This is a genomic window from Frankia sp. QA3, assembly GCF_000262465.1.
Taxonomy (GTDB): Bacteria; Actinomycetota; Actinomycetes; order Frankiales; family Frankiaceae; genus Frankia.
In genome coordinates this window covers 3,345,873-3,403,543 of sequence record NZ_CM001489.1, presented here as the reverse complement: position 1 = coordinate 3,403,543, position 57,671 = coordinate 3,345,873, and the positions used below count along the sequence as shown (strand labels likewise).

At 73.6% G+C, this 57,671-nt stretch carries 42 protein-coding genes and 1 pseudogene (1 of these 43 only partly in view); 26 read left to right on the top strand and 17 right to left on the bottom strand.

The features are described from left to right. The 5 genes and pseudogenes from FRAQA3DRAFT_RS14015 to FRAQA3DRAFT_RS13995 form a co-directional block, all read left to right on the top strand. On the top strand, positions 1 to 1,481 hold the 3' portion of the coding sequence (locus FRAQA3DRAFT_RS14015) for an aconitate hydratase (protein ID WP_009739689.1). 1,303 nt of this gene lie to the left of the window's left edge; only the last 1,481 of its 2,784 coding nucleotides appear in the window; the start codon falls outside the window, past its left edge; it ends in the stop codon at positions 1,479 to 1,481. 394 nt (positions 1,482 to 1,875) lie between these two features. Continuing rightward, positions 1,876 to 2,267: pseudogene (locus tag FRAQA3DRAFT_RS38760) on the top strand (class I SAM-dependent methyltransferase); the annotation flags it as partial. A gap of 397 nt (positions 2,268 to 2,664) precedes the next feature. Beyond that, complete coding sequence (locus FRAQA3DRAFT_RS14005; protein WP_009739688.1) at positions 2,665 to 3,585, top strand: TIGR03620 family F420-dependent LLM class oxidoreductase; 921 nt, start codon at positions 2,665 to 2,667, stop codon at positions 3,583 to 3,585. Positions 3,586 to 3,810: 225 nt separating this feature from the next. After that, a complete protein-coding gene (gene wecB, locus FRAQA3DRAFT_RS14000) occupies positions 3,811 to 5,184 on the top strand; it encodes a non-hydrolyzing UDP-N-acetylglucosamine 2-epimerase (protein WP_009739687.1) in 1,374 nt (457 codons plus the stop codon). Between the two features lie 107 nt (positions 5,185 to 5,291). Beyond that, the gene (locus tag FRAQA3DRAFT_RS13995) at positions 5,292 to 5,702 is read left to right on the top strand and encodes a hypothetical protein (protein WP_009739686.1); all 411 of its coding nucleotides are present in this window, start codon (positions 5,292 to 5,294) and stop codon (positions 5,700 to 5,702) included. A 95-nt stretch (positions 5,703 to 5,797) separates the two neighbouring features. Here the strand turns inward: FRAQA3DRAFT_RS13995 and FRAQA3DRAFT_RS13990 are convergent, their stop codons facing one another. Then, positions 5,798 to 6,550, bottom strand: a complete 753-nt coding sequence (locus FRAQA3DRAFT_RS13990; protein WP_009739685.1) for a hypothetical protein — start codon at positions 6,548 to 6,550, stop codon at positions 5,798 to 5,800. Positions 6,551 to 6,833: 283 nt separating this feature from the next. Between FRAQA3DRAFT_RS13990 and FRAQA3DRAFT_RS13985 the strand changes: the two genes are divergently transcribed. Continuing rightward, entirely contained in the window at positions 6,834 to 9,725 is a 2,892-nt protein-coding gene (locus tag FRAQA3DRAFT_RS13985) for a LuxR family transcriptional regulator (protein ID WP_051054350.1), read from the top strand. A 26-nt stretch (positions 9,726 to 9,751) separates the two neighbouring features. Here FRAQA3DRAFT_RS13985 and FRAQA3DRAFT_RS13980 read toward each other — a convergent pair whose 3' ends face one another. Further along, complete coding sequence (locus FRAQA3DRAFT_RS13980) at positions 9,752 to 10,558, bottom strand: inositol monophosphatase family protein (RefSeq protein ID WP_009739683.1); 807 nt, start codon at positions 10,556 to 10,558, stop codon at positions 9,752 to 9,754. Positions 10,559 to 10,841: 283 nt separating this feature from the next. On the opposite strand from FRAQA3DRAFT_RS13980, the gene valS reads away from it, so the two are divergent. Beyond that, a complete protein-coding gene (gene valS, locus FRAQA3DRAFT_RS13975) occupies positions 10,842 to 13,505 on the top strand; it encodes a valine--tRNA ligase (protein WP_009739682.1) in 2,664 nt (887 codons plus the stop codon). A gap of 29 nt (positions 13,506 to 13,534) precedes the next feature. Here the strand turns inward: valS and FRAQA3DRAFT_RS13970 are convergent, their stop codons facing one another. Continuing rightward, a complete protein-coding gene (locus FRAQA3DRAFT_RS13970) occupies positions 13,535 to 14,917 on the bottom strand; it encodes a NarK/NasA family nitrate transporter (RefSeq protein ID WP_009739681.1) in 1,383 nt (460 codons plus the stop codon). 431 nt (positions 14,918 to 15,348) lie between these two features. On the opposite strand from FRAQA3DRAFT_RS13970, the gene FRAQA3DRAFT_RS13965 reads away from it, so the two are divergent. Next, complete coding sequence (locus tag FRAQA3DRAFT_RS13965; protein ID WP_009739680.1) at positions 15,349 to 16,461, top strand: sigma-70 family RNA polymerase sigma factor; 1,113 nt, start codon at positions 15,349 to 15,351, stop codon at positions 16,459 to 16,461. On the opposite strand, the gene FRAQA3DRAFT_RS13960 is transcribed toward FRAQA3DRAFT_RS13965, so the two are convergent. Both FRAQA3DRAFT_RS13960 and FRAQA3DRAFT_RS13955 read right to left on the bottom strand, forming a co-directional pair. After that, positions 16,444 to 16,962 carry a gamma carbonic anhydrase family protein gene (locus FRAQA3DRAFT_RS13960; RefSeq protein WP_009739679.1) on the bottom strand — a complete coding sequence of 173 codons (519 nt, stop codon included), beginning with the start codon at positions 16,960 to 16,962 and terminating at the stop codon, positions 16,444 to 16,446. The genes FRAQA3DRAFT_RS13965 and FRAQA3DRAFT_RS13960 overlap by 18 nt on opposite strands. A 206-nt stretch (positions 16,963 to 17,168) precedes the next feature. Beyond that, positions 17,169 to 17,477, bottom strand: a complete 309-nt coding sequence (locus FRAQA3DRAFT_RS13955; RefSeq protein ID WP_009739678.1) for a DUF4235 domain-containing protein — start codon at positions 17,475 to 17,477, stop codon at positions 17,169 to 17,171. Between the two features lie 292 nt (positions 17,478 to 17,769). Between FRAQA3DRAFT_RS13955 and dut the strand changes: the two genes are divergently transcribed. From dut to FRAQA3DRAFT_RS13935, 4 genes are all read left to right on the top strand, one after another. Beyond that, positions 17,770 to 18,429, top strand: coding sequence for a dUTP diphosphatase (gene dut / locus FRAQA3DRAFT_RS13950; RefSeq protein WP_009739677.1), 660 nt, complete (start codon positions 17,770 to 17,772; stop codon positions 18,427 to 18,429). Continuing rightward, positions 18,410 to 19,123, top strand: coding sequence for a DUF3710 domain-containing protein (locus FRAQA3DRAFT_RS13945; RefSeq protein ID WP_009739676.1), 714 nt, complete (start codon positions 18,410 to 18,412; stop codon positions 19,121 to 19,123). The genes dut and FRAQA3DRAFT_RS13945 overlap by 20 nt, the downstream gene beginning before the upstream one ends. A gap of 148 nt (positions 19,124 to 19,271) precedes the next feature. After that, positions 19,272 to 19,658 carry an OB-fold nucleic acid binding domain-containing protein gene (locus FRAQA3DRAFT_RS13940; RefSeq protein ID WP_009739675.1) on the top strand — a complete coding sequence of 129 codons (387 nt, stop codon included), beginning with the start codon at positions 19,272 to 19,274 and terminating at the stop codon, positions 19,656 to 19,658. A gap of 46 nt (positions 19,659 to 19,704) precedes the next feature. Then, positions 19,705 to 20,424 carry a DUF3159 domain-containing protein gene (locus tag FRAQA3DRAFT_RS13935; protein ID WP_009739674.1) on the top strand — a complete coding sequence of 240 codons (720 nt, stop codon included), beginning with the start codon at positions 19,705 to 19,707 and terminating at the stop codon, positions 20,422 to 20,424. 86 nt (positions 20,425 to 20,510) lie between these two features. On the opposite strand, the gene FRAQA3DRAFT_RS13930 is transcribed toward FRAQA3DRAFT_RS13935, so the two are convergent. Both FRAQA3DRAFT_RS13930 and FRAQA3DRAFT_RS13925 read right to left on the bottom strand, forming a co-directional pair. Beyond that, complete coding sequence (locus tag FRAQA3DRAFT_RS13930) at positions 20,511 to 21,209, bottom strand: TrkA family potassium uptake protein (protein WP_009739673.1); 699 nt, start codon at positions 21,207 to 21,209, stop codon at positions 20,511 to 20,513. 2 nt (positions 21,210 to 21,211) lie between these two features. Next, positions 21,212 to 21,919, bottom strand: coding sequence for a TrkA family potassium uptake protein (locus FRAQA3DRAFT_RS13925; RefSeq protein WP_009739672.1), 708 nt, complete (start codon positions 21,917 to 21,919; stop codon positions 21,212 to 21,214). A 119-nt stretch (positions 21,920 to 22,038) separates the two neighbouring features. Here FRAQA3DRAFT_RS13925 and FRAQA3DRAFT_RS13920 point away from each other — a divergent pair, with 119 nt between their 5' ends. The 5 genes from FRAQA3DRAFT_RS13920 (at position 22,039) to FRAQA3DRAFT_RS13900 (ending at position 30,576) form a co-directional block, all read left to right on the top strand. Then, entirely contained in the window at positions 22,039 to 24,210 is a 2,172-nt protein-coding gene (locus FRAQA3DRAFT_RS13920; RefSeq protein ID WP_009739671.1) for an APC family permease, read from the top strand. Further along, complete coding sequence (locus tag FRAQA3DRAFT_RS13915) at positions 24,207 to 26,000, top strand: class I SAM-dependent RNA methyltransferase (RefSeq protein WP_009739670.1); 1,794 nt, start codon at positions 24,207 to 24,209, stop codon at positions 25,998 to 26,000. Before FRAQA3DRAFT_RS13920 ends, FRAQA3DRAFT_RS13915 begins: the two co-directional genes overlap by 4 nt. 157 nt (positions 26,001 to 26,157) lie before the next feature. Further along, positions 26,158 to 28,128 (top strand): 1-deoxy-D-xylulose-5-phosphate synthase, encoded by a 1,971-nt coding sequence (gene dxs / locus FRAQA3DRAFT_RS13910; protein ID WP_009739669.1) that lies wholly within the window; start codon positions 26,158 to 26,160, stop codon positions 28,126 to 28,128. Between the two features lie 141 nt (positions 28,129 to 28,269). Further along, positions 28,270 to 29,328, top strand: a complete 1,059-nt coding sequence (locus tag FRAQA3DRAFT_RS13905; RefSeq protein WP_009739668.1) for a lysylphosphatidylglycerol synthase transmembrane domain-containing protein — start codon at positions 28,270 to 28,272, stop codon at positions 29,326 to 29,328. Positions 29,329 to 29,856: 528 nt separating this feature from the next. After that, entirely contained in the window at positions 29,857 to 30,576 is a 720-nt protein-coding gene (locus FRAQA3DRAFT_RS13900) for a hypothetical protein (RefSeq protein WP_232292194.1), read from the top strand. Here FRAQA3DRAFT_RS13900 and FRAQA3DRAFT_RS13895 read toward each other — a convergent pair. Both FRAQA3DRAFT_RS13895 and FRAQA3DRAFT_RS13890 read right to left on the bottom strand, forming a co-directional pair. Continuing rightward, entirely contained in the window at positions 30,493 to 32,025 is a 1,533-nt protein-coding gene (locus FRAQA3DRAFT_RS13895) for a DHA2 family efflux MFS transporter permease subunit (RefSeq protein ID WP_232292117.1), read from the bottom strand. The two genes, FRAQA3DRAFT_RS13900 and FRAQA3DRAFT_RS13895, sit on opposite strands and share 84 nt — an antisense overlap. Before the next feature lie 182 nt (positions 32,026 to 32,207). Then, the gene (locus tag FRAQA3DRAFT_RS13890; protein WP_232292043.1) at positions 32,208 to 32,813 is read right to left on the bottom strand and encodes a TetR/AcrR family transcriptional regulator; all 606 of its coding nucleotides are present in this window, start codon (positions 32,811 to 32,813) and stop codon (positions 32,208 to 32,210) included. Positions 32,814 to 33,043: 230 nt separating this feature from the next. Between FRAQA3DRAFT_RS13890 and FRAQA3DRAFT_RS13885 the strand changes: the two genes are divergently transcribed. Next, positions 33,044 to 34,741: a DUF262 domain-containing protein gene (locus FRAQA3DRAFT_RS13885; protein WP_009739664.1), complete on the top strand. Its 1,698-nt coding sequence runs from the start codon at positions 33,044 to 33,046 to the stop codon at positions 34,739 to 34,741. Between the two features lie 4 nt (positions 34,742 to 34,745). Next, positions 34,746 to 36,008, top strand: a complete 1,263-nt coding sequence (locus FRAQA3DRAFT_RS13880; RefSeq protein ID WP_009739663.1) for a type II toxin-antitoxin system HipA family toxin — start codon at positions 34,746 to 34,748, stop codon at positions 36,006 to 36,008. 9 nt (positions 36,009 to 36,017) lie between these two features. Here the strand turns inward: FRAQA3DRAFT_RS13880 and FRAQA3DRAFT_RS13875 are convergent, their stop codons facing one another. From FRAQA3DRAFT_RS13875 to FRAQA3DRAFT_RS13850, 6 genes are all read right to left on the bottom strand, one after another. Continuing rightward, complete coding sequence (locus FRAQA3DRAFT_RS13875) at positions 36,018 to 38,165, bottom strand: 3-hydroxyacyl-CoA dehydrogenase NAD-binding domain-containing protein (RefSeq protein ID WP_009739662.1); 2,148 nt, start codon at positions 38,163 to 38,165, stop codon at positions 36,018 to 36,020. A gap of 40 nt (positions 38,166 to 38,205) precedes the next feature. Then, the gene (locus tag FRAQA3DRAFT_RS13870; RefSeq protein ID WP_009739661.1) at positions 38,206 to 39,426 is read right to left on the bottom strand and encodes an acetyl-CoA C-acyltransferase; all 1,221 of its coding nucleotides are present in this window, start codon (positions 39,424 to 39,426) and stop codon (positions 38,206 to 38,208) included. Positions 39,427 to 39,813: 387 nt separating this feature from the next. Then, positions 39,814 to 41,376, bottom strand: coding sequence for a ribonuclease D (locus FRAQA3DRAFT_RS13865; RefSeq protein ID WP_009739660.1), 1,563 nt, complete (start codon positions 41,374 to 41,376; stop codon positions 39,814 to 39,816). Between the two features lie 228 nt (positions 41,377 to 41,604). Then, a complete protein-coding gene (locus FRAQA3DRAFT_RS13860; RefSeq protein WP_009739659.1) occupies positions 41,605 to 42,264 on the bottom strand; it encodes a DUF3000 domain-containing protein in 660 nt (219 codons plus the stop codon). A 242-nt stretch (positions 42,265 to 42,506) separates the two neighbouring features. Next, complete coding sequence (locus FRAQA3DRAFT_RS13855) at positions 42,507 to 42,776, bottom strand: hypothetical protein (protein WP_009739658.1); 270 nt, start codon at positions 42,774 to 42,776, stop codon at positions 42,507 to 42,509. A 293-nt stretch (positions 42,777 to 43,069) separates the two neighbouring features. Further along, positions 43,070 to 43,456 (bottom strand): DUF3817 domain-containing protein, encoded by a 387-nt coding sequence (locus FRAQA3DRAFT_RS13850; RefSeq protein WP_009739657.1) that lies wholly within the window; start codon positions 43,454 to 43,456, stop codon positions 43,070 to 43,072. Positions 43,457 to 43,940: 484 nt separating this feature from the next. Between FRAQA3DRAFT_RS13850 and hemE the strand changes: the two genes are divergently transcribed. From hemE to FRAQA3DRAFT_RS13825, 4 genes are all read left to right on the top strand, one after another. Further along, positions 43,941 to 45,206, top strand: a complete 1,266-nt coding sequence (gene hemE, locus FRAQA3DRAFT_RS13840) for a uroporphyrinogen decarboxylase (protein WP_009739656.1) — start codon at positions 43,941 to 43,943, stop codon at positions 45,204 to 45,206. 187 nt (positions 45,207 to 45,393) lie between these two features. Next, entirely contained in the window at positions 45,394 to 46,809 is a 1,416-nt protein-coding gene (gene hemG, locus FRAQA3DRAFT_RS13835; RefSeq protein ID WP_035920971.1) for a protoporphyrinogen oxidase, read from the top strand. A gap of 51 nt (positions 46,810 to 46,860) precedes the next feature. Then, positions 46,861 to 47,556, top strand: a complete 696-nt coding sequence (hemQ, locus tag FRAQA3DRAFT_RS13830) for a hydrogen peroxide-dependent heme synthase (protein WP_009739654.1) — start codon at positions 46,861 to 46,863, stop codon at positions 47,554 to 47,556. Between the two features lie 969 nt (positions 47,557 to 48,525). Next, positions 48,526 to 50,187 carry a sugar transferase gene (locus FRAQA3DRAFT_RS13825; RefSeq protein ID WP_009739653.1) on the top strand — a complete coding sequence of 554 codons (1,662 nt, stop codon included), beginning with the start codon at positions 48,526 to 48,528 and terminating at the stop codon, positions 50,185 to 50,187. Positions 50,188 to 50,300: 113 nt separating this feature from the next. Here FRAQA3DRAFT_RS13825 and cysC read toward each other — a convergent pair whose 3' ends face one another. Further along, positions 50,301 to 52,139, bottom strand: coding sequence for an adenylyl-sulfate kinase (gene cysC, locus FRAQA3DRAFT_RS13820; RefSeq protein ID WP_009739652.1), 1,839 nt, complete (start codon positions 52,137 to 52,139; stop codon positions 50,301 to 50,303). A gap of 35 nt (positions 52,140 to 52,174) precedes the next feature. Here cysC and FRAQA3DRAFT_RS13815 point away from each other — a divergent pair, with 35 nt between their 5' ends. The 3 genes from FRAQA3DRAFT_RS13815 to FRAQA3DRAFT_RS13805 all read left to right on the top strand — a co-directional run bounded on the left by FRAQA3DRAFT_RS13815 (position 52,175) and on the right by FRAQA3DRAFT_RS13805 (position 55,344). Next, positions 52,175 to 52,984, top strand: a complete 810-nt coding sequence (locus FRAQA3DRAFT_RS13815) for a 3'(2'),5'-bisphosphate nucleotidase CysQ (protein ID WP_009739651.1) — start codon at positions 52,175 to 52,177, stop codon at positions 52,982 to 52,984. 201 nt (positions 52,985 to 53,185) lie between these two features. Continuing rightward, positions 53,186 to 54,100: a sulfate adenylyltransferase subunit CysD gene (gene cysD / locus FRAQA3DRAFT_RS13810; protein WP_009739650.1), complete on the top strand. Its 915-nt coding sequence runs from the start codon at positions 53,186 to 53,188 to the stop codon at positions 54,098 to 54,100. Continuing rightward, entirely contained in the window at positions 54,100 to 55,344 is a 1,245-nt protein-coding gene (locus FRAQA3DRAFT_RS13805) for a sulfate adenylyltransferase subunit 1 (RefSeq protein ID WP_009739649.1), read from the top strand. The genes cysD and FRAQA3DRAFT_RS13805 overlap by 1 nt, the downstream gene beginning before the upstream one ends. A 133-nt stretch (positions 55,345 to 55,477) precedes the next feature. Here the strand turns inward: FRAQA3DRAFT_RS13805 and FRAQA3DRAFT_RS13800 are convergent. Further along, the coding region (locus FRAQA3DRAFT_RS13800; RefSeq protein ID WP_009739648.1) for a hypothetical protein at positions 55,478 to 57,671 on the bottom strand (2,194 nt) is incomplete at its 5' end.

Below are 57,671 nucleotides of genomic sequence, written 5' to 3'. Positions count from 1 at the left end.
TCGCCGGCGACATCACCAGCCGTCCCGCCAACCCGACGTCGGTCACCCTCGCCGACGGCACCACGGTGGAGATCGACCACGGGGCCGTCGCGGTCGCCGCGATCACCTCCTGCACCAACACGTCGAACCCGCAGGTCATGGTGGGCGCGGCGCTGCTGGCCCGCAACGCCGTGGAGAAGGGGCTGACCCGCAAGCCGTGGGTCAAGACGACGCTGGCCCCGGGCTCGAAGGTCGTCATGGACTACTACGAGCGGGCCGGGCTCGTGCCGTACCTGGACAAGGTCGGCTTCAACCTGGTCGGGTTCGGCTGCACCACCTGCATCGGCAACTCCGGCCCGCTGCCGGAGGAGATCAGTGCGGCGGTGAACGACGCCGACCTCGCGGTGGTCAGCGTGCTGTCCGGCAACCGTAACTTCGAGGGCCGGATCAACCCCGACGTCAAGATGAACTACCTGGCGTCCCCGCCGCTGGTCGTCGCCTACGCCCTGGCCGGCACGATGGACATCAACCTCGACACCGACCCGCTCGGCCACGGCACCGACGGCCAGCCGGTGTACCTGCGCGACATCTGGCCGACCGAGGCCGAGGTGTCCGCGGTCGTCGCCGACGCGATCCAGTCGGAGATGTTCGAGTCGGACTACGCCGACCTGTCCGGCGACGAGCGCTGGCGTTCGCTGCCGGTCGGTGACGGCGGCGAGGTGTCGCGGACGTTCGCCTGGGCCAGCGACTCCACCTACGTGCGCCACCCTCCGTACTTCGAGGGCATGGCGACCAAGCCCGAGGCGCGCACGGACATCATCGACGCCCGCGTGCTCGCGGTGCTGGGGGACTCGGTCACCACCGACCACATCTCCCCGGCCGGCTCGATCAAGAAGGACTCGCCGGCCGGCCGCTACCTCGCCGAGCACGGCGTCGCCCCCGGCGACTTCAACTCCTACGGGTCGCGCCGCGGCAACCACGAGGTCATGATCCGCGGCACGTTCGCCAACATCCGGCTGCGCAACCGGCTGGCTCCCGGCACCGAGGGCGGCGTCACCCGGCACCTGCCCGACGGCCAGGAACTGGCGATCTACGACGCGGCGCAGAAGTACGCCGCCGAGGGCGTGCCGCTGGTCGTGCTCGCCGGCAAGGAGTACGGCTCCGGCTCGTCGCGCGACTGGGCGGCCAAGGGCACCTCGCTGCTGGGCGTGCGCGCAGTGATCGCCGAGTCGTACGAGCGGATCCACCGGTCCAACCTGATCGGCATGGGCGTGCTGCCCCTGCAGTTCCCGGCGGGCCAGTCGGTGGAGTCGCTCGGTCTGACCGGCGAGGAGACGTTCACCATCACCGGTCTCGCCGACGTCGACGAGAAGACGCCGTCGCTCACCGTCCGCGCGGGGGACAAGACCTTCGAGGCGGTCGTGCGCATCGACACCCCCGGCGAGGCGGAGTACTACCGCCACGGCGGCATCCTGCTCTACGTCCTGCGCTCGCTGCTCTAACCGAGCAACCGGCCCGGCCGGGGACCGTCCCGACCGGAGCGCTCCGGTCGGGGTCGAGGGGCTCGTCCCGCTCGACCCCGGCCGGACCTGGGCCGACGCGACGGTTGTGCACGCCGTCCCCACGTCGACGTCGAGATTGCTCATCGAGCCGGCGACCGGCCAGTCGAACTCGACCGGACGACCCCGTAGGCGACCGCTCTGAGCTGATCTACGAGATCCCCGCGTCAGGAAGGGCGGACCGCTCCCAGACGGCGGCGTGCCGCACCGCAGCTGGTCCCTGACGCCCGTATGGTTCATGGTCGTGACGGATGGGTCACGGCTTGCGGACTGGTGGTCAGGGAGACCCGTCCCGGTCTGGGCCCGAGGTCGGTTTCGTCGACGTGGGCGGTGGACAGTGATCAGGGCTGGTGACTTCGACTACGACCGGCACGGCAGCGGCTACGCGACGCAACGGCGGGCGGGCCCCCGGATCGAAGCTCGGGTACATGCCGCCCTCGGGGACGCGCGCACCGTGCTCAACGTTGGTGCGGGTGCCGGATCGTACGAGCCGACGGATCGGTACGTGGTCCCGTCGAACCGTCGGCCGCCATGCGCGCCCAACGCCCCAGCGGCCTGGCGCCGGCGGTGAACGCGGCCGCCCAGGACCTCCCGTTCGATGACAACTCGTTCGACGCCGCGATGGCCCTGGTGACCGTGCACCAGTGGTCCGACGTCCAGCGTGGGCTGCGCGAGCTGCGGCGGGTGAGCCGTGGTCCCGTCGTGGTGCTCACCTTCGATGGCGACGCGACGCAGGTCCGCGGCCTGGCCGGTCCGACACCGTTCCGATCTGCCCGAGGGGTACTTCGCCGCCACCGGACCGACCGTGGAGCCGTCATCATGATCCATCGGCCGGCATCGCGCATTAAAGACCGAGCCTCGCCGACGATCAATACGACATAAGCCGGTGGCTTCCTGGCGGGCGCGTCGACGACCGCGGTCATCCGCTGCCGCGCACCGGGTTCCGGTGGACGGCGTCGAGGGCCAGCGTGAGTAGCCGGCCGCGGCCTCCATGCTTATGCGGTGGCAGTTCACGACGGACGCCTCGGTTTCCTCGACCATGAAAGCGCCGGCGAGGCCCTGGTTGACATGTACATGGGCGAGAAACAGACGCAACCAGGCCGCTAGCGCGTCGTCGGCCGGTTCGATGGTGGCAACGGACCCAGGACACGAACTCGGCCGCGTCGGCGTCTGGACCTTCGCCTTCGACGGCCAGCCCGCCAACCGGGTGCGGGAGGCCGCAGCGGAGATCGAGGAGCTGGGCTACGGCGCCCTCTGGTACGGGGAGGCGTTCGGCCGGGACACGGTGGGCCAGGCGTGGCTGCTGCTGTCGGCCACCCGGAACATCGCTGTCGCGTCCGGCATCGCGAACATCGCGTTTCGCGACCCGATCGCCACGGCGACCGCGGTCCGCACGCTGGGGGAGGCGTTCCCGGGGCACTACCTTCTCGGCCTCGGTGGGCACCGGGTCGACGACACCGTCCACCTGCTGGACGGCTATCCCGTGCCGGCCCTGGGCAGGGCGGTCTCGACGATGGACGCCTACCTGGCGGCCATGGACGCCGTCCCCGCCCACAGCCCGTCGCCGCGGGTGGCCGTGCGCCGCGTGCTGGCCGCACTCGGCCCGAAGATGCTGTCGTTGGCGGCCGAACGGACGTGGGGGGCGCACCCGTACTTCGTGCCCGTCGAACACACCCGGCGGGCCCGCGAGATCATGGGCCCGCAGGCGTTTCTCGGTGTGGAGCAGGCCGCCGTCCTGGACTCCAACGTCGACCGGGCCCGCGAGGTCGCGACCGCGCACGTCGCCGCCTATGTCGCCACGGCGTCGCACCAGACGGCGAACCTGCGGCGGCTCGGCTTCGGTGATGAGGACATCCTCGGCGGCCCGAGCCGCCGCCTCGTCGACGCCATCGTCGCGTACGGGGACACCCAGGCGATCCGCGACCGGGTACGCCAACACCTCGACGCCGGCGCGAACCATGTCTGCCTCCAGGTCCTCACCGCGGACCCCACAGCGCTACCGGATCACCAATGGCGCGAGCTCGCGCCGGCGCTGCGCCACGCGTGAGGGCAGGCCGGCCCTGAGCCCGGATGCGTGCATCGCGCCCGTCTCTGGCGGCCGGGGCGGGGACGGGCTCCTCTGCCCGGGGCCCGGTCCGCAAGGTGCCGTTGGGTTATCTGAAAACTACAGACAGTGATACCTTCTCCCTGTGAGGCAGCCCCGGGCCGCCCGGCGATCGTGCGGGTGGCCCCCGGCCGCTGGTGACGACGCGTTGCGCCAGGGGGAGTCCGAATGCCGCGTGGTACTCCGGAGCAGAGCGGGCCCTCCGTACCGACGGTTCCGTCGGGGCTGCCCGGCGAACGGGTCAAACCGCTGGTCCCGCAGCCCAGCGGGCCGCAGCCCCGCCGCCTGACGCTGACCGCCTCCCGGGCGGCGTCCGCCGTGTCGCGAGCGGCCGGCCCGGCCGAGCGCCGCCTGCGGGTGCTGGTGGTCGTGGGCACCCGGCCGGAGGTGGTCAAGCTCAGCCGGGTCGTCGCCGCCCTCGACCGGGCCGTCGACCTGCGCCTGGTCCACACCGGGCAGAACTACGACCACGAGCTCAACCAGGTCTTCTTCGACGAGCTCGGCATCCGCCGCCCGGACCATGTCCTCGACGCCGCCGGACCCACCCCCGTCGAGACGATCAGCCGGCTGATCTCCCGGCTGGACCCGATCCTCGCCGCCGAGGCCCCCGACGCCGTGCTCATCTACGGCGACACGAACACCTGCTACGCCGCGATCGCCGCCAAGCGCCGCCGGATCGCCGTGTTCCACCTGGAGGCCGGCAACCGCTGCTTCGACCAGCGCGTCCCGGAGGAGATCAACCGGCGGGTCGCCGACCAGCTCAGCGACGTCCACCTGGCCCTGACCGAACGGGCCCGCGGGCACCTGCTCGCCGAGGGACTGCCCACCCAGCGGATCTTCGTCGTCGGTTCCCCGGTCAAGGAGGTGCTCACCCACTACGCCCCGCTCATCGACACCTCGTCGGTGCTGACCACCCTCGGCGTGCAGGCGGGACGCTACCTGCTCGCCAGCGTCCACCGTGAGGAGAACGTCGACCGGCCCGAGGCGCTGTCGGCCCTGCTGGAGACCCTCAACCGGCTGGCGGCCCGCTACCGGCTGCCGGTGATCGTGTCGACCCATCCGCGGACCCGGGACCGCCTCGGCGCGCTGCGCCGCTCCGGGCGGGCGCCCCTGCTCGACGAGCGGGTCCGCTTCTGCCGGCCGTTCGGTTTCTGCGACTACATCGCGTTGCAGCGGGCCGCGCTGTGCGTGCTCTCCGACAGCGCCACCCTGACGGAGGAGGCCTCGCTCGTCGGCTTCCCGGCCGTGCTCGTCCGCGAGGCGCACGAACGGCCGGAGGGCATGGACCGCGGGGTGCTCGTCGCCAGCGTGCTGCGCCCGGACCGGATCCTCGACGCCGTCGAGCTGATCGTGCGGGAGGCCGAAAGCGACCGCCGGGCGCGGGTCGTCCCCGACTACGACGCCGACGACGTCTCCCGCCGGGTGGTGCACATCATCGTCAGCTACATCGACCACGTCCGGCGGACCGTCTGGTACGGCGACGTCGGCCCCAGCACCGGGCCCAGCCCCGCCTCCCCCGCCGCGACCGCGGACAGCCGCTGACCCACAGATCAGGGAACATCGTCGGGGATCTCCCCGACGCGCCGGCCGGCCACCGGTTCGCAGACTGCGAGGCGCAGCTACTGGAACCGATCGGGAGGTCGACCGGCATGCCCGGATTCTGGGACGCCACCATCAAGGCCGTCTACGCCGCCGACAGCGGCACCAGCAACACCATCGACGTCATCAAGAGCGGGAAGGCGTTCGACGTCGTCGCCGACATCGAGGTCGGCGGCGGCATCATCTCGTTTGGCGGGGCGAAGTACCGGCTGAACGTGGTCATCCGCAACCAGTCCAAGCTGACGGTGGTGTTCGCCGGCAGCCAGTCCGACCCGCTGCCGGCCGAGGAGGGGGGCGAGACGTCGCCCACGGTCAACAAGCAACTGCGGTTGCAGGTCCCGGCCACGTGGGCCGCCGAGGACGGGGACGTGCTCGACGTCCTCGCGTCCTTCAAGGTCTCGTCGGGGAACTTCGTCAACACCACGACGACCACGGGTTCGCAGTTCCTCAGCGCGACCTGACGCGCCGCCGCTGCCCGCCCCGAGCCGAGGCGGGGGTGCGCTAGGCGCCGCCCGGTGGCCCCGGCGGGTGATCCCGCCGGGGCCATCGTGGTGCGTCAGGACTTCTCCAGCAGCCGGGCGAGCGCCCGGTGCGTCTTCGTGCCGGGTTCCGCCTCGGCGTCCAGGCCGAGTGCGTGCAGGGCCGCCTCGAAGGCGATCTGGGCGATCTCGGCGCCGTCCGGCTCGACCCGGATGGACAGTTCCAACAGCTCGGACTCGTCGAGGGTCCACTGCTCCGCCGTCACCGCGAAGCCGGCCACGGGCAGCCGCGGGTGCCAGCGGACGGCGTCGATCGGGCCGAGGACCCGCAGACGATCCAGCTCTACGGGTCGGTCCCCGCACTCCCGCAGGAAACGCGCCTGCGCCGGCGAGAACATGGCGCGCAGCGGGACCCGGCCGGCGAGGACGTCGCTGACCTGCCGGTAGCCGAGTTCGGCGGTGAGGGAGGCGGCGAGAACCCGCCGTTCCCCCGCCCAGTCGGCCTCCAGCCGGAACGTTTCCACGCCATCGCCGTGGGTGCCGAGCCATTCCGGACTCAACCGGGACCTGCGGGCTGGCCGCAGTTTGACCGTCGAATCGCTGCGCCCTGCCCCAGAGTCGTCATACTGGCGCAGTCGCAGGATGATGCCGTCGTCGAACGGTGCTATTCCGCCGTATTCCGTGGTGGCGACGGGATCCACGCAGAAGAAAACCCGGTGCCGTGCGCCCGATGCGGTACTCAGGGTCAGCGCCCGCCGGGCGGCGGCAGCCCGTGACCCGCTCAGGGTCACCTTGATCTGGATGCGGTCCAGGCGGCGGCGAGTATCCATCACTGCTCTCGACGGGTCGTCGGCCGCGGTCGTCGGCCGCGGCCGCGGTCATCTGCGGGCAACACAGGAGAAGAACTCCCCGCGCCCGTGCCGGCTGAGGTCGGCAGGCGTGCTCTTTCGCTGCTACCCCTTCTTCCCAGGTCAACACCCGACCTCCCGGGTGCGCGTCGGGGAATTTCCGGAACATCGAACGGATGGCCGTCCGCGCCTACCCGAAAAACCCTTTCTGGCATTCCCGGGCGCGGCAGGATAGTGGCTGCGGGCAAAGATGTCGCGGGGGAGGGTGACCGTTTTGGAGGGCGTGGAGACCGTGGCCGGGGATATCTCCGGCAGGAACCTGCTGGTCGGTCGGGACAGGGAACGCCGCCTCATCGACGGCCTGCTGGCGGCGGTGACGCAGCGCTGTGGCGCGCTCGTCCTGCGCGGCGAGCCCGGGGTGGGCAAGAGCGCGCTGCTGCGCTACGCCGAGCGGACGTCCTCCGCCCGCGTGCTGTGGCTGCGCGGGGTCGAGTCGGAGTCCGTGCTCCCGTTCGCCACGCTGGCCGATCTCGTGCTGCCGCTGCGGGAGTATCTGCGGGAACTCCCCGACGCGCAGCGGGCCGCGCTGGAGATAAGCGTCGCGCTCAGCGAGGGTTCCCTGGCCAGCCCGTACGCGACGTGCGCGGGGGCGCTGAGCCTGCTGGCCGCGGCGGGGGAGGACCGCCCGCTGGTGCTGCTCGTCGACGACCTGCAGTGGGTCGACCCGCCGTCGCGGCAGGCGTTGCTGTTCGTGGCCCGCCGGCTCGCCGCGGAACGGGTGGCGATGCTGCTGGCCGTCCGCTCGCAGGCCGCCTCGGTGTGGGAGGGTGCCGGCCTGCCCGGCGTGGAGGTCACCGGGCTGTCGAGCCCGGACTGCGCCGACCTGCTCGCCGCGCGCGGCGTGCGGGCCGCCCCGCACGTGCTCGCCGACCTGGTCCGCCGGGTCGGTGGCAACCCGTCGGCGTTGCTCGAGGCGGTGGCGTCCCTGCGCGAGGCCCAGCTCGGCGGCCACGAGCCCGTCGGCGAGCTGCCCCTGCCCGGACGAAGCTGGGAGCGGGCCTGGTCGGAGCGGCTCGACGACCTGCCCGAGGCGACCCGGGCCGCCCTGGTGGTCCTGGCGGCCGGCAACACGGTCCCGGTCGCGACGCTGGGGCGCGCCCTGACCGCCGTGTCCGGTTCGCTGGCCGACCTGGACGCGGCGCACGACGCGGGCCTGGTCCGGGCTTTGGACATCGCGGCCGGCGACGCGACGTGCCGTTTCCCGCAGGCAGCGGCGGACGTCCCGTCCGCGGGCGCCGGGCAAGGGCTGGCCTTCGCCCATCCGCTGCTGCGCGCGGTGGTGCTACGCCGAGCCGCCCCCTCGGCCCGGCTGCGGGCCTACCAGGCGCTGGCCGAGGTCTGCGACGGCGACGCGGCCGTGTGGTACGCCGCCGCGGGGGCCGGCGGTCCGGACGACCGGGTCGCCACCGCGCTCGCCGACGTCGCGGTCCGCACGCGGCGCCGCGCCGGCTACGGGGCGTCGGCCCGAGCCTGGCACCGCGCCGCCGAGCTGACCCACCCCCGCGAGGTCCGCGTCGACCGGCTCCTGCACGCGGCCGCCGACGCGCACCTCGGCGGCCTGGCGCGGGAGGCCGGCTCCTGGGCCGACGAGGCGGCCCGGCTCGCCGGCGATTCCGTCCTGCGGGCCGACGTGGAGCTGCTGCGCGGGCGGGTCCTGACCTGGTCCGGTCACCCCACCCGAGCGCATGAGCAGCTTGTCCAGGCGGCCGAGTCGGTGGTCGGCGTCGACCCCGACCGGGCGGGCGCGCTGCTCGCCGAGGCCGTCCTGCCCGCCCTGATGGACGGCCGGATCACGGTCGCGCTGCGTGCCGCCCAGCGCAGCCGCCTGCTCGGGACCGGCCGGTCCGGGCACGCCCTGCCCCGGTCGGTGCACCGCGGGCGCGCCCTCGCCCTCGCCGGGCTGATCGGCGAGGCGAACGCCTGCCTGGAGGCCGCCGCCGGGCAGCTCGTCGCCGCCGACGACGTGACGGATCAGCAGGCGCTGACCCTCGCCGGACAGACGCTGCTCGACGTCGAGGAGGACCGCAGCGCCGTGCGGCTGCTGTCCACGGTGGTGGACGCCGCCCGGCGCGCCGAGGCCCCGGCGATGTTGCCCTACGCGCTCGCGGTGCGCTGCGAGCTGGAGGGCTGGCGCGGCCTGTGGGCGGCCGGCTACGCCGACGGGGTCGAGGCCGTGCGGTGGGCCGAGGAGTCCGGCCAGGTGGGCGCGCTGGGTTTCAGCCTGGTGATGCTCGCCCGGATCGACGCCGCTCGCGGGGACCGCGCGCTGTGCGAACAGCGCATCGACCGGCTGCGCGCCGAGATCGGGCCGTACGGGATCGGCATGCTCGACCTGCACGCCGACGGGGCTCTCGGCCTGGCCGCGGTCGGTCACGGCGAGTACGACGTGGCCGCGTTGACCCTCGCCGAGGCCTGGGACCGGGCGCGCGAGCGGGGACTCGGCAACCCGAACGCGATCCCGATCGCCGGCGACCTCGCCGAGGCACACATCCGCGCCGGGGAGCACGAGCGGGCCGCCGCGGTCGTGGCCTGGCTCGCCGAACGGGCGCGGACGACCGGACTCGCCTGGCCGGCCGCGGTCGCCGCCCGGTGCCAGGGCCTGATGGCCGAGGAGCTGCCGGCGGCCGAGACGGCGTTCGCCGCTGCCGAGCAGGCGCACCGCCGCCGGCGGATGCCGTTCGAGCAGGCCCGCACCCGGCTGTGCCGCGGTGAGGTGCTGCGCCGCCTGCGCCGGCCCGCCGCGGCCCGGCTGCCGCTGCGGGAAGCGCGGGTGGCCTTCGAGTCGCTGGGGGCGCGCCCCTGGGCGCGGCGTGCCACCGCCGAGCTCATCGCGACCGGGGACCGCGCCAGCCGGGCCGATCGCGCGGTGCCGGCGCCCGCCCGGCTGGAGGGACTGACCCCGGCCGAGCTTCAGGTCGCTCGGGCGATCGGCGCGGGGATGAACAACGTCGAGGCCGCAGCCGCCCTGTTCGTCTCCCGCAAGACGGTCGAGACCCACCTGACCCGGGTGTACCGCAAGCTCGGGATCCGTTCCCGCAGCGAGCTGGCCCGCGCGCTCGTCGCCGCGGGCATCGACGACGGGCTGCCGGGGGCGTGACCAGACCGAGTCCCCCGCCGCCCGCGTCAGTCGCGGTCGGCGGGGGGGTCCTCGGCGAGCAGGTCCGTGAGCGGGCCGAACAGCGCCGGCGGGGCGGCGACGGTGAGGTCCTCGCTCGCCGGCCGGCCGTGCAGCCCGCCGACCCGCAGGCCCGCCTCGGCCGCCACCAGCCCACCGGCGGCGTGGTCCCAGGGCTTGAGGCCACGCTCGTAGTACGCGTCGACGAGGCCGCCGGCGGCGGCGCACAGGTCCAGCGACGCCGCGCCCATCCGGCGGATGTCGCGCACCCGGGGTACCACCCGGGTGAGCACGGCGGCCTGGGCGGCGCGGCGGGACTCCAGGTAGCCGAAACCGGTCGCGACGAGGGCGCCGGCGAGTGTCGTCACCTCCGACCCGGTCAGCGGCGTGCCGTCGCGGAAGGCACCGCCGCCGCGGACGGCGGTGTAGGTCGTGCCCAGCGCCGGGGCGTGCACCACCCCGGCGACGACCTCGCCGTCGACCTCGGCGGCGATCGACACCGCCCAGTTCGGCAGCCGGTAGAGGAAGTTCACGGTGCCGTCGAGCGGATCGACGATCCAGCGCACGCCGGTCGACCCGGCGGAGTCCGACCCCTCCTCGCCGAGCAGGCCGTCGCCCGGACGCAGCTCGGCGAGCCGGCGGGCCACCAGCGCCTCGGAGGCGCGGTCCAGGGCGGTGACCACGTCGGTGGGGGAGGACTTCGTGGTCTCCGCGGCGACCGCGCCCTCGCGGCCCCGCGCGAGCAGCTCGCCGGCCTCGCGGGCGATCGTCAGCGCGACGTCGAGCAGGATGTCCGGGTCTGGCAGGTCGCTCATCGGTCGGCGCTCCGGGGCTCGGGCTCTGGTTCGGCTTCGGGACTGCGGCCGGCATCTGGACTGCGGCCGGCATCTGGACTGCGGCCGGCTTCGGGACTGCGGCCGGCTTCGGGACTGCGGCCGGCATCGGCAGGGCAGGACGGTCCGCTCACGGGCTCATCCTGCCAAGGTGGCGCCGCACGCGAGCATTCCGGCGGGCGAAAGCCGTCACGGGGGCGGACGCGCGGGGCGTCGGGGGGCCGGGCGCCGCGGCCACGATCGGCGCGCCCGTAGGATCGTCGCTGTGGTTGGCACAGACGGCACTGATCGATCCGCACGCGCGGTCCCCGCGAAGCCCAGTCTCGACGGCATCGAGGCGCGGTGGTCGGCGGCATGGCAGGACGAGGGCACCTACACCTTCGACCGCACGGTCGACCGGGGGCGGGTGTATTCCATCGACACCCCGCCACCGACCGTAAGCGGCTCGTTGCACGTCGGCCACGTCTTCTCCTACACGCACACCGACCTCATCGCCCGCTACCAGCGGATGCGCGGCCGTGAAGTGTTCTACCCGATGGGCTTCGACGACAACGGGCTGCCCACCGAGCGCCGGGTGCAGAACTACTTCGGCGTGCGCTGCGACCCGTCGCTGCCCTACGACCCGGATTTCACCCCGCCGGCGAAGCCGGGCAAGGAACAGGTGCCGATCTCGCGGCGCAACTTCGTCGAGCTGTGCGAGCGGCTGACGCTGACCGACGAGAAGGGCTTCGAGGAGCTCTGGCGGCGTCTCGGGTTGTCCGTCGACTGGTCGCACACCTACGCCACCATCGACGGCCGCTCGCGCGCGGTCGCCCAGCGGGCGTTCCTGCGCAACCTCGCCCGCGGCGAGGCGTACCTCGCCGAGGCGCCGACGCTGTGGGACGTCACCTTCCGCACCGCGGTCGCCCAGGCGGAGCTGGAGGACCGGGAGCGTCCCGGCGCCTTCCACACCCTCGCCTTCCCCCGCTCCGCCGAGGCCGACCCGGCCGGGCCGGCGGCCGCGGAGCCGGTGGTGATCGAGACGACCCGCCCGGAGCTGCTGCCCGCCTGCGTGGCCCTGGTCGCCCACCCCGACGACCCGCGCTACCAGCCGCTGTTCGGGTCCACCGTGCGCACCCCGCTGTTCGACGTCGAGGTCCCGGTCCTCGCCCACCGGCTCGCCGATCCCGAGAAGGGATCCGGCATCGCGATGATCTGTACCTTCGGTGACCTGACCGACGTCATCTGGTGGCGGGAACTGCGCCTGCCGGCGCGTGCCGTGATCGGGCGCGACGGCCGGCTCGTCGCGGAGCCGCCGGCCGCGATCACCTCGCCGGCGGGCCGGGCGCACTACGCCGAGCTCGCCGGCAAGACCGTCCACAGCGCCCGCACGCGCATCGTGGAGCTGCTCACCGGGTCCGGTGCGCTGCTCGGCGAGCCGCGGCCGATCGCCCATCCGGTCAAGTTCTACGAGAAGGGCGACCGGCCGCTGGAGATCGTCACCACCCGCCAGTGGTACCTCCGCAACGGCGGTCGCGACGAGTCGCTGCGCGCCGCGCTGCGGGCCCGCGGCCAGGAGCTGCGCTGGCACCCGGAGTACATGAAGGTCCGCTACGAGAACTGGGTCGACGGCCTCAACGGGGACTGGCTGATCAGCCGGCAGCGGTTCTTCGGCGTGCCGTTCCCGGTGTGGTATCCCCTCGACGACACCGGCGCGCCGCGCTACGACGCACCGATCGTGCCGGCCGAGGCGGCCCTGCCCGTCGACCCGTCCAGCGACGTGCCGCCGGGCTACACCGGCTCCCAGCGCGGGGTGCCCGGCGGGTTTGCCGCCGACCCGGACGTGATGGACACCTGGGCGACGTCCTCGCTCACCCCGCTGATCGCCAGCGGCTGGGAGCGCGACGCCGATCTGTTCGCCCGGGTGTTCCCGATGGATCTGCGGCCCCAGGCGCACGAGATCATCCGGACCTGGCTGTTCTCCACCGTGGTCCGCACGCACGCCGAGTTCGGTGTGCTGCCCTGGTCGAACGCCGCGATCTCCGGCTGGATCCTCGACCCGGACCGCAAGAAGATGTCGAAGTCCAAGGGGAACGTCGTCACCCCGATGGGCCTGCTGGAGGAGCACGGTTCGGATGCGGTCCGCTACTGGGCGGCATCCGGGCGGCCGGGCACCGACACGGCCTTCGACGTCGGCCAGATGAAGAACGGCCGCCGGCTCGCCATCAAGATCCTCAATGCCAGCCGCTTCGCGCTGGGCCTCGCCGCCGACGCGACCCCCGCGGGCACACCCGCGCCGGGCGAGGCGGTGGCTGGCGAGGCGGCGGCGGTGGGCGTGGCCGGTGGTGCCGTCCCGGTCGGCGAGCCGCTGGACCGGGCGCTGCTCGCCGCGCTCGCCGACGTCGTCGACGCCGCGACCGCGGCGCTCGACACCTACGACTACGCGCGGGCCCTGGAGGTCACCGAGTCGTTCTTCTGGCGGTTCTGCGACGACTACGTCGAGCTGGTCAAGGGCCGCGCCTACGGCTCGTTCGGACCCGCCGGTGCCGCCTCCGCCCACACCACCCTCGCGGTGGCGCTGTCCGTGCTGCTGCGGCTGTTCGCCCCGGTCCTGCCGTTCGTCACCGAGGAGGTCTGGTCCTGGTGGCGGCCGGGCTCGGTGCACCGGGCGAGCTGGCCGGACGCGGCGGAGATCCGCAAGCTCGCCGACGGCGGGCGCCCGGAGCTGCTCGACGCCGTCGGCGCGGCGCTGACCGGCGTGCGCCGCGCCAAGTCCGCGGCGAAGGCGTCGATGAAGGCCGAGGTCGCGAGCGCCCGGATCAGCGGAGACGCCGACCTCGTCGCCCTCGTCGAAGCGGCGGCCGCCGACCTGCGCAGCGCCGGCAGCATCCGGGAGCTCGCGTTCAGCCCGGCCGGCGGTGAGATCGCCGTCGCCGTCGACCTCGCCTGATCCTGGGGGCCGGTCAGGTCAGGTGGGGGTCAGATGCCGCTCAGCCGCCGGGCCGAGGGCCGAAGGTAGACGAACCAGGTGACGACGAAGCACAGCGCGTAGTAGGCGATGAAGGAGATGTACGCCGCGTCGCCGGACTTGTAGCTCAGGAACGACTGCCGGAAGGCCAGGTTCACCAGCACCCCGCCGAACGCGCCGATCGCGCCGGCCAGGCCGATCAGCGCGCCGGAGCGGCGCCGTGCGGCGCGCTGGGCCGCCAGCGGGTCGGCGCCGGCGTCGACGGCGAGGCGCGACTTCGCCCGGAAGATCGCCGGGATCATCTTGTACGTCGACCCGTTGCCGACGCCGCTGAAGACGAACAGGGCGATGAACCCGACGAGGAAGCCGGCCAGCGAGTCCGTCAGCGAGGCGACGAGCACGACCGAGGCCGCCGCGGCCATCGCCACGAAGTTCGCGAACGTGATGCGGGCGCCGCCGAACCGGTCGGCCATGATGCCGCCCAGCGGACGGATCAGCGACCCGAGCAGCGGCCCGAGGAACGTCAGGTAGGCGGCCTTGATCGGGGTGTCGAACCGGTCGGCGAACTGCACCTGCAGCACCTGCCCGAAGGCGAAGCCGAAGCCGATGAACGAGCCGAACGTGCCGATGTAGAGCAGCGACATCACCCAGGTGTGGCCGTCGCGGGTGACCTCGCGCATCGCGCCCCGGTCGTTGCGCGCCGAGGAGAGGTTGTCCATGAACAGCGCCGCGCCGAGCGAGACCAGCACGATCAGCGGGATGTAGATCGCCAGGATCACCCGTGGGTGGCCCTTGCCCGCCGTGGCGAGCACGAGCAGGGCGACGAGCTGGATCGCGGCCACGCCCAGGTTCCCGCCGCCGGCGTTGAGCCCGAGCGCCCAGCCCTTGAGCCGGTCCGGGTAGTAGGCGTTGATGTTCGTCATCGACGAGGCGAAGTTGCCGCCGCCGACGCCCGCGACCGCGGCGACGATCAGCAGGGTGGTGTACGAGACGCCGGGTTCGACGACGATCGCGGCGAGGATCGTGGGGACGAGCAGCAGCAGCGCACTGAAGATCGTCCAGTTGCGCCCGCCGAAGCGGGCGACGGCGAAGGTGTAGGGGATGCGCAGCACGCTGCCGACCAGCGCCGGCACCGACGTCAGCAGGAACTTCCCAGCGGGGTCGATGTGGTAAGACGGCCCGAGGAACAGGACCATGACCGACCACAGCGTCCAGATCGAGAAGCCGACGTGCTCGGCCAGGATCGAGAAGATCAGATTGCGGCGGGCGATGCGGGACCCGCCGTTCTGCCAGAACGTCGGGTCGTCGGGCCGCCAGTCGTCGATCCAGCGGCCCCGGCGGGTCGGGGCCGGGGCTAGGTCGGTGGTCGGGACGCCTTCCAGCGTGGCGCTCATATGATGATCCTCCGGGGTGCGGGCGATGCCACGACCGTAGGAACGGACCGTTACACGGCGACGCGCGAGCTGTGACACTCTCAGAGACATCCGCTCACCCCGCCGGCAGCCGCGCGGTGAGACGTGCGGCCGCGGGCCACCGGCCGCCCGTGAGATCGCCGCCCGCCGAGCCGCTGCGCCGCGTCCTGGCCCGGCAGGTTCGGCCGAGGATGTCACGCCGGGGCCGGGTATCCCGTCCAGGTGGAGGGGGATCGTTCCACTCCCATTCGCCCGGAGCCCGCGACGCCCGCTCGGTGGCGTCCCCGGAGCCAGCGGAGGACCCGTTGACGACAGTTCCGACTCATACCGCAGTTCCGACTCACGCCGCAGTTCCGACCCATGCCGCAGTTCCGACTCACGCCGCGGCGCGTCCCGGCGCTGACCCGGCCGAGGTGCCCGGCCCGGCCGACCCGCCGGCGCTGGCCGCGGCGTTCGAGGCCGAGCGTCCCCACCTGCGGGGGGTGGCCTACCGCCTGCTCGGCTCCTTCGCCGACGCCGAGGATGTGGTGCAGGAGGCCTGGCTGCGCCTGGGCCGGGTCGACGCCGATCGGATCGAGGACCTGCGCGCCTGGCTGACCGTGGTGGTCAGCCGGCTGTGCCTGGACCAGCTCCGCTCGGCCCGCGGGCGCCGGGAGGGGTACGTCGGGCCCTGGCTGCCCGAACCGTTCGTCGACGGGCTCGCCGGCGGCGACGGCACCAGGGGCGGCGCCGATGCCGGCTCGCCCGTGGTGGACGCGGCGTTCCTCGCCGGTGCGGCGGTGCCGGTCGGTCCCGATCCCGCGAGCGGGGGCCGGGCGCCCGACCCGGCCGACCGGGTGACGCTCGCCGAGTCGGTGAGCATGGCCATGATGGTCGTGCTCGAGACGCTCAGCCCGGCCGAGCGCACCGCCCTCATCCTCCACGACGTGTTCGGCTACGACTTCACCGAGATCGCCGCCGCCACCGGGCGCACCCCGGCCGCCGCCCGCCAGCTCGCCAGCCGGGCTCGGCGCCACGTCCGCGGCCGGTCGGTCCGCTTCGACCCGGATCCGGCGTCGCGCCGCCGCGTCGCCGACGCCTTCCTCGCCGCCGCCGCCGGTGACGACCTCGACGGGCTGCTGGCCCTGCTCGATCCGAACGCCGTCCTCCGCAGCGACGGCGGGGGACTCGCGCAGGCCGCCCGCCGGCCGGTGGCGGGCGCCGACCGGGTCGCCCGGTTCGTGCTCGGCATCCTCGCCAAGGCGACCCGGCGGGCCGGCGGGCCGGTGCGGATCCAGCCGATCGTTGTCAACGGCGAACCCGGCTTCGCGAGCTTCGAGGGCGACGTCCTGCGCTACATCGCCGGCCTGCACGTCGCGGGCGGCCGGGTCGTCGAGATCGACATCGTGGCGAACCCGGAGAAGATGCGGCACCTGCCGGACGCGGCTCCGGCTCGCGACGCGGTTGCGGTGGGCGACGCGGCTCTGACGGGCGGGGCGCCGCCGGCAGGCGGGGCGGCGCCGGCGAGCTCAGTCGATTCGGCGTAGCTGCTCGCGGTAGCGTTTGCCGTTCGCCACGTAGACGGCGGCGCCCGCGGCGAGACCGGCCTGGTCCGCGCCGCCGGGCAGTACCTTGGCCGGGACCCCGAGCGCCCGCCCGCCCGGCGGCACGACCGTGTCGCCCACGACGACGGCCCCGGCCCCGACCAGCCCGCCGCGCCCGATCCGGACCCGGTGCAGGACCACCGAGCCGGACCCGATCAGCGATCCGTCCTCGACGACGCAGCCCTCCAGGTGCGCGAGGTGCCCGACGGTGCAGTCGTCGCCGACGACGGTCGCCAGCTCCTCGGTCGCGTGGATCACGGTGCCGTCCTGGACGGAGGTGCGCGCGCCGATGACGATCGACCCGTAGTCGCCCCGCAGCACCGCTGCCGGCCACACGGTCGACTCGGGGCCGATGGTCACGGCACCGATGACGGTGGCGTCCGGGTGGACGTAGGCCGTCGGGTCGATGACGGGGACGGAGTCCCCCAGGGCGTACACGGCCATCCGGGCTCCCGCGGGTCGTCGTGCGAAGCAGTGGCATTCATCGTGCCCGCCGCGACGACCGGGCGTCGCCGATCGGGGGGTGACGGCCGGGGGTACGCCGACGGGCGGCACACCACCGGGGGTGCGCCGCCCGTCGGGGTCTGGCTTGTCAGGTGTCCGGTGCGGCTCCGGTCGGCCCGTGCCGCTCGCCGCCTACCGTGTGGGGCTCAGTCCGCCGAGGTGGCGACCTCCGGGCGGACCATGCCGGGCGGCGGGGAGCCCGTCGCCCTGACCCAGCCGCGGGCCACCGTCCGCTCCGCCGCGAGCCGGCCGAGCCCGATCGCCAGGCCTGAGATCGCCGCCCACGCGATCGCCTCCGCCCAGGCGGTGTCCGGGTCGGCCGGGTTGACCGGCGGGTCGGACTTGCGCACCTTGCGGTACACGGCCGTGACCCCGCGGCTGGCGGCCGTGCCCGCGAGCGCCGTCGCCGCCCCGCCGACGACCTTCCATCCCAGCTTCGATGCCGCTTTCGCCACCCCACACCTCTCGTTCTGCGCCGCGGGCCGCGCTGGCCCGCCGTGTTGTCCTTACCCCGGTGGCCCCGGTTACCCCCAGCCGACCTGGGTGGGCCGCCGGTGGTCCCTATCCGATCACGACCGGGCGGTCCCGCCGGCACGCGGGGCGCACCGCGGATGGCGCGCCGGGGATGGCCTAAGGTTCATCTCGCGGATCGCGGACATCCGGCGCGGCGCGGCGGGCGCCGGCGACGGCCGTCGGCGGCGACCATCCACCTCCCCGTTCGGCCCGGCCAGGCAGGAGACCAGACCCATGACCGCCCCCGATCAGACGATCCCCGCTGCCCCTGAGGCACCGGTTGGACCGGCCGCGCCCGAAACGGTGGCCGGGACCGTGGTGGCGGCCACCGAGGCCGTGGCGTCGGACACCGGGACCGAGGCGCCGGGCCGGGTGGACGTTCTCGTGCGGCGGCTGGACCGCGAGCTGGCGCCGCCGGAGTACGCTCGGCCGTCGGATGCGGGCGCGGACCTGGTGACCGCGCAGGACGTGACCCTCGCGCCGGGAGAGCGCGCCGTGGTCGGCACCGGCCTGGCGATCGCCCTGCCGGCGGGCTACGCGGCCTTCGTGCACCCGCGCAGCGGCCTGGCCGCCCGGCACGGCGTGACGGTGGTCAACGCGCCCGGCACGGTCGACGCCGGTTACCGTGGTGAAATCAAGGTAGTTCTCATCAATACCGATCGATCCGATCCGATCACGTTGCGTAGGGGCGACCGGATCGCCCAGCTCGTCGTGCAGCGTGTGGAGCATGCCGTCTTTCGCGACGTGGACGAGTTGCCCGCCTCGGTGCGCGGCAGCGGTGGGTTCGGTTCGACGGGTGGCTTCGGCTCGACGGAGGGTCCCGGCGCCGGGGTCGGCGCGGGGACGCCCGGGGGGGCGGGAAGGGAGTCCGGTGGTGTTCGGCCGCGGGCGTAGGGAATCCGACCAGCGCGGGGCATCCCGGCCCGAGGCGCCCGAGCGACGCGCGCCGGCCGCCCCGGCGGCGTCGGTGGTGTTGGACGGCCCGTACGACCTCACCGAGGCGCCGCAGGACGACCTCCACCGGCTCGACCTCGGCGCGTTGAGGATCCCGGCGCTGCCGGGCGTGCAGGTGCAGTTCCAGGTGGAGGAGGCGACCGGCCAGCCGCTGACGGTTCTCGTCACCGACGGGCGCAGCGCGATGGAGCTGTCGGTCTTCGCCGCTCCCAAGAGCCGCGGCCTGTGGGACGAGGTGCGCACCGAGATCCTTGACACGATCGAGGCGGCCGGCGGCCGCGAGGCGAACGGCGCGTTCGGGCCGGAGTTGCGGATGCTGCTGCCCACCGGCCGCCCGGGCGAGACGGTCCCCGGCCGGATGATCGGCGTCGACGGCCCGCGCTGGTTCCTGCGGGCCGTGGTGACCGGCGTGGCCGGGGGCGACCCGGGGGCCGCCCCACTGCTCGACGAGACGCTGCGCCAGCTCGTGGTGGCCCGTGGCGACGGTGCGATGCCGGTGCGGGATCCCCTGCCGCTCACCCTGCCCCGCGAGGTCGCGGACCACCCAGAGGGCCCCGGCGGCTCCGCGACCGCGGCGACGAGCGGGCGGCCCCAGATGCCGGCGCCCGGCGTCCGCACCGCCGAGCTTCGCTGAACCGCGACGCGCCGCCCTGTACCGCATACCGTGCGTATGCGCACGTGGATCGCTCGATCGTGCGGCTTGCCGCGGGCACACTGAGCCTCGGTCATTCGTTGCATCAGACGTGTTCGGGCAGGGTTGCTCGCGCGGGAACGGAGGAGCCGTGGGCGAGCCACACGGTTGGTGGGGGCGCAAGCTCCACAGGCTGACGGCAGGAACGAACGAACTCGACGCCGAGGATCTCCAGGCAGCCTCCGCGGCGGCGGGCGCCGTCCCGATGAGCGGTTGTCGTGACCGGGACGAGACCTGCGTCGCGGGTACCATCCAGGCGGTGACGGTGCGCGCGCGTTCCGGCGCGCCGACCCTGGAGGTCGACATCTACGACGGCAGCGGCACCGTGACGCTGGTGTTCCTGGGCCGCCGGGACATCCCGGGCCTGCGGGCCGGTGCCTCGGTGAAGGCGTCCGGTCGGGTCACCGTGCAGGAGGGCCGCCCGAGCATCTTCAACCCGCGCTACGAACTTCTTCCGGTCCCCTCCGCGAGCGCCTAGGTTCGGGCGGGGAACCGGCCCCTCACCGACAGGATCCCCACCGACGATGCCACGACTGCCCACCCCCGACACACCGCCGATGACGATGTCCGAGGCCATCGGCGGGCCCCGGGGGATCATCGACAGCTCCATCCCGACCGTGGCGTTCGTGACGGTGAACGCCGAGGCCGGGCTGACCGCCGGCATCGCCGTCGCCATCGCCGCCGCGCTCGGCCTGCTCGTCCTGCGCATCGTGCGGCGCGAGCCGACGCAGCAGACGTTCTCCGGCCTGTTCGCCGTCGCGGTCGCCGCGTTCGTCGCCTCGCGCACCGGCGACGCGAAGGGGTTCTTCCTCCCCGGCATCGCGAAGAACGCGCTCGGCGTGGTCGTGGCGCTGCTGTCCGTGGTGCTGCGCCGGCCGATCGCCGGCTATCTCATGGCCGGCCTGGACGCTCGCTACGTCGGCTGGAAGGACGATCTCCGTCAGCGGCGGGCCGCGGTGTGGGCGACGCTGGTCTGGGTCGTCGTGTTCGCCCTGCGCTTCGGCGTGCAGGGCGTGCTCTACCTCGCCGACGAGTCCGGCTGGCTGGCGGCGGCGAACATCGCGCTCGGCCTGCCGCTGTTCGGCCTCGCCGTCCTCGCCAGCTTCGCCATCGTGCGCCGGCTCGCCCCGCTGCCGCCGGACCCGCCCGCCGCGTCGGGCGCGGCCGTGGTCGAGGGCGAGGTGGTGCGGGCCGACGCGGCGGCCCCCGAGGCGCCGGTCGATCCGTTCCGCCCGCCGCGCTGAGCCGGGCGCGGACCGCCCCGCGCGGGCCGTGGGCTCTTCGGGCGGGCCGTGGGCTCTTCGGGCGGGCCGTGGGCTCTTCGGGCGGGTCAGCCCCCGGAGGTGAGGGTCTGCTGCGGCACCGGGCCGAGCAGGGCGGCGAGTTCCTCCTCGGCCTCCGAGCTGGTCGCGACCGCGAGCACCTCGTCGCCGTGCTCCAGCGTCGCGTCCGGCGAGGGGATGACCGCCCGCCCGTCGCGCAGGATCACTACGAGTGCGGTGTCCGACGGCAGGGTGATCTCGCTGATCCGCCGACCGACGACGGGGGCGTCCTCGGCGAGGGTGAGCTCGACGAGGGAGGCGTCGCTCTGCCGGAAGCGCATGAGCCGCACCAGGTCGCCGACGCTGACGGCCTCCTCGACCAGCGCGGTGAGCAGCCGCGGCGCGGAGACCGCGACGTCCACCCCCCACGACTCGGTGAACAGCCACTCGTTCTTGGGATGGTTGACCCGGGCGACCACCCGCGGCACGCCGAACTCCGTCTTCGCCAGCAGCGACACGACGAGGTTGACCTTGTCGTCGCCGGTCGCGGCCACCAGGACGGTGCATTCGTTCAGCCCGGCGGCGTCGAGCTGGGACAGCTCGCAGGCGTCGGCGAGCAGCCACCGGGCGTCGGGCAGCGCGTCCGTGCGGATCTTCTGTGGGTCCCGCTCGATGATGAGCACCTCGGAGCCGTTCTCCAGCAGTTCGGCGGCGATGGAGCGGCCGACCTTGCCGGCCCCCGCGATCACCACCTGGCGCACGCTCATCGTCAGCTTTCCTCCGGACCGGTGCGCAGCACCGTGTCGGCCTCGGTGGCATGGGCCTTCGTCACGGCCACGTGCAGCACGTCGCCGTCCTGGACGAGGGTGCGGGCGTCGGGCAGCACGCCCTCGCCGAACCGGGTGACGCAGACGACCCGCACCCCGGCCGCCTCCTCCAGCTCGCGCAGCTTGCGCCCCACCCAGGCGGCTCCGGGCGGGATCGCGGTCAGCAGCACCGAGCCGGACGGATCGGACCACTGCGGGGTGACGGCGTCCGGGAGCAGCCGGCCGAGGATCTGGTCGCGGGTCCAGCGCACGGTCGCGACGGTGGGGATGCCGAGCCGCTCGTAGACCTCGGCGCGGCGGGGGTCGTAGATCCGCGCCACGACCCGCTCGACTCCGAACATCTCCCGGGCGACCCGGGCCGCGATGATGTTCGAGTTGTCCCCGCTGGACACGGCGGCGAACGCGGCGGCCCGCTCGATGCCCGCCTCGACGAGGGTGTCGCGGTCGAAACCCATCCCGGTGACGCGCTGGCCGCCGAAGTTCGCGTCCAGCCGGCCGAACGCGGCCGCGTTCTGGTCGATGATCGCCACCGAGTGGCCGAGCCGCTCGACGCCGCGGGCGAGGGCGGAGCCGACCCGGCCACAACCGAGGATCACGACATGCACGAGGGGAGCGTAGTCGGATCCGGTCTCACCGGCGCGGATCGTCACCGGAGTGCTCTGTATACGGCGATCTGCCGCCGCCGGGCGCGTGACCCCGACCAACGCGGGTTTGTGTGTGCCACGTCACACTTGCGAATAGCGGTACCCGGCGTCGGTAGCATCGCCGCGTGGCGCTCACGGACCGCCTGAAGCGCGGTTTCGTCGGTCGACCGATCGGGAGCGACCGGCTCGGGGAGACACTGCTCCCCAAACGGGTTGCATTGCCCGTCTTCGCCAGTGACGCATTGTCGTCGGTCTCCTACGCAACGGAAGAGATCCTGCTCGTCCTGTCACTGGGCGGACTGGCTTTCTACCACATTTCGCCCTGGCTGGCCGGCGCCGTCATCGTGCTGATGCTGACGGTGGTCGCCTCCTACCGGCAGAACGTGCACGCCTACCCGAGCGGTGGCGGCGACTACGAGGTCGTCTCGACCAACCTCGGCCCCCGCGCCGGCCTGCTCGTCGGCAGCGCCCTGCTCGTCGACTACGTCCTGACGGTCGCCGTGTCGGTGTCGGCGGGTGTCGCGAACCTGACCTCCGCGGTCACCGGGCTGGCCGAGCACAAGGTCGCCATCGCCATCGTGATCGTCATCCTGCTGACGATGATGAACCTGCGCGGTGTGCGCGAATCCGGGACGGCCTTCGCCATCCCGACCTACGGCTTCATCGCCGGCATCGCCGTGATGATCGTGACCGGCCTGGTCAAGACGGCTGTCGGCCACACCCCGCGGGCGGAGAGCGCGGGCTACCACGTGGTCGCCGAGCACGACTACGCCGGGCTGGCCCTGGCGTTCCTGGTCCTGCGGGCGTTCGCCTCGGGCTGCACCGCGCTCACCGGGGTCGAGGCGATCAGCAACGGCGTGCCCGCCTTCCAGAAGCCCAAAAGCCGCAACGCCGCGACCACCCTGCTGCTCATGGGCGTCATCGCGGTCATCATGTTCGCCGGCGTCACCGCCCTGGCCCTCATCTCGGACGTGCACGTCGCCGAGCACACGTCGGACCTGGTCGGGGCCAGCGGCGAGCAGCCGACGGTCATCGCCCAGGTCGCCGCCGCCGTGTTCGGCGACGGCTCGGCCGGCTTCGTCTACATCGCCACGGTCACCACGCTCATCCTCATGCTGGCCGCGAACACCGCCTTCAACGGCTTCCCGGTGCTGGGCTCGATCCTCGCCCGCGACGGTTACCTGCCTCGCCAGCTGCACACCCGCGGCGACCGGCTGGCCTACTCCAACGGGATCGTCCTGCTGGCCGGCTTCGCGATCCTGCTGATCGTCGCGTTCGACGCGCAGGTCACCGCCCTGATCCAGCTCTACATCCTCGGGGTGTTCATCTCGTTCACCCTGAGTCAGATCGGGATGGTGCGGCACTGGGCGCGCATCCTGCGCTCGACCGGTCCGACCGCGCCCGACCCCGCCGCCCGCCGGCGGATCCGCCGCTCGCAGACGATCAACTTCATCGGTGCCTGCCTCACCGGCACCGTGCTGGTCCTCGTGCTCATCACGAAGTTCACCCACGGCGCCTGGATCGTCTGCCTGGCCATTCCGATCATCTTCCTCGGCATGCGGGGGATCCGGGGGCACTACGACCGAGTCGCCATCGAGCTCACCCCGGAGCCGGGGCCTCCGACCCTGCCCTCGCGCATCCGGGGCGTCGTGCTCGTCAGCAAGATCCACGCGCCGACGCTGCGGGCACTGGCCTACGCCAAGGCCTCCCGGCCGCACAGCCTCGTCGCGCTGACCGTGGCCGTGGACCAGGCCGACGCCGACCGGCTGCGCGCCGCCTGGGCGGAACGCGGGATCAGCATCGACCTCGTGGTGCTCGCGTCGCCGTATCGGGAGGTGACCCGGCCGGTGCTGGACTACGTCGCCCGGATCCGGCGGGAGAGCCCCCGCGACGTCGTGGCCGTCTACGTCCCGGAGTACGTCGTCGGCCACTGGTGGGAGCACCTGCTGCACAACCAGAGCGCGCTGCGGCTCAAGGCCCGGCTGCTGTTCCAACCCGGCGTGATGGTCACCAGCGTGCCCTGGCAACTCGCCTCGTCCAGCGGTGCGGAGCGGCGGGTGGAGCGGACCGGCGCGGGCGCGGTGCGCCGCGGCCGGGCCGCCCTGCCTGGACCCTCCGGCGGCCCCGCCATCCTGGACGGGACCCGCTCCGGCGCGGGCCCCGGCGGCGCCGGTGGGACGACCTCCTCCGCGGGCGTGCCAGCGTCGGCGGGCTCCACGGGCTCCACGGGCTCCACGGGCTCCACGGGCGCCGCCGGCCAGTCTGGTTCCGGGTTGAGATCGGCGGAGCGGGAGTGAGCCCCGCTCGCCGCCGGCGGCCGGCCCGCCGCCCGGAGGGGACGGCCGGCCGGCCGCCGGCGGGTGGATCGCCCGACGCCGGCACCACCACGGCCACCGGGCCCGCCGCCGCTCCCGCCCCGGGCTCCGTCTCCGCTGCCACCGGCCCCCCCGCCGGTGCGGTCGCCGGCTCGACCGTGGGGGATCCGGCCGCGACCGCGGTGGGGTCGCTCATCGAGCTGGTGGTAGGGCAGGTGGCCCACGGCGGGTTCTGCGTGGCGCGCGCGGGCGGGCGGGTCGTGTTCGTCCGGCACGCCCTGCCCGGGGAACGGGTCCGGGCCCGGGTCACCGACGACTCCCACGACCGGTACTGGCGCGCCGACGCCGTCGACATCCTCGCCCCCGCGCCGCAACGGGTGGCGGCTGCCTGCCCGCACGCCGGCCCCGGCGCCTGCGGGGGCTGCGACTGGCAGCACGCCGACCTCGCGGCGCAACGTCGGGGCAAGGCCGAGGTGATCGCGGAAGCCCTGCGCCGCTTCGGCGGGCTGGACGCCGAGGCCGACCCCGAGGCCCACCCTGCGCCCGTCCTGCCCGGTGCGCCCGCTGCACCTGCCGTGTCCCCTGTACCTGCCGTGTCCCCTGCGCCTGCCGTGTCCCCTGCGCCTGCCGTGTCCCCTGCGCCTGCCGTGTCCCCTGCGTCCGCCGTGTCCGCCGGCCGGCCGGGGGAGGCCGGTACCCGGCGCCGGCCCGTGCGGGTGGTCGTCGAGGCGGTGCCCGTCGGTGGCCGGGGCGACCAGCCGGGCGGCGGCGCGGACGAGGGCCTGGGCTGGCGGACCCGGATGCGCTTCGCCGTCACCGCACAGGGCGAGATCGGACTGCGAGCCAGCCGTTCCCACGAGGTGGTGGCCACCCCGGACTGCCGCATCGCCCACCCGCTCGTGGCCGCGGCGCTGGCCGGGCGCCGGTTTCCCGGCGCCGAGGCGGTCGAGGTCGCCGCGAGCCCCTCCACCGGGCAGGTGGCCCTCGCCGTGCATCCCGCCGCGGCGGCGCCCGGCGCGGCGGCGCCCGGCGAGGTCGTCGAGACGGTGGGACAGCGGCGGTTCCAACTCGGGCCGGATGTGTTCTGGCAGGTCCATCCGGGTGCCCCGGAGGTGCTGGTCGCCGCCGTCCGCGACGCGTTGCGCCCCCGCCTCGGGGAGACCGCGCTCGACCTGTACTCGGGGGCGGGCCTGTTCGCCGCGTTCCTCGCCGTCGATGTCGGCCCCGGCGGCCGCGTCGTCGCGATGGAGTCCGACGCCGCGGCGGTGGCCGCCGCCGCCCGTAGCCTCGCCGACCTGCCTCAGGTGTCGCTGCGCTCGGTGCGGGTGACCCCGGCGACGGTGCGCGGGGTGGTCGGCAGCGGGCCGACGGCCGGCCGCGTCGACATCGCCGTGCTGGACCCGCCGCGCACCGGGGCGGGGCCCGCCGTGATGGCCGCGCTGCTGGCCCACCACCCGCGTGCCGTCGCTTACGTCGCATGCGACCCGGTGGCTCTGGGCCGGGACCTGGCGGCCGCCTCCGCCGCCGGTTACGAGCTGGTCTCGCTGCGTGCGTTCGATCTGTTCCCGATGACCGCCCATGTTGAATGCGTGGCACTGTTGGAGCCGCGCGTCACCGAACCCGCAGTGACCGAGGCCGTACGGCAGGTGGGATGCGGGGCCGCCGCAGGGCCCGATCGATCGGTTCCGCCGCCGCCCGGTCGCCCCGGCGTGTCGTCCGCGCGCCACGCCGGGGCGCAGGGTACGTCTGCGTGCCCGCATCCCGACCAATAGTGCGCAAGCCGGGGGTGGATTTTACCGCGAGCAGGTCTATTGCCTCCCTATCCACGAGGAACTCACATGTCGCCAGCCTGTCTGCGGGCGCGCAGGCGACCTGCGTAGACTTTGCCGGACCCGGACCGATCCCCTTTCGGGAGAGGGAGTTCACGCCGTGTCGCTTCTGTCCACGATCAGCTGTCCCCAGGACGTCAAGCGCCTCGACCATGAGGAGCTCGGCACCCTGGCGGCCGAGATCCGTGATTTCCTCATTCACGCCGTCGCGCGTACCGGAGGCCACCTCGGACCCAATCTCGGTGCCGTCGAGCTGACGCTGGCGATACACCGAGTGTTTGATTCGCCGTTCGACCGCATCCTTTGGGACACCGGACACCAGTCCTATGTCCACAAGATTCTCACCGGTCGCTCAGGCGATTTCGATGGGCTGCGCCAGCGGGGTGGTCTTTCGGGCTACCCCAGCCGGGCCGAGTCCGAGCACGACATCGTCGAGAATTCGCACGCCTCGACCGCCCTGTCCTACGCCGACGGGCTCTCCCGCGCCTATGCGCTGCGCGGGGAGGACCGAGCCGTCGTCGCGGTCGTCGGTGACGGCGCGCTGACCGGCGGCATGTGCTGGGAGGCCCTGAACAACATCGCGGCGGATGACCGCCCCGTCGTCGTGGTCGTCAACGACAACGGTCGGTCCTACGCGCCGACGATCGGCGGCCTCGCCGACCATCTGGCCGCCCTGCGCCTCGCCCCCGAGTACGAGCAGGTCCTCGACGTCGTCAAGCAGGTCCTCGGCCGCACGCCGCTGGTCGGCGCGCCGCTGTTCGACGCGCTGCACGGCATCAAGAAGGGCATCAAGGACGTCGTCCAGCCGCAGGGGATGTTCGAGGACCTCGGGCTGAAGTACGTCGGCCCGGTCGACGGTCACGACGTCGTCGCGGTCGAGTCCGCCCTGCGCCGCGCCCGCGACTTCGGCGGGCCGGTCATCGTCCACTGCGTCACCCGCAAGGGCTTCGGCTACCCGCCGGCCGAGCAGGACGACGCCGACAACTTCCACGGCGTCGGCGTCATCAACCCGGCCACCGGCAAGCCGGTGTCCACGTCGAAGACCACGAGCTGGACGAACATCTTCTCCGAGGAGATCGTCCAGATCGGCGCCGAGCGGCCCGACGTGGTCACCATGACGGCCGCGATGCTCCAGCCGGTCGGCCTCGGCCCGTTCGCCAAGGCGTACCCCGACCGGGTGTTCGACGTGGGCATCGCCGAGCAGCACGCCGTCACCTCGGCCGCCGGGCTCGCCATGGGCGGGCTCAAGCCGGTCGTGTGCCTGTACGCCACCTTTCTCAACCGTGCCTTCGACCAGGTCCTCATGGACGTCGCCCTGCACAACCAGCCGGTGACGTTCGTGCTCGACCGCGCCGGGGTGACCGGGGAGGACGGCGCGTCGCACAACGGCATGTGGGACATGTCGTTCCTGCAGGTCGTCCCCGGCCTCGCGATCGCGGCCCCGCGGGACGCGCCGACCCTGCGCGCCGAGCTGCGGGAGGCCGTCGAGACCACGGACAAGCCGACCGTGGTGCGCTTCCCCAAGGGCAAGGTCGCCGCGGACGTGCCGGCGATCGACACCATCGGCGGGGTGGACGTGCTGTTCCGCTCGCCGGCGGTGGCCCAGCGCCGCGAGGTGCTGCTCGTCGCCGTGGGTGCGATGGCCACCACCTGCCTGGAGGTGGCGCGACTGGTCGCCAGCCAGGGCATCGGCATCACCGTCGTCGATCCCCGCTGGGTCAAGCCGCTGCCCACCGTGCTGGTGGACCTGGCCCGCGACCACGACCTCATCGTCACCGTCGAGGACAACGGCCGGGTCGGCGGGGTCGGGGCGTCGCTGGCCCAGCTGCTGCGCGACGCCGATGTCGACGTGCCGCTGCGCGACTTCGGCATCGCCCAGCGCTTCCTCGACCACGGCAAGCGCGACGAGGTCATCGCCGAGGTCGGCCTTGCCCCGCAGGACCTCGCCCGCAAGGTCGTCGAGGCCATCGCGAAGCGCCAGCCCGCGCTGGAGGACGACCCGGCCGCGGTCGCCGGCCAGGCGTCCCCGGGCGCGCAGCGCACCGGCGAGCAGGTCGCCGACCAGCACTGATCCCGCTCTCCTGCGCGACTCGCGCATTCGGCGCCCCGCCACCGGTACTACCGGCGGCGGGGCGCCGTCGCGGCGGCCCGACGGGGCCGGTCCCGGGGGCCGGCGCGTCGGCGGCGGGGACCCCGGCCTAGGCTGGCCGGGTTGGGTCAGCACACCGAGTCGGCCGCGCCGGCGGCCGCCTCCGCGCGCCGGTCCGGGCGCGGCCCGCGCTGGTGGCTCGTGCGCGGCGCGCTCCTGGTGGCCCTCGGCCTGCTGGTGCTGGCCCTGCTCAGCCAGTGGAACGACGTCCGGGACTCGTTCCGCCTGCTCACGGTCGGCAGCGTCGTCGCCTCGGGGATCGCGACCGTCCTCGCCGTCGGGACCACGGTGCTGTCCTGGCGGGCGCTGCTGGCCGGGCTCGGCGCCGAGCTGCCGCTGCGGGCGGCGGTACGGATCTTCTTCGTGGGTCAGATCGGCAAGTACATCCCCGGCAGCGTGTGGCCGGTCCTCGCACAGATGGAGCTCTCCCGCGACTACGGCGTCTCCCGCCCGAAGGCGGCCTCGGCGAGCCTGGTCGTGCTGGCGCTCGCCGTGCCAAGCGGAGGCCTCGCCGCCGCGGTCACCCTTCCGTTCGTCTCCGCCGACGCGCTCGCGAGCTACTGGTGGGCGCTGGCCGCCGTCCCGCTGTTCGCCGTCGTGCTCTACCCGTCGGTGCTGTCCCGCCTGCTGGGGCTGGCGTTCCGGCTGCTGCGCCGGGCGCCGCTCGACGAGCCGCTGACGCTGCGCCCGATCGCCGCCGGCGCCGGCTGGCTGCTGGTGAGCTTCTGCTGGTACGGCCTGGCGACCTGGCTGCTCGTGCGCGATCTCGACCCCGACGTCGGCGGGGGGCGGCTGCTGCTGCTCTCGGTCGGCGCCTATGCCCTGGCCTGGACCGCCGGCTTCCTGGTGCTGGTGGTACCGGCCGGCGCGGGGGTCCGCGAGGCGGTGCTCGTGCTCGCGCTCGCTCCCGCCGTCGCGGGCGGTCCCGCCACGCTCGTCGCCCTGGTGGCGCGGCTGCTGGCCACGATCGCCGACCTGGTCTGGGCTGGCGTCGGCGTGGCCCTGCGCAGGCGGGGTGCCGTACTGATCGCCGCCGCGCCCGAGCCGGATTCCGGGACGGGGCCCGGGGCGCCGGGGGAGCGCCCCCCCGGCCACCTGCCGGACACGGCGACGCGCCGCTAGACGAGTCGGTCCCACCTTCAGCCGGCCGGCAGTTCGCGGCCCGCAGCTCACCGGTTCCGGCATCGCGGACTGTCGGCGTCCTTCCGTGATCGGTCGGGTATCCGCCTGGTTGGGTACCCGACCGATCGGGCGCCCGCGCTGCCGATGCGGGCAGGATGATGTGATGGGCGGCCGGGCGACCGAATCGAGAACCGACGGTTCGACCGGCCACGAGGGAGACGCATGAACGGCCAGGGCAGCGAGAATCCGTCCGGTCGGCGGGAGCCGGGCGCCGAGGACGCCGACCCGGCGGACGTGACCGGGCCGCTGGGCTCTTGGGCGCCGCCCGTGCCGCCCGTCTCCCCGACCTCCAGGAGTGCACCCGGGCCCGCCGGTGGGCCGGCCGGCCCACCCCCGCTCCCGGCTGCGCAGACCCCCCGCGCGCAGCCGGCGCCGCCGTGGCCGGGCCCCGGGCGCGGTGCCGGGGCCGTCTGGTCCTCGGCACCGTCCGTCCCCGTCGGCCCGGCCAGGCGACCGATTCCCGTCGGCGTGGGCGGCCCGCCGGTCCCGGTGGCTCCCGCCGGGCCGTACGGCCGGCCCGGTCCCGGCGGGCCGGCGTCCCCGCCCCAGGGCTGGGGCGGCCCGGTGTGGCTGGGCGGGCCGCCGACCGGGCCGCCGCGCCGCGGCCCGGCCCGCTGGCTCATCCCGCTCGTCCTCGTGCTCGCCATGGCCGCCGGCGCGGGCGGCACCGGCATCTTCCTGCTCGCCCGGTCCGACGACGGCCCCGCCAACGCCGTGCGCTCCTACCTCACCGACGTCCGCGCCGGCCACTACGACGCCGCCTACGACCGGCTCTGCAGCTCGGTCCGGGACAACCGGTCGGCCATCGAATACACGATCATCATGCGGGCGCTCGACGGGATCCGCGGGGGTATCGCCTTGTTCGCCGTGCGTGGCGTGCAGACCCGCCATCCCATCGCCGCCCAGACGGTCCGGGAGGTGCAGGTCGACATCCAGCGCGGCGACGACCCGGCCAGGCGGGAGTCCTACCAGGTGGGCAAGGAGTCCGGCGACTACTGTCTGCTCACCCCGGGCGCGCCCTTCACCGCCGGTGCCGGCGGCGGCACCCCCGGCGTGCAGCCGCCGGGACCGTTCGGCGGACTGCCGGACACCCCTGGCGGCGGCTCAGGTGGTGGCGGTGGCTCCGGTGGCGGTGGCTTCGGCCGCGGTGGCCTGGGCGACGGCGACCCACCGGCCCGCGCCGCCTGATCCGCCTTCCGCCGACGCGGGGACGTCCGTGGCGCTGATCGTGGCCCCGGCGCCGACCCCTGCGGCCGGCCGCGCCGGCTCGGCCGGGCCCGAGTCGCCGGACGCCTGGTCGGCGGTCCCGGCGGCGAGGCCGCCACGCCGCGGGAGGGTCAGGGCGCAGAGCAGGGCGAGTGCGAGGGCGATCACGCCCAGCCACAGCGCGGGCCGCGTCCCGTCGACGAACGCCGCCGGCGTGTCATAGCCGCCGCGGGCCGCGAAGACCGACGACAGCACCGCGATGCCGAGCACCCCGCCGAGCTCGCGCAGGGCGTTGTTGGTGCCCGACGCGATGCCCTGCAGCCGGGCCGGCACGACCCCGAGCGCGACGGTTGCGATCGGCACGAAGAACAGCGCCATGCCGACGCCGGAGAGGATGAACGGGCCGATCAGCGCCGAGTACGGCATGTGCGTCGTCAGCACCAGCGCGATCCAGGCGAGCCCGGCGGCGTTGAGCGTCAGCCCGCTGACCAGCAGCGGCCGGCCACCGATGCGGTCCGACACCGGCCCGGCGATCGGCGCGATGAGCAGGGGCATCGCCGTCCACGGCAGGGTCCGCACGCCGGCCTGCAGCGGCGAGTAGCCGTAGACGTTCTGCAGCGCCTGGGCCAGCAGGAAGATCGAGCCGAACATGCCCATCGAGAACAGCAGCGCGGTGGCGTTCACGGCCGCGAAGCCGCGGATGCGGAACAGCCCCATCGGCAGCATCGGCGCCCCGCCCCGGCGGGCCACCCGCAGCTCCCAGGCGACGAACGCCCCGATCCCGAGGCCGCCGAGCACCAGGGCGCCGAGCACTGGGGTGCTCGTCCAGCCGTGCCCCTCCCCGCGGACGAGGCCGAACGTGACGCCCAACAGCCCGGCGCTGATCAGCGCGGCGCCGGTGAGGTCGAGCCGGGACGAGCGGACCCGCGACTCGGCGAGCGCGCGCAGCCCGACGGGCAGCGCGACGAGGCCGATCGGTACGTTGACCCAGAAGATCCACTGCCAGCTCGCGCCCTCGGTGACCGCGCCGCCGATGAGCGGCCCGACCGCGACGGCCAGCCCCGTCATCGCCCCCCAGATGCCGAGGGCGGCACCCCGGCGCTCCTCGGGCACGGCCGCGGCGAGCAGCGTGAGGGTCAGCGGCAGCACGAAGGCGGCGCCGATGCCCTGTACGGCGCGGGCGGTGATGAGAACGCCGATGGACGGGGCGAGCGCCGCACCCGCGCTGCCCAGGGTGAACACCGCGAGACCGGTGAGGAACACCCGGCGACGCCCGAGCCGGTCGCCCAGCGCCGCCCCGGTGAGCAGCAGGACGGCGAACGGCAGGGTGTAGGCGTTCACCGTCCATTCCAGGCCTTCCAGGCCGGCGCCGAGATCCTCGCGGATCTGCGGGAGCGCCGTGGTGACCACCAGGTTGTCCAGGGACACCATGAACGCGGCCAGCGAGGTGACGACGAGGGTCCAGGCGGTGCTGGGGCGTCGAGACACGGCAGTTCTCCTTCCCGTCTCTTGTGAGTAATCACTATCTTTGGCAGGTAGTAACCAGTCACTACCTTGGACGTGCGTGACGGGCTACGGCCCGCCGGAAGCCGGCGTGCCGCGGTCGACCCGGATCAGGTGGTGTGGGGCTCCAGGGCGCCGGGCCCCGGAAGGTCGGGGCTCGGCGCGTCGGGTCTCAGGACGCTGGCGGCCGAGCCCGGCGGTGCCGCAAGGCAGATCAGCTGCGCCCACTGTTCGTCGAGGACGGCGAGGTCCATCGCCGCGATGATGTTGAAAAGCATGCCGTAGGCGAAGAACAGCCGGATCTCGTCGATCGGCAGGCCGGTCACGCGGCTCACGGTGTCCCACAGCCGGTGGAATCCGGCACGGGTCGTGACCTGGACGTCCGGGTCGTAGCAGCCGGAGTAGGCCTGCAGCTGGTTCAGCAGATACGTCGGGTCTGCCAGCAGCTCCTGGTAGGACTCCTTCATCGCGTCCAGCGCGGCCTCGCCGGTCAGCTCGCCGGCGGCCCGCTCGAAGTGGGTCGCGGTCCGGCGGAAGGTGTCCTCGATGACGGCGAGGAACAGCGCCTTCTTCGTCGGGTACAGCCGGAACAGGTACGGCTGGGAGATGCCGGCCCGCTCGGCGATCGACTCCGTCGACGTGCCGGTCAACCCGCCGTGGGCGAACTCCACGACGGCCGCGGCGAGCACGCTCGCCCGCCGCTGCTCGGCGCTCATCCGCCCACTGCCCCCTGTCCGTGTAGCCACGCCCCTAAGGTAGTGGCCACTCACTACTTTGTCTAGCATGAGCCACTCGTCGTTGGCCCACAGCATCGGCCCGGGCCTCGGCGTCTCGGCAGGCCAGTAAGGTGGTCATCACTCGCTGCGTCGTTGGGTCGAGACGAGTCCTCGTAGGGCAGTGTCGGGCGCGGGGCGGCCGTTCGCTCGTAACGTGAAGGATGGTTGCCATGTCGACCGACGGACTCGGCACCCAACCCAGTGCTACGACGTACGAGTTGGAGGATCTCGTCGCCCAGGCCTGGCAGGGTCGGGTCCGGGTCCCTCATTTCCAGCGTGACTTCCGCTGGGGAAGCCAGGATGTCGTCCGGCTTTTCGACAGCATCATCAAGGGATATCCAATCGGCAGCTTGCTGCTTTGGGTTCGGCATTCTGGCGCCGAGTCTGTCACGCTGGGGGAGTTGCGGATTGCAGCCCCAGAAGGTGAAAACACCTTCTGGGTCGTCGATGGTCAGCAGCGCATCACGAGTATTGCCAACGCGCTGCATCCCGAGGGGAACAGGCACAGCCCGTTCTCTGTGCACTACGATCTCAAGGCTCAGAAATTTGTTGATCGCCCCAGGGTGATGGACGATTATTACATACCCCTACCGATTTTGTTTGATCTCGTAGAGCTGATTGACTGGTTCTCTGATTCGGGTCGGGGTGCCCGAGAGTATTTTCCTGTGGCGCAACGTATTGCAAAGATGCTTCGCCAGTACAAGATCCCAGCCTATCTGGTCCGCCAGGACGACGAGGAAGTCCTTACCGACATCTTTGACCGAATGAACAACTTCGGCAAAAGGTTGAGTCGGGCCGAGATATTCTCCGCTCTGTTTGCCGGTCCAGAAGAGGGCTCGGCCCAACGCCTCTCGCTGTCGCGGATCGCTGAGCGCGTTGACGCGCAGACCGGGTTCGGCCTAATTGATGCAAACACGGTACTGCACTCGATACTCGCCAGGCGTGGCCCTGATCCTATGCGTGATATACGTGGCGAGTTTGCTGATGGTGACCGGCGGGTTACATCGGATTTCCCTGGCGAGTCGCAGGAATCGGCTTATGCCGAGAGCGAGGCGGCGCTTGTGCGAGCTGTCGCATTTTTGCAGCGGGACGCCGGTGTGCCGCATCTCTCCCTGCTGACATACAAGGCCTTGCTCGTCGTACTTGTTCGATTCTTTGCGCACTTTCCCGAACCTACCGAACGGAATCGGATCCTGCTCCGCCGTTTCTACTGGCGTGCGGCTGTGGGTGGTCCAACGGTGTTCAAGGGCAGCTTCACCCAGATGAGCCGCATTCTCTGTGCTCTGGTCCGGCCGGGTCATGAAGAAACGTCGGTGCAGGAACTTGTCAAGTCGATGGATCGATCGGTGAGGGAGATTCCGAGCGCCGTGCGATTCCGCACGAACGAGGCGGTCGGGAAGATCATTCTATGCTCCTGGTGGTGGCTACAGCCCAGATCTCCGCTTACTGGTGAACGGTACGGGCAAAACGATCTTTCGGAGCTGCTCGTCGAACAGTCGACGGCGGCGCTCGCGGTGCACCGTCTTTTCCCGCGCGGAGCCCGGGACGTCCAGCAGCTATGGGCTGCGGCCCGGCTCTTCATTCCGAGCCCGACGGAGTCCCTCGAAAGCTTCCTGGAGGCGGTGACCCGTCCATCCGTTTACCTGAACGGTCAGGAATGGGCTGACGTGCTCACTTCCTACTGTCTTGACGAAAACGTCGTCTCCCTTCTCGACCTTGGCCAGCGCGACGATTTTCTGCGCGCTCGGCAGGAAATCATAGAGAATAATCTTGATGTATTTCTTAATCGAATGACGGAGTGGAAGTTTGAGGACACCGCGCCGCTTGACTCTTTCGATATGGACGAGTTGACCGAGTCGGGCGAGTAGTGCGGTGACTCCGACTGAGCATCACTATGCGGTACTGCTGCACGGACGGCACGTCGGGGTTCTGCGGCAGCGCGGAGACCACACGATGTTCACCTTCACCGAGGAGTATCTGAACGACGAGTCTCGTCCCGTCCTCGGTCTGCGATTCGAGGAGGATCTTCGCGGTCGGTATTCGGCCGCACTGCGCCTGCCGCGCTGGTTCTCGAACCTGCTGCCTGAGGGGCCGCTACGCGAGTGGATCGCGGCGGACCGGGATGTCGCGCTCGACCGGGAGATGGAACTGCTCGCCCAGGTCGGGCATGATCTCCCCGGCGCCGTCCAGGTTCTCCCGATGGAGGTCGCCGCGGAGGCCTTGGAGTGGCCTGCTGAGCGCCTAAACAGATCGATCGGAGCCTCTTCCGAGGCCACAGCGTCGCCGTGGCGATTCTCGCTGGCTGGGGTTGCGCTGAAGTTCTCGATGCTGGCCGCTGGTGATCGTCTTACCGTTCCCGCCCTGGGTGAGCACGGTGACTGGTTGGTCAAGTTTCCTGATCAGCGGTTCGGCGAGGTCCCGCTGAACGAGTTCGTGATGATGTCGCTCGCCGCCGAGGTGGGGCTCGACGTACCCGAGGTCCGGCTCGTCCACCGCGACGAGCTTCAGGGCCTGCCGTCCCGGATGTGGCCGAACTCCGAGGAATGGGCGTATGCGGTTCGCCGTTTCGACCGACGCGGCGAAGGAGATCGGACGGCGATTCACATTGAGGACTTCGCCCAGGTCCGAGACAAGTATCCGGACTCGAAGTACGAGGGCACGTTCGAGACGGTGGCGGCGCTGGCCTATCGCGGCCGTGACCTGCGGGCACTCCAGGAGATGGCTCGCCGGCTGGCCTTCAACGTGCTGATCGGTAACGGGGACGCCCACCTGAAGAACTGGTCGCTGATCTACCTCGACGAGCGTCGGCCGACTCTCTCACCGGCCTACGATCTGGTTTCGACCGTCGTGTACGGCAGACAGGGCGGGCACCTCGACGATCTCGGGCTCAAACTCGGGGGCAGCAAGCGGTTCGACTCGGTCCGACTCTCCTCGTTCGCGCGGCTCGAAGCGCGGCTCGATCGCCGTTTCGGGGTGACCGGGGCGGATCTGCACGCAGTCGCGTCCGCGGTGTGCGAGAGGCTCCCGGCGGCGTGGGAGCGCCACCGGGATGCCTTCGCCCGCAGTTCCGCGCTCGGCGGTGACATCGGGAACTGGATCGATCGGATGCGAACGGCGCTGACCTCGGCCCGGTAGCCGCTGGGGTCAGCGGGGCGGGGTGGCGACGCCGGGCGGGGCGAAGCGTTCGCCGGTGACGATCTCGCTGATGCCGGTGCGGTCCAGGTAGGGGGTGATCCCGCCGAGGTGGAACGGCCAGCCGGCGCCGAGGATCATGCACAGGTCGATGTCGGCGGCCTCGGCGACGACCTTCTCGGCGAGCATGAGGTGGATCTCCTCGGCGAGCGCCCGCAGGGCGGCCTCGCGCACCTCGGCGGCCGTGGGCGGCTGCGGTTGCGCAGCCGACCGCAGCGCCGCGGCGGCCTCGGGGTCGACGATCTGGGCGCCGTCCGGACCGGTGGTGTAGACCGAGCCCCGGCCCGCCTCGACCAGCCGAGCCAGGCTCGCGGGCGCCCGGAAGCGGTCCGGGAAGGTGGCGTGCAGCGCCTCGGCGACGTGCAGCGCCACCGCCGGGCCGACCAGCGACAGCAGGACGAGCGGCGACATCGGCAGCCCCAGGGGATCCAGGGCGTGGTCGACCTGCTCGATCGGCGCGCCCTGCTCCGCGGCGCCCAGCACCTCACCGAGGAAGCGGGTGAGCAGGCGGTTCACGACGAACGCCGGCGCGTCCGCGACGAGCACGGCGTCCTTCTTCAACGTCCTGGCGACGGCCAGGGTCGTGGCGACCGTCGCGTCGTCGGTGCGGTTCGCGCGGACCACCTCGACGAGCGGCAGCACGGACACCGGGTTGAAGAAGTGCAGGCCGGCGACCCGCTCGGGGTGGGCCAGCCGCGCGGCCATCTCGGTGACCGACAGCGCGGAGGTGTTCGTCAGCAGCACCGCGGTGGGCGCCACCACGGCCTCCAGCTCGGCGAACACGGCCTGCTTGACCGCCAGGTCCTCGAAGACCGCCTCGATGACCAGGTCGGCGTCGGCGAAGGCGTCTTTGGTCAACGAGCCGGTGACGTTGGCCTTGTACCGGTTGGCCTGGTCGGGGGAGATCCGGTGGCGCAGCAGCAGGTTGTCGATCTCCCGGTGGACGTTCGCGACGCCGGCGTCGAGACGCTCGGCGTCGATGTCGGTGAGCACGACCGGCACCTCCAGCCGGTGCGCGAACACGAGCGCGAGCTGGGCGGCCATCAGCCCGGCGCCGACGACCCCGACCTTGGTGACCGGGCGGGCCAGCGCCGGATCCGGGCCGCCGACCGGCCGCTTCGCCCGCTTCTGGACCAGGTCGAAGGCATACAGCCCGGCGGCGAGCTCGCCGCTGACCGACAGGTCGGCCAGCGCCTGGGTCTCGGCGGCGAAGCCGGTGTCGCGATCGGCGGTCTCGGCGAGCGCGATCAGATCGAGGGCCCGGTAGGCGGCCGGCGCGGCGCCGTGCAGCTTGGCGTCGGCCAGCGTCCGGCCGCGGGCGACGGCCTCGGCCCAGACGGCGCCCCGCTCCACCGGGCGGCGCTCGGCCACCGGGTCGATCTCCCCGCGCAGCACCCGGCCCACCCAGGCCAGCGCCTCCTCCAGGAAGTCGGCCGGCTCCAGCAGCACGTCCCCGATGCCCAGCTCGAACGCCGTGGACCCGCGCAGGGTGCGGTTCTGGCTGAGCGCGTTGTCGATGATGACGGACACCGCCCGGTCGGCGCCGATCAGGTTCGGCAGCAGCTGGGTGCCGCCCCAGGCCGGCACCAGGCCGAGGAACACCTCCGGGAAGGCGAGCGCGGGAATCCCGGCGGACAGCGCCCGGTAGTCGCAGTGCAGCGCCAGCTCCAGGCCGCCGCCCAGCGCCGCCCCGTTGACCAGCGCGAAGGTGGGGACCTTGCGTCCGTCGAGGCGGCCGGAACCGAGCCGGGCGAAGGCGTCGTGGCCGAGGCGGCCGAGCGCGTCCAGCGACGGGCGCAGCCGGTCCGCCTCGGTGATCGACGACCGGAAGCCCAGGTCCGCCCCGACGCTGAAGATGAACGGCTTGCCGGTCACGGCGATCGCGGCGACCGGGGGGTCGTGCGCGGAGATCTCGTCGACGGCGGCGAGCAGCCGGCGCAGCCCGGCCGGGCCGAAGGTGCTCGGCCGGGTGTGGTCGTGGCCGTTGTCGAGGGTGACGAGGGCGACCGGACCGGCCACCCCGGGCAGTGTCACGTACCGGACGTGCGCGGCCGTGACGACCTCGTCCGGGTAGTCCAGGGTCACCTCGTCGATCGTCATGCCGCCCTCTCCTGGGACTGGGTTCTCGCGTAGGGCCCGGTCAGCTCGTCGCCGTGGTCGCGGCGCCGTGGTGGGGGTTCTCCCAGATCGTGGTGGCCCCCATGCCGAGGCCCACGCACATCGCCGTCATGCCGTAGCGCACCTCGGGATGCTCGGCGAACTGCCGGGCCAGCTGGGTCATCAGCCGCACGCCGCTGGAGGCCAGCGGATGGCCCAGCGCGATCGCTCCGCCGTACTGGTTGACCCGGGGGTCGTCGTCGGCGATGCCGAAATGGTCGAGGAAGGCCAGCACCTGCACGGCGAACGCCTCGTTCAGCTCGAACAGCCCGATGTCGTCGATCGTCAGGCCGGTGCGGGCGAGCGCCTTCTCCGTCGACGGGATGGGGCCGACGCCCATGACCTCCGGCGCGACCCCGGCGAACCCGTAGCCGACCAGCGTCATCCGCGCCGGCAGCCCCAGCTCCGCGGCCACCTCCGCGGCCGCGAGCAGGCACCCGGTGGCGCCGTCGTTGATCCCGGCGGAGTTGCCCGCCGTGACCCGGCCGTGCGGCCGGAACGGGGTACGCAGCCCCGCCAGCCCGTCGAGGGTCGTCGTCGGGCGCGGCGGCTCGTCGGCGGTGACCAGCTCCCAGCCGCTGTCGGCGTGGCGGGCGGCCATCGGGACCAGGTCGGGCTGGATCTGGCCGTTCGCGTAGGCCTTGGCAACCTTCTCCTGGGAGGCCAGGGCGTAGGCGTCCGCCCGCTCCCGGGTGATCGCTGGGAAGCGGTCGTGCACGTTCTCCGCCGTCGACCCCATGACCAGCGCGGACGGGTCGACCAGCCGCTCGGCGACGAACCGCGGGTTGAGGTCGGCGCCCTCGCCCATGGGATGGCGGCCCATGTGCTCCACCCCGCCGGCTACGGCGACGTCGTAGGCGCCCACGGCGATCGACGAGGCCGTCGTGGTCACCGCCGTCACGGCCCCGGCGCACATCCGGTCGACGGCGTAGCCGGGCACCGACTCGGGCAGCCCCGCCAGCACGCCGGCGATCCGGCCGATCGTCAGGCCCTGGTCGCCGATCTGGGTGGTGGCCGCGACCGCCACCTCGTCGATGCGCTCGGGCGGCAGCGACGGGTTGCGGCGCAGCAGCTCCCGGATCACCCGGACGATCAGGTCGTCGGCCCGGGTCTCGGCGTACACGCCCTTGGCCTTGCCGAACGGCGTGCGCACGCCGTCGACGAAGACCACGTCGCGGACCGAACCGCGGGCTGAACCGAACACGGTGGCCTCCCCACCGGCGGCTCTCGGCCGCCGGCACCTCGCCGTGGGACGCCGACCCGCTCGCGCCGGCCCGACGGGACCGCGCGGGCGGTCAGCACCGGCGCGGACACCGCCGGCACCGGCTAGCCTACGGCAGCGGTTACCGGCCGGTAGACCACTCGCGTCGTCTGTCCCCGGTGTCGCGGTACGGCCGATGGCGCCCCGCGCCAGCAGATCGCCCCGGGCCCGCCTGGGGCCAGTACCGATCTTCAGAACGGGCCCGGTTTCGTGGAACACCATGATCGCTGGGGTCGGGGCTAGCCGAGGTCGGAGCGGTCCAGCACGCATCGATAGCGGACGTCGCCTCGCTCCGAGCGGGTGAGAGCCTCCTCCACCCGGGCGGATGGATCAGGCCGGGCCGGGGCCGGCTGGGGCGGAACCCGTCGGGCCCGGGCCCGACGCGGACGGCTTCGTCACGCTGCCGCCCGCGGTGGCCGGGTCGGTGGGGCCGCCGCACGCCGGGGCCGCGCCGACCGAGGAAGCGCCGCCGCCGTCCGCCGACGCCGCGCCGACCGGAGAGCCGGCGGTGGCCCGCCCGGCCGCCCCGCGCGCCGACCGGCCGGCGCCGGCGCGCCCACCGCGGGAGCGCGGCCGATCCACTCCGCCGGCCCCACCGCCGCGGCCCCCGCGCCGCCCGCCGGCGCGTTCGGCGGCGGTCGGGGCGATCTCGTCGGCCGGGTCGGGTTCCGGGTCGACGAGCGCGGATTTCAGGGCCGTGCGGGTCAGCTCCCGCTGCCAGGCGCGGGCGCCGCCGGCGCGCAGCGTCTCCTCCACCGCCGACTCGGTCAGCGGATCGGGCGGGGACCAGGCGATCCGCCGGGACAGCGCGGGTTCGAGCAAATTCTCCACCGGCATGGTGCGGGCGGCGGCGAGCGCGGACAGCTCCGCCCGCACCCGGGCCAGCCGGGCGGCGGCCACCGGGTCGCGCTCGGCCCACCGGTTCGGCGGTGGCAGGCCGTCGCCGCTGGGACCGGCCGGCGCCGGCAGCTCGTCGTCGGGCAGCGCCGCGGCGCTGCGCAGCGCATCCAGCCAGGTGCTCGCGGTCCGGCGGATCCGCGGCCCCGAGAAGATGGGCAGGCGGATCAGCGCCGCGGTGTCGGCGGGGGCGTTGAGGACCGCGTCCATGATGGCGCTGTCCGGCAGGACCCGGCCGGGGGCCACGTCCCGGGCTCGGGCCATCCGGTCCCGGGCGGTCCACATGGCCCGCACCGCCGCGAGCTGGCGGCGGGAGCGCGCCCGGTGGATGCCGCTGGTCCGCCGCCACGGCTCGGCGCGGGGCTCCCGGGGCGGCGCCGCCGCGATCGCGGCGAACTCCTGCCGGGCAAACTCGATCTTGTCCTGCTCGATCAGTTCGGCCTCGAGCGCGTCGCGCAGCTCCACCAGCAACTCGACGTCGAGCGCCGCGTAACGCAGCCAGGGCTCGGGCAGCGGCCGGGTCGACCAGTCCGCCGCCGAGTGGCCCTTCTCCAGGCCGTAACCGAGCACCCGCTCGACCATCATGCCGAGGCCGACCCGCTCGTAGCCCAGCAGCCGGCCGGCGAGCTCGGTGTCGAACAGCAGGCTCGGCCGCAGCCCGAGCTCGGCCAGGCAGGGCAGGTCCTGGCTGGCGGCGTGCAGTACCCATTCGGCGTCACCCACCGCTTCCTGGATGACGCTGAGGTCACCCAGCGGGATCGGGTCGACGAGCAGCGAACCGGCCCCCCGGCGCCGGATCTGGACCAGGTAGGCGCGTTGGCTGTACCGGTACCCGGACGCCCGCTCGGCGTCGAAGGCGACCGGGCCCGTCCCGGCCGCCAGCCGCTCGGCCGCAGCGGCGAGCTCTGCGGCGTCGACGATCACGGGAGGGACGCCGTCCACAGGAGCGAGCAGCGGGATGGGCTCGCGGGCGCTGGTGCTGGGCTCTCCCTCCACCTTTGCGCTTACACCCCCGCTGACCTGCTGTGTTGGTTCAGGAACCGTCGACGTCACGATCGGCGATCGTACGTCTGAATCCTCGCGGAGGCAGCCGCGCTGTACAGCGAATCGCGCTAATTATACGCATCGTGACACCGTTGCCGGGTGCGGTGGCCGGCTCGTGAGTCCGATGGGTAGGCTGATCCGCTGGGTGTGATGCCGCAACCGGGGCGGCGGCCTGCGGCTTCAGCCCCGGCGCTGGGGGAGCGGCACGACGCCGGACAGTGCCGGTGGCAGGCCGGCCATGGCGGCCAGCAGGTCACCGAAGGCCAGTAGATGGGCCGCTGCCCCGGCGGGACTCCACGCGGGCCGCGCCGGCTCGGAGCCGGCCGGGCCCGCGGCGACCGGGTCGGCGCCGAGCGCGGTCTCCGCCCAGTCGGGCGACCAGGAACAGCGCAGCTCGACGTCGAAGCTGTCCCCCTCCGCCCGCAGGACGCCGAACCGCCGCGACGAAGTCGTCGTCACCGCGCCGCCGAGCGCGCGGATCTGCGCGCCGTGCGCGTCGAGGGACTCCCGCAGCCACGACCAGGTCACCTCGGCCAGCAGCGGATCGGTGGCGATCTCCGCATCGACGCTCGCCCGGGCATAGCAGACGATGCGGGCGCTGCCCTGCCAGGCCGGCTGTCCGTCCGGGTCCATCAGGACGATCAGCCGGCCGGCGGCGACGTCGGCGGCATCGCCGGTCAGGCCGCCGGCAAGCGCGAAGGCGTACGGCGCGAGCCGGGTCGGGGCCGCGACCTCGTGCACGCTGATCTCCGGACGCAGTCGCGTCATCCCGTCGCGCATGGCGTCGGTGACCGCGAGAAAAATCGGCGGGCTCGCCTCGTACGACTGCGCAGCCCCCATGACGGCAACGTTAGGGCGTCGACCTTGATCGCGCTGGGCGGACGCCGGAGCGTGCGGCTTCGACCCCGTTGCGTGTGGTCGGGCGCCGATGAGGCGATGGCTGGAGCGGTGTGCCGCCGGATCCCGCAGGACCGGAACCTCCCGTGGCCCGGGTGCTGCCTCCGTCGCGGCGGGCTCGCCGTACGCCCCGGGACGCCCCGGGGAGGCGCCGTAATCGGGACGCGGGGCGGGATTGTGCAGGCTCACGCCGGGATCCGGGCGGCGGCGCGCTCGCGGCCGCGATGGTCCCGCGCCGCGGCGGCAGCCTCCCGGGCCGGGCGTGGGTGCGCCGCCGGCCTGGCGGCCGGGACCGGTCCCACGAGCACCGCGGCACCACACTCGGTGCAGGCCCACTCCGGGCAGTCCGCCCCATGTCCGTCCGCGCACGGCGGCTGCTCGAACGGCCGCTCGTCACCGCATTCGGCGCAGGCGAGAACGATGTGATCGTTGGTGCCCACCCGGACCAGTTCCACTCGAACACCACTCCCCGCGCACGGTTGCTGCGTGTTGCGTCCCCTCGGGTGCGGTGGGCGCTTGCACCACGGATCATGCGCCCCCGCGACTGCCGGCCGACGGGGGAACGCGGACAACGCGCACCCTCTGCCCTCATTCCGACCGGACTGACGGTGCCACGGGACGGACAGATGTCCGCGCATTCTCTTCCGGCGTGTCGCGTGAGCCCATCTCGATGCGGTGTGGGCGGGAGATCCCCGGTCGAGGGGCTCGCCCCGTTTCGCTGGGGCGTGCATGCGGACCGGGCGGGGCGTCAGCTCCGGCGGGCGGTGGGCCGGGAGACGGGCCGCGCGCCCGGGCTGGTCGGCGCGCTCGCGCTGCCCGGTGTGCCGGCGTCGCCCCGCAGCCAGTGCCGCTCCACGAAGAACGGCGCCACCGGCAGCACCGAGGCGATCAGGGCCAGCACGGTGCGCCGGCGTGGCCAGCGCCCGACGAATGCCAGGTAGCCGATGAGTGCGCAGTAGGCGAGGAAGAGCGTGCCGTGGATCGGGCCGAGGATCTTCACTCCCTGGGGATGGTCGGCGCCGTACTTGATCCCCGTGGCGATGAGCAGCAGGAGGAACGACGTAGCCTCGGCGAACGAGACGGCGCGGGCCGCGGTCAGGATCCGGGAGCCGCCGTGCGGGGACTTATCGATCATCGGTGAATCCTCAATCGTCGTCGCTGTCGCTGTCGCTGTCGCTGTCGCTGTCGTGGTCGCTGTCGTGGTCGTCGCTGTCGTGACACTCGTGGCCGGGTCGAGACGTTGCCGGGACCCGGTCCGGCCCGGCCGGGTCCCCGGTTCGGGCTGGCTGGCGGGCGCGGTCCGCCCGGTCCAGCCCACCTTGGCGGCGCGGTGTGCACCGTCCGGACACGCCGGCCGCTCACCTGGGCGAACAGCGGAATTCGTCACACCTGGACGGCCTGCGGTCGACCCGGCCGGACGGTCCGGTCGGGGCGGTCCAGGTCGGCGGGCACCGGCTGGACCAGCAACTTCTTCTACTGAAAGTAGAAGATAGCTGACCCCGGATGCCCCGATCGGCCTGGACCGTGACCACGCCGACGCCGGTCATCACCCGCCCGTGCCGATCGGGGTGACCCTGGTCGCACCGGCACAGGTACGGCGGGCATGCAACGATCGAGGCATGTCTGTCGTCCACATCGACGCCGGGCCCGGGTCCGGGCCGGCCAGCGTCCAGACCGCGCCGAGCGGCGTCGCGGTCGCCTCGGCGCGGGTCGCGCCCTCGCGGGACGGCGACACCCCCCATCGCCCCGGTCGGCCCGCCGCGGCGACCGACCTCCCGCCTGCCGGCGCCGCCCTGCGCTCCGGTGACGCCCTCCGCCGGCCTGGTGACGCCCTCCGCCGGCCTGGCGACGCCGCCCGCCGGCCCGGCCTCGCCACCACCGCCCCGTTCCTGCGGGCCTGCCGGCGGGACCGGCCCGAGACCACCCCCGTCTGGTTCATGCGCCAGGCCGGTCGCGTCCTGCCCGAGTACCGGGCGCTGCGCGCCGACGTGCCGATGCTCGACTCGTGCCGCGACCCGGCGATGATCACCGAGATCACCATGCAGCCGGTGCGCCGCTTCCGGCCGGACGCGGCGATCTTCTTCTCCGACATCGTCGTGCCGCTGGTGGCGATCGGTCTCGACATCGACATCGTCGCCGGGGTGGGGCCGGTCGTCGCGGAGCCGGTGCGCGACGCCGCCGGGCTCGCGGCGCTGCGCGCCCTGGAACCGGACGACGTCCCCTACGTCACGCAGGCGATCCGCAGCCTGCTCGGCGAGCTCGGCGGCACCCCGCTGATCGGGTTCGCGGGCGCGCCGTTCACCCTCGCCAGCTACCTCGTCGAGGGCGGCCCGAGCCGCAACCACCTGCGCACCAAGGCGATGATGTACGGCGAGCCGAAGCTCTGGCACGACCTGCTCGACCGGCTGGCCACCATCACCACCGCCTTCCTGCGCGTCCAGGTCGATGCCGGCGTCGACGCGGTGCAGCTGTTCGACTCCTGGGCCGGTGCGCTCAGCGAGGACGACTACCGGCGCTACGTGGCGCCGCACAGCGCGCGGGTGCTGGGCGCCTTCGCCGACGAGGTGCCGCGCATCCACTTCGGCGTCAACACCGGCGAGCTGCTCGCCGCCATGGGCCAGGCGGGCGCGGACGTCGTCGGGGTCGACTGGCGGGTCCCGCTCGACGAGGCCGCCCGCCGGGTCGGCCCGGGCCGGGCCCTGCAGGGCAATCTCGACCCGGCGGCGGTGTTCGCGCCCGAGCCCGTGCTCGCCGCCAAGGTCGGCGACGTCCTTGCCCGCGGCGCGAAGGCGGAGGGGCACGTGTTCAACCTCGGGCACGGCGTCCTGCCGGAGACCGACCCGGGAGTGCTCGCGCACATCGTCGACCTCGTCCACGCCGGTTGATCCACCAGCGGCCGCCGGCCGAGCGCCGGTTACCGATCCACCACCATCGGGGCCCAGTCCACCATGGGGGCCCGGTCCACCACCGCACCGCGATCCGCCGCCGGGGCGCGGCCCACCTCCGGGCGGGCGCGACGCGATGGTGAATCCTGGTGGGACGGCACCACTCATCGTGAAGGGCGGCAGGAACGTGCGGGTTGTCATCGTCGGTGGGGGAGTCGCCGGGCTCGCCGCGGCCCATGCCCTGTCCGGCCACGCCGAGGTGACCGTCCTGGAGGCGGGGGAGCGCGTCGGCGGCAAGCTGCGCACCACCCCGATCGAGGGGATGAACGTCGAGGAGGGCGCCGAGTCCTTCCTCGCCCGCGTCCCGGACGGTCTGCGGCTGGCCAGGCAGATCGGCCTCGGCCACGACATCGTGCATCCGGCGACGACCTCGGCGTCGCTGTGGATCCGGGGCCGGCTGCGGCCGATCCCGCCGAACACCATGCTCGGCGTGCCCACCGACGCGCTCGGCCTGGTCCGCTCCGGGGTGCTGTCGCCCTGGGGGCTGCTGCGGGCCGCAGCCGACCTGGCCCTGCCGCGCACGCGCTTCCCCGACGACCCGACCGTGGGCGGTTTCGTCGGCGCCCGGGTCGGGCGCGAGGTCGTCGACCTGCTGGTCGATCCGCTGCTCGGCGGGGTGTATGCCGGGCGGGCCGACGCGCTGTCGCTGCGGGCGACCGTGCCGCAGCTCGTCCCGATCCTGACCGAGGACCGGTCGTTGCTGCTCGGCGCCCACCGGGTGCGAGCCCGCACCGCACCGGCGGCCTCCGCGCCGACGACGCCGCTGTTCGCCAGCCTGCGCGCCGGCCTGGGGTCGTTCGCGGCGCGGCTGGCCGAGCGGTCCGGCGCGACCGTGCGCACCGGCGTGCTGGTGCGGGCCGTGGAACGCAGCGCGCAGGGCTGGCGGGTCGTATGCGCCCGGGTCGGCGGCGGGGAGGCACCCGAGCCGCTGGCGGCCGACGCGGTGATCCTCGCCGTGCCCGCCGGGGTGGCGCGGGCGCTGCTGAGCCCGCTGGCCCCGCACGCGGCCGCCCCGCTCGCCGGTGTCCCCTACGCCTCGGTCGGTCTGGTTACGCTGGTCTACCGGGACATCACCCCCCCACCGGGCAGCGGGTTCCTGGTGCCGGCGCGGGCGGGTACGTCGGTGAAGGCGGCCACCTTCCTGACCACGAAGTGGCCGCACGTCGGCGCCGGCCGGCTCACGGTCGTGCGGGCCAGCATCGGCCGCGCCGGCGCCGAGCACGACCTGCAGCGCGGCGACACCGAGCTCGCCGGCGTGGCGGCGGCGGAGATCGCCCAGATCGCGGGGCTGTCGGGGCGCCCCATCGCGACCCGGGTGAGCCGGTGGGGCGGGGGGCTGCCGCAGTACCTTCCGGGCCATCTGAACCGGATCGGCAGCGTGCGCCGGGCGCTGCCGCCGGGCCTCGCGCTCGCCGGCGCCGGCTACGACGGCATCGGCATCCCGGCCTGCATCCGGTCCGGGGAGGCCGCCGCCGCCGCGGTGCTGCGCGCCGCCCGGACGGCGCAGGGCAGTCCGGCCGATCCGGTGGGTCCGGGGGTCTGAGGAACAACCCGGCCGGCCGGTCCGGTCGGCCGGGGTGAGGAGGAGACGGGTATGCCGGAGTCCACGAAGTCCGTTCAGGAGCTCAACGCCGAGCTTCTCTACACCGGGTGGTCGGTCTTCGCCGCCGACCGCCCGCTGCCCGCCGATCGGACTCCTCTGATCGACGAGGCCGACGCCCTGCTCGAGGGGGCCCTGGCGAAGGACGTCTACACCCGCGGAACGTACGAGATCTCGGGCTACCGGGCCGACGCGGACCTGATGGTCTGGTGGACCAGCCCGGATCCCGACCTGCTGCAGGAGACCTACCAGCGGTTCCGCCAGACGGCGCTGGGCGGCCATCTGCGTCCCGTGTGGTCGGCGGTCGGGCTGCACCGCCCGGCGGAGTTCAACCGCAACCACATCCCGGCCTTCGTCCGCCGAGAGGACCCGCGCGGGTACATCTGCGTCTATCCGTTCAACCGGTCCCTGGAGTGGTACCTGCTGCCGGACTACGAGCGGCGCGGGCTGCTCGCCGAGCACGGGATCATGGGTCGAGAGTTCGAGGACGTCCGGGCCAACACGGTCGCCGCGTTCGGCCTGGGCGACTACGAGTGGCTGCTCGCGTTCGAGGCCGACCAGCTGCACCGCATCGTCGACTGCATCCGCCATCTGCGGGGGAGCGCCACCCGTCGGCACACCCGGCTGGAGACCCCGTTCTACAGCGGCGCCCGCAAGTCCCTGGCCGACATCGTCGCCGCCCTGCCCTGACCGGTAGCGGACGCGCGTCGCCGCCGGCATGGCCCGGCGCGCGCCCGCCGCGCGACTGAATACCAGCAGCCGGCGCCTGCCTGGGCGCCCCCACCCGTCCGGCAGGCGCCGACCGTCCCGTACCGTGCCCTCCGGCGTCGCGCAGGCGCGAGCCGGACCGCACAGTTTTCACCCCGACGGCGCCCGTACGGGCCGGGCAGCCGACGGCTCCCCGGCCGGAGCCGAAGAGCCATTACGTAAAGTAGCAGTCCAGCCGCCGCTTGTATACGCAGCGTGCGGCCGGCGTGTGCTGTCCGGCATATGGGTATCCACGATTGAACGCGGGAATTTCGCTACGCCGGGTTACCAGCAGTCGACGCCATCTCTGCTACCTTGAGTCGCCACAAACGGACGGATGACGCCGCCGCAACAGCCGGCGGTCACGGCGCCGGGCCGCACCTGCTTCACCGGGCCCCTGGTAGATCGGCCGAGGAGAGCCGGTAACGTTGCCCGCGACCAGGCGTGCCGGCCGCGTCGGTGTCCGGTGGTCCGGATCGCTCCGGTGTGTGGTGGCGCACCCCAGTGGAATCCGGGCACTGCGCGAGCAGCCGGCCCGCCGTCCGTGGTGGCCCACAGTCAGTGGCGGGGGAAGATCGCTGGAGGTCCGGTCGATGCATCACCGATGGTTGAGCTCGCGACCGTCCGAACAAGGCGTACCCCGAGCCGCGGCAGGATGCGCTCGACCCGGACCACACCCGAGATCCGAGGCGTTGTGGCGAGCGCGCCATGGCCGGCGATCGGCGCAGTACGGGGCATCTTCATGACCGGCACTATCCGAACAGGGCGGACGACCCGTACAGTTCGGGCGATCCGTGCATTTCGGTTGATCCGTACGGTCCGGTCGATCGAAACGGTGTGGGCGACGACGCGGCGCCCAGGGCCGGCCAGGCGGCGTCATCCCGCGGGTCACGTTCCTGGGGAGGGCCACGAGTGACGGAGACGATGTCGGGGGACGCCCGCGCCTCCGCAGGGTCGAACTTCGTCCCGCGGTCCCGGCCCGGCCCGGCCCCGTACCCGCCGCAGACCCAGCCCGGAACGTCCGGGCCCGCGGGCCCGTCGGGCGGGCAGCCCGGCTGGACCGGGACCGGGGGCCGCCACAGCGTCGCCCGGGCGCACTCGGTCGCGGCACTCGAAACCGTGGCCTACCGCGCGCAGGTCACCTGGGAGCGCCGCTACGTGCGGCTGCTGATCCTGTTCGACGCGGCGGCCTGCGTGGTCGCCGCGGGGCTTGCGTTCTTCGTGCGGTTCGGCGACATCGTCGACTTCGACACCGAGCCGGTGTCGGTCAAGCCGTACATCCTCATCACGGTGCTGCTGCCGCTGGCGTGGGTGCTCGCCATGTCGCTGAACCGGGCCTACGAGACCAGGTTCCTCGGCGGCGGGTCGGAGGAGTTCCGACGGGTGGTCAACGCCGCGGCCAGGTTCACGGCCACGCTCGCCATCGTCTCCTACGCGACCAAGGCGGAGATCGCCCGCAGTTACGTCCTCATCGCGTTCCCGGCGGCGACCCTGCTCTCGGTGGCCGGCCGGGTCATCGGGCGCGGCATCCTGCATCGGATGCGCCGCGCCGGGCGCTGCCTGCACCGGGTCCTCGTGGTCGGCGCCGGCGAGTCGGCCGCCACCCTGGTCCGCCTCGCTCAGCGTGACCCGACCTCGGGCTGGTCCGTGGTCGGCGTCGTGCTCGACCGCTCACCCGGCCGGCACAGCCACGACCGCCCCGAGATCAGCGGGTTCGACCTGCTGGGTGTGCCGATCGTGGGCACCTCGGAGACCCTGCACACCGCCATCACCGCCACCCACGCCACCACCGTCGCGATCTGCCCGCAGATGGACGGGGAGACCCTGCGCCGGGTGCTGTGGACGCTGGAGGGCAGTGACGTCGACGTGCTGGTCTCCTCGGCGCTGACCGACGTGACCGGCCCGCGCATCTCGATCCGCCCGGTGGCCGGGCTGCCCCTGCTGCACATCGAGGAGCCGGAGCTCAGCGGGACCCGCCGGGTCATGAAGGGCGTGTTCGACCGCTGCGTCGCCGGCACGGTGATCCTGCTGTTCCTGCCGGTCCTGCTCGGCCTCGGGATCGCGGTCCGGCTGACCAGCCGCGGCCCGGCGCTGTTCAAGCAGACCCGGGTCGGCCGGGGTGGCGAGCACTTCACGATGTTCAAGTTCCGCTCCATGTACGTGGACGCGGAGGCGCGCAAGGCGGAGCTGGAGTCGCGCAACGAGCGCGCCGAGGGCCTGCTGTTCAAGATGCGCGACGACCCCCGGGTCACCCGCGTCGGGAAGTTCCTGCGCAAGTGGTCCCTCGATGAGCTGCCGCAGCTGATCAATGTGCTCAACGGCAGCATGTCACTGGTCGGGCCACGCCCGCCGCTGCCCTCGGAGGTCGCCCGTTACGAGGACGACGTGCACCGCCGGCTGATGGTGAAGCCCGGCCTGACCGGCCTGTGGCAGATCAGCGGCCGCTCGGACCTGGAGTGGGACGAGTCGGTCCGCCTCGACCTGCGCTACGTGGAGAACTGGTCGCTGGCGATGGACTTCGTCATCCTCTGGCGGACCGTCTTCGCCGTCCTGCGCCGCGAAGGCGCCTACTGACCCTCGCCGACCCCGCCCCGTGCCCGCCCCGTGCCCGCCCCGGGGCGCGGCTTCCTTGCCTTTCCGCAGCCCAACGTGTCCGTTTCGTCCTGCAGAAAGGCAAGGCTGACCGGCTACGCGGGGGCGAGCCAGCCGGCGACGCGCAGGTGATCGAGGACGCGGTCGACGGCCTCGTCACCGGACAGCTGCGCGGTGTTCACCGTGACATCGGCGTCGGCGGGTTCCTCGTACGGGTCCGACACGCCGGTGAACGCGGGGATGACGCCGGCCCGGGCCTTGGCGTACAGGCCCTTGCGGTCGCGCGCCTCGCAGACCTCGAGCGGCGTCGAGACGTGGACCAGGACGAAGCCACCGCCGGCCGCGTGGACCATCTCGCGGACCTGCGCGCGCACCTCGGCGTAGGGGGCGATCGGCGCGCAGACCGCGGTGCCGCCCGCCCCGGCCACCGCGGCGGCGACGAACCCGATGCGGCGCACGTTGATGTCCCGGTCGGCGCGGGAGAAGCCCAGACCCTGGGACAGATGGGTGCGCACGACGTCCCCGTCGAGCAGGGTGATCCGCCGCCCGCCCTGCTCGAGCAGCCGGCAGACCAGCAGCCCGGCCAGGGTCGACTTCCCGGAGCCGGACAGCCCCGTGAAGAAGATGGTCAGCCCGCGCTGGGACCGCGGGGGGATCGCCCGGGCGAGCTCCGCGGCCACCGCGGGCGGGGTCAGCTCGGCGGGGATCGGACCCCCGGCGTCGAGCAGTGAGGCCAGCTCCTGGCGGCCGGGTGCGCCGATGGCCGGGCCGATCAGGCTGCCGGACAGGCCGTAGCTGCTGGCCAGGTGCGCCCGCTGGGCGGTGAGCCGGGCCAGGCCGTCGGTGTCCCCGTTCGTCGGCGGCTCGCCGCCCGCCGCGCCGCCGTCCGGCTCGAGTGGAATGCCCGCCGGTGACAGGCCCGCCGGTTCGACGCCGGCCGGTCCGGGGGCCAGCGGATGGCGCGCGCCGCCGGCGGGTGGCAGGACCGTCGCGCTCATCCCGGGCTCCCGGGGGGTGGCCAGCAGCGGCGAGGGGATGGCCGGGACGAGGACCAGCAGGCTGCGGTGGCGCGGCGGGTGGTCGCCGACACCCGGGCGGCGGTAGGGGTCGGGCGCCGGCTCATGCCAGCGGCCGGCGCCGCCCGCCGCGATCGCGTCGGAGGCCACCGACTCGGAGGCCAGGGTCGCCTCGCTCGGGCGCAGCGGCGCGTCGACGGCGTCGAGCGCGGCCTGCAGGCAGCGGACCCGCAGGTGATGCCCGGCGTCCGCCGGGTCGGCGCCGCCCACCGGGGCGAGCACCACGCACCGCTTGCCCTGCCGGGTCAGGGCCCGGATGCGTCCCACGTCCGCGGTGTGCAGCAGGCCGTCGGCCCAGACCGCCCACACCGCCCCCGCTCCCACCTGCGGGCCGGTCCAACCCCGGGCGCGCAGCTCGGCGCGGAGCTGGTCCGGGGTCAGCCGCAGCGCGGGATGGTCCGGGTGGTGCGGCAGGCGCACCCCTTCCAGGGTGCCGACCAGGCGCACGGTGGACCCGGCCGGGGACGGGAGCGGCGTGCTCAGGTGCAGGGCGGCGATCATCACCCCCTCCGGGTCACGCAGGGCGACGGTCGCGCCCGCCGCCAGCGGCTCGGCATCGGCGGCCGGGACGGCGAGGGTCGGGACCGGCACGCCGGCCACCTCCTCCTGCGCCGGGTAGCCGGGGTTCGGGCCGAAGGCGCCGACGAGCAGCAGCTCCAGCTCGGCGAGCTGCAGCGGCGTCAGGGTGAGCGACGGCCAGCCGAGCGAGGCCGTCGTCAGCTCCGCGGCGCGGTCCGGCGTCACCAGCGAGAGCAGTGGATCGTCGGCGGCGGGTTCGCCTGCCGGGCCGGCGGCGCCCGCAGGGCCCGGCTTCGGGACGCGGTCGGGATCGGGATCCGGATGAGAGGTGGCACTCACACCCGCGACCGTAGCGGGTGACAGACTCCGTCCCGATGAACACCGACGACACCCGCCCGCCGGCCACCGTCCCCGTCGACATCGCGACCGACGAACTCGACGACGACGTTCTGGCCCGGCGACTGGCCACGGATGCCGGCAAACTGCTGCTCAGGATCCGGGAGGAGGTCGGGTTCGCCGAGCCCGCCACCCTGCGCGACGCCGGCGACGCGCGCTCCCATCAGCTCCTGGCCCGAGCTCTGGCCCGCCACCGCCCGCAGGACGCGGTGCTGTCCGAGGAGGGCGTCGACGACCCGGCCAGGCTGTCCGCCGAGCGGGTCTGGATCGTCGACCCGCTCGACGGCACCCGCGAGTTCGCCGAGCCCGGCCGGACGGACTGGGCGGTGCACGTCGCGCTGTGGCGCGCCGGCGAGCTCATCGCCGGGGCCGTCGCCCTGCCGGCGCTGAACGTGACGCTGTCGGCCGGCGGCGATCCGCCGGCCCGGCCGGCCGCGGCGCGCCCGCCGCGGATCGTCGCCAGCCGTACCCGGGCGCCCCGCATCGTCGGGGAGGTCGCCGAGGCCCTGGGCGCCAGCATCGTCCCGATGGGGTCGGCCGGCGCGAAGGCCGCCGCGGTCATCCGCGGCCAGGCGGAGATCTACCTGCATGCCGGCGGGCAGTACGAGTGGGACTCCGCGGCCCCGGTGGCGGTTGCGCGGGCGGCGGGGCTGCACACGAGCCGCCTCGACAGCACCCCGCTGCGGTACAACCAACCTGACCCGTTGCTGCCCGACCTGGTCATCTGCGATGCGGCCCTGGGCCCGGCGGTGCTCGCGGCGATTCAGGCGGCCGGTCCGCAGCGGTGAGACCACGCTCGGTGGTCGCCCGGTGCCGCAGGTGGTCCATGCGGGTGCCGGTCGCGACCGTCGGGTGTCCGTCGTGTTGCGCATGTGCTGCACTGAAGGAATTGGGTTGCAGGTGAGCCGGTTAACGTCGGCGAAACCGCCGGTGGGACGGCCGGGTCGGCTACTTTGGACTGATACATCGGCGAGACGAGGGGTTTTCGCGTGCCTGTCGCGGGTTACGAGCTCACCCACCTGCAGATGCTCGAGGCCGAGGCCATCCACATCTTCCGTGAGGTGGCGGCCGAGTTCGAGCGTCCCGCGCTGCTGTTCAGCGGCGGGAAGGACTCGATCGTCATGCTGCGGGTGGCCGAGAAGGCGTTCTGGCCCGCGAAGCTGCCCTTCCCGCTGCTGCACATCGACACCGGCCACAACTTCGACGAGGTCCTCGAGTTCCGGGACCGTCGCGCGGCCGAGCTCGGCGCCCGCCTGGTGGTCGGCTCCGTGCAGGCGGCGATCGACGCCGGTGAGCTCACCGAGGACACCCGGCCCGGAGCCTCCCGCAACCAGCTGCAGACGCCGGTGCTGCTCGACTCGATCACGGACAACCGGTTCGACGCGGTGTTCGGCGGCGCCCGCCGCGACGAGGAGAAGGCCCGGGCCAAGGAGCGGGTGTACTCCTTCCGCGACGAGTTCGGCCAGTGGGACCCCAAGAACCAGCGCCCCGAGCTGTGGTCGCTCTACAACGGCCGGCACCGCCCCGGCGAGCACATCCGGGTCTTCCCGCTGTCGAACTGGACCGAGCTGGACATCTGGCGCTACATCGCCCAGGAGCGCCTGGAGATCCCCTCGATCTACTACGCGCACAGCCGCGAGACCTTCGAGCGCGACGGCATGCTGCTCGCGGTCACCCCGCTGACGCAGCCGCGCGCCGGCGAGGCCGTGGTGCCGCGCCAGGTCCGCTACCGCACGGTCGGGGACATCACCTGCACCGGGGCGGTCGAGTCGACCGCGGCGACCGTCGACGAGGTCATCGCCGAGGTCGCGGCGACGCGGATCACCGAGCGGGGCGCGACCCGGGCCGACGACCGGGTCAGCGAGGCGGCGATGGAGGACCGGAAGCGGGAGGGGTACTTCTGATGGCCGAGCTGCTGCGCGTGGCGACCGCGGGGTCGGTCGACGACGGGAAGTCGACGTTGATCGGCCGGCTCCTCTACGACACGAAGTCGCTGTTCTCCGACCAGCTGGCCGCGGTCGAGCGGACCAGCCGAGAGCGCGGCGACGGCTACGTCGACCTCGCGCTGCTCACCGACGGCCTGCGGGCCGAGCGGGAGCAGGGCATCACCATCGACGTCGCCTACCGCTACTTCGCCACCCCGCGGCGGTCGTTCATCCTCGCGGACACCCCGGGGCACGTGCAGTACACCCGCAACATGGTCACCGGTGCCTCGACCGCCGACCTCGCGCTGCTGCTCGTGGACGCGCGCAAGGGCGTCGTCGAGCAGACCCGCCGGCACGCGTTCCTGGCCTCCCTGCTGCGGGTGCCCCATCTGGTGCTCTGCGTGAACAAGATGGACCTCGTCGACTTCGACCCGGAGGTCTTCGAGAAGATCAAGGAGGAGTTCCGGCACTTCGCCGCGAAGCTGGAGATCGTCGACGTCACCACGATCCCGGTGTCCGCGCTGACCGGGGACAACGTGGTGTCCCGTTCGCCGAGCACGCCCTGGTACGACGGCAGCTCGCTGCTGCACCACCTGGAGGAGCTGCACATCGCCTCCGACCGCAACCTGATCGACGTGCGGTTCCCGGTGCAGTGGGTGGTCCGGCCGCGCAGCGAGGAGCTGCACGACTACCGCGGCTACGCCGGGCAGGTCGCCGGCGGCGTGCTCAAGCCCGGCGACGACGTCATCGTGCTGCCGTCCGGGCTGACGTCGCGGGTCGCCGGGATCGACACCTACGACGGGCCGGTCGAGGAGGCGTTCCCCCCGATGTCGGTCACCGTCCGACTGGAGGACGACCTCGACGTCTCCCGCGGGGACCTGATCGCCCGGCCCAACAACCAGCCGACCGTCGGGCAGGACCTCAACCTCATGGTCTCCTGGATGGTCGACGCCCCCCTGCGCCGCCGGGCCCGGGTCGGGATCAAGCACACCACCCGGTCGGTGCGGGCGATGGTCACCGACATCTGCTACCGCGTCGACATCGACACGCTGCACCGCGACGAGACCGTCGAGACACTGGGCCTCAACGACATCGGCCGGATCGCGCTGCGGACGACCTCGCCGCTGTGCTACGACCCGTACCGCCGTAACCGCAACACGGGCAGCGTGCTGCTCATCGACGAGGCGAGCGGAGCCACCCTCGGCGCCGGGATGATCCTCTAGCGGCGTCCCGTCCATCCCGGCTGCGCGGGCCGTGGCGGCACCGGGCGGACCGCGCCCCGCGCAGCTGCACCTTCGCCCAGCTCGAGCGGCCGGTGCGCGTCGACCTGGCCGACGTGCTGGGCTGATCGGATCGTCATCCGCTCGGCCGTAGCGCCTCGTCCGGCGGGATCCGCGCCTCGCCGAGCGCGCCCGCCCCGGCCAGGACGGGCAGCCGGTCGTTGTTGGCGACCAGCGCCGGGCTCTCCAGCCAGGCGAGGTACGCGCCCCGTTGCGCCGGGGTCATCGCCGCGGCCGGTCGGGGATTGCCGGCGACGTCGAGGAAGTCTGTCGCCGGACCGGTGATGTATCCGTCCCCGCGCGGATCCCCGGTGTACACGCGGCGCAGCCCGTCGCTCCCGGTCACCGCGATCGGCCGCAGCGGGTCGCCGCCGCGGCGGGCCCAGAGCAGGCGGGCGCTCGCCTCGTAGGCGGCGGCCCATTGCGGGCCGACCCGCGCGGCCTCTCGCAGCCGGGCGAGGATCCACGCCGGCCGGGTGGTGGACACGTCGCGGTAGCGCTCCCGGACGAGGGCCTCGACCATGTCCACGGTGATCCCCACGCCGAGATGGAGAAACGTGGCGGCCGGGTTCGTCGGGTCGATCGACGTGGCCACCGTGCCGAGGAGGTCGAGGATCACCGCCTGCCGGCGACGGTGGGCGGACCCGGCGTCGGCATGCTCGCGCAGCACCGCGTCGGCGGCGTCGCCGAGGGCGCCGGTGAAGAACGCCTGCGCCCGGGCACCTCGCAGGTAGCCCAGTGCCCGCGGGCTCGACGGGTAGCCGCCGGCCCCGGCGTTCCAGCCCCGCGTGCGCCCCGCCACCCGCTCGTCGAGCCCGCTGGCGTAGGCCGCGGCGTCCCGACCCAGCAGCCCGGCGAGCGCCCCGCCGCGCAGGCATTCCCGCAGCAGCGCCCGCCACCCCGCGACCGGGACGTCCCGGACGGCTGCTGCCCCGGGTGGCGGGGAGACCGGCCCGGGAACGACGGCCGACACCGCGTCGTACATCTCCTCCTGGTAGGTCCGTAGCGCGGGGACGAAGGCGGCGTGCAGGTGCAGCGGCAGCGCCGGCCCGTCGGCGGCGCGCACGGCCCCGGCGAGGCGGGCGACGAAGTCCGCCGAGCCGCGCGGATCCGCCCGCCGCGCCGCCGGGCCGCCGGCCGCGGCCACCAGCCGGGACCAGGCCCGCCCGGTCGCGTCGTCGAGGCCGACCGCCACCGGAAGGTCCAAGTCTGCGACGGCGGCGCCACCCAGAACCGCCTCGACGTACCGCGCGGCGAACCGGGCCGCGAGCCCCGGTTCGGCGGCGATCGCGGCCAGCAACGCGACCCGGTAACCGCGGTCCGCCGTAGCGCTGCGCACCGCGCCCGCCATCTGACCGTGCGCCGGCGCCCCGAGGGCCGTCGGGCCGGACCCGGGGCCGAAGGCCAGTCGGCCCAGCCGGTCGAGCAGCGCGCCGTCGACGCGGTCGGCCCCCAGCAGGGGTGTCAGCAGCACGGTCTCGGCGTGGTCGTGGCGTCCTCGGGTGTTGAACCGGCCCAGCCAGGAGTCGTCGAGCGACCGGCCGCGGCTGTAGGCGGCGAACGTCCGGCCGAGGATCTCCTCGGCCTCCCGCCGGTCCACACCGGACGGGGGTGCCGCCCGGTTGACCATCGGCCCGCGGGCCCGTTGCGCCACCCTGGCGAGCAGGTGCGCGAGCCCGGCCGGACCGAGCGCGTCGTAGAAGCCGGCGACGAAGTCGGGGTCGCCGGCTCGCGCGCGCAGCCCGCCCAGCGCCTCGCGCAGTCTGGCCGTGGGCGTGCCGAGGCCCCCCGGCTCGTGGCCGCCCGGTGATCCCACCCGCCGCCCAGCTCGGGCACCGGTGGCGCCGGGCGGGCGCCCGGCCGACCCGATGGGATGGCCGGCCAGGCCCTCGACTCCCGACACGGCGCCGGGCAGCAGCGACCGGCCCGCAGCCTCACCCGCGGCGTGCGCTGCCGGTCCTCCGCCCGCGTCAGGAACGGCCTCGGTGTCGGGACTGGCCCGGGTGTCGAGGACGGCCCGGGTGCCGAGGACGGGCCGGGTGTCGAGGAGCGCCGCCGAACGGTGCACAGCCGGCGCGATGACGGCCGCCGCCGGCAGGAGTGATCGCCTCGCGTCGTCGGCACCCTCCGCCAGCGCGACCCGGCGGCGCAGCATCGCGGCGTCGGCATCGAGCTCGTCGCCGAGCCGGGCGAGCCGGGCCGCCCAGCCACCCGGCCCGCCGACCTGCGCCAGGGCGTGAGCAAGGGCCAGGGCGCCGGAGTGCAGGGCC

Bases quoted from the DNA above. Each gene is read 5' to 3' on its own strand.
- FRAQA3DRAFT_RS14005 (WP_009739688.1), top strand. From the start codon at position 2,665: ATGGTGGCAACGGACCCAGGACACGAACTCGGCCGCGTCGGCGTCTGG.
- wecB (WP_009739687.1), top strand. From the start codon at position 3,811: ATGCCGCGTGGTACTCCGGAGCAGAGCGGGCCCTCCGTACCGACGGTT.
- FRAQA3DRAFT_RS13995 (WP_009739686.1), top strand. From the start codon at position 5,292: ATGCCCGGATTCTGGGACGCCACCATCAAGGCCGTCTACGCCGCCGAC.
- FRAQA3DRAFT_RS13990 (WP_009739685.1), bottom strand. From the start codon at position 6,550: ATGGATACTCGCCGCCGCCTGGACCGCATCCAGATCAAGGTGACCCTG.
- FRAQA3DRAFT_RS13980 (WP_009739683.1), bottom strand. From the start codon at position 10,558: ATGAGCGACCTGCCAGACCCGGACATCCTGCTCGACGTCGCGCTGACG.
- FRAQA3DRAFT_RS13970 (WP_009739681.1), bottom strand. From the start codon at position 14,917: ATGAGCGCCACGCTGGAAGGCGTCCCGACCACCGACCTAGCCCCGGCC.
- FRAQA3DRAFT_RS13960 (WP_009739679.1), bottom strand. From the start codon at position 16,962: ATGGCCGTGTACGCCCTGGGGGACTCCGTCCCCGTCATCGACCCGACG.
- dut (WP_009739677.1), top strand. From the start codon at position 17,770: ATGACCGCCCCCGATCAGACGATCCCCGCTGCCCCTGAGGCACCGGTT.
- FRAQA3DRAFT_RS13935 (WP_009739674.1), top strand. From the start codon at position 19,705: ATGCCACGACTGCCCACCCCCGACACACCGCCGATGACGATGTCCGAG.
- FRAQA3DRAFT_RS13930 (WP_009739673.1), bottom strand. From the start codon at position 21,209: ATGAGCGTGCGCCAGGTGGTGATCGCGGGGGCCGGCAAGGTCGGCCGC.
- FRAQA3DRAFT_RS13895 (WP_232292117.1), bottom strand. From the start codon at position 32,025: ATGGTGTCCCTGGACAACCTGGTGGTCACCACGGCGCTCCCGCAGATC.
- FRAQA3DRAFT_RS13890 (WP_232292043.1), bottom strand. From the start codon at position 32,813: ATGAGCGCCGAGCAGCGGCGGGCGAGCGTGCTCGCCGCGGCCGTCGTG.
- FRAQA3DRAFT_RS13885 (WP_009739664.1), top strand. From the start codon at position 33,044: ATGTCGACCGACGGACTCGGCACCCAACCCAGTGCTACGACGTACGAG.
- FRAQA3DRAFT_RS13875 (WP_009739662.1), bottom strand. From the start codon at position 38,165: ATGACGATCGACGAGGTGACCCTGGACTACCCGGACGAGGTCGTCACG.
- FRAQA3DRAFT_RS13860 (WP_009739659.1), bottom strand. From the start codon at position 42,264: ATGGGGGCTGCGCAGTCGTACGAGGCGAGCCCGCCGATTTTTCTCGCG.
- FRAQA3DRAFT_RS13850 (WP_009739657.1), bottom strand. From the start codon at position 43,456: ATGATCGATAAGTCCCCGCACGGCGGCTCCCGGATCCTGACCGCGGCC.
- hemE (WP_009739656.1), top strand. From the start codon at position 43,941: ATGTCTGTCGTCCACATCGACGCCGGGCCCGGGTCCGGGCCGGCCAGC.
- hemQ (WP_009739654.1), top strand. From the start codon at position 46,861: ATGCCGGAGTCCACGAAGTCCGTTCAGGAGCTCAACGCCGAGCTTCTC.
- FRAQA3DRAFT_RS13815 (WP_009739651.1), top strand. From the start codon at position 52,175: ATGAACACCGACGACACCCGCCCGCCGGCCACCGTCCCCGTCGACATC.
- FRAQA3DRAFT_RS13805 (WP_009739649.1), top strand. From the start codon at position 54,100: ATGGCCGAGCTGCTGCGCGTGGCGACCGCGGGGTCGGTCGACGACGGG.